The organism is Aeromonas sp. FDAARGOS 1407, assembly GCF_019048725.1.
GTDB classification, from domain to species: domain Bacteria; phylum Pseudomonadota; class Gammaproteobacteria; order Enterobacterales; family Aeromonadaceae; genus Aeromonas; species Aeromonas enteropelogenes.
In genome coordinates this window covers 2571571-2629016 of sequence record NZ_CP077399.1, presented here as the reverse complement: position 1 = coordinate 2629016, position 57446 = coordinate 2571571, and the positions used below count along the sequence as shown (strand labels likewise).

The window sequence follows — 57446 nt, the reverse complement described above, 5'->3', positions numbered from 1 at the left end:
GGCTGGCGGAAGGGATGGATGAGCAAAAGCGGATGAGTCCGGAGGCGATGGCCCGCGGCCTCGCCTGCCTGGCGCTGTTTGCCGAGCGGCTCACCAACATCAGGCCGGAGCATATCCGCATCGCCGGCACCTATACCCTGCGCCGCGCCAGCAACGCCCGCGAGTTTGTGAGCGAGGCGGCCAAGGTGCTGAACCACCCCATCGAGATCATCAGCGGTCAGGAGGAGGCGCGCCTCATCTATCAGGGGGTCGCCCATACCCAGCACATCGAGGGTCAGGTGCTGGTGGTAGACATCGGCGGCGGCAGCACCGAGCTCATCGTCGGCGAGGGGTTCGAACACAAGGCGCTCACCAGCCGCAAGATGGGTTGCGTCAGCTTTACCCAGAGCTTCTTTGCCGGCGGCAAGCTCACCGAGAAGGCCTTCACCAGCGCCGTGCTGGAGGCCCAGCACCAGCTCGCCCCCATCATCAACCAGTACCGCAAGCTCGGCTGGCAGAGCTGCCTCGGCAGCTCGGGATCGATCCGCACCGTGCGGGACGTGCTGCAAGGGGAAGGCTGGACCGACGGCGGCATCACCCTGGCGGGGCTGGAGCGACTCAAGGCCGAGATGATTGAACGCAAGCGGGTGGACAATCTCAAGCTGAGCGGCCTTTCGGAGGAGCGCCAGGAGGTGTTCGCCGCCGCGGTGGCCATCCTGCTCGGGCTCTTTACCTCACTGCCCATCGAGCGGATGGAGTACTCCGACGGCGCCCTGCGCGAAGGCTTGCTCTATGAATTCGAGGAACGGCTGCAGCACCACGACATTCGCGAGCGCACCGCCCAGGCTCTCGGCCTGCACTACAAGATGGACAAGAGGCAGGCCGCCCGGGTCGAGCAGAGTGTCTTGGCCCTGTTCGATGCCCTGCAAGCGCCCTGGCAGATGCCGACCGAACCTTATCGCGCCATCCTCGGCTGGGCGGCGCGGCTGCACGAGATTGGCCTTGCCATCAACTACAGCGGCATCCATCGCCACTCCGCCTATATCCTGCAGCACACCGACTTGCCCGGCTTCAACCAGGACGATCAGGCCCTGCTGGCGGCGCTGGTACGCTTCCAGCGCAAAGGGCTCAAGCTCGCCGAGCTACCCGCCCTGCCCAACCACGACGAGCAGACGGTGCTGCGCTGCATCCGCATCCTGCGCCTCGCCGTGGCGGCCCATCACAAGCGCCAGGATGACATGCTGCCCGAGCTGCACGTGCAGGCGGCCGGCGATCAACTGGTGGTCAACCTGCCCGCCAGCTGGTGCGAGGAGAACCGGCTCTTGATGCAAAACTTGGAAAAAGAGCAGCGCTACTGCAATGAACAGGACTGGCCCCTGCTGTTTCACCTCACTTGACAAACCGGCCGCTCACAGCAAAACAAAAAGGCAGCCACTGGCTGCCTTTTTGCTGATGGGCTTCTTGCTTACGCCCCCTGCAGTTGCGGTAACAAGAGCTTGGCAATTTCGAAGTAGATGATGAGACCGGTGCCATCGACCAGGGTGGCGATGAAGGGCGCCGACACCACGGCCGGATCGATCCTAAAACGACGCAGCACCATGGGGATCACCGAAGCGACAGTGGCACTCCACAGCACGATGGCGATGATGGTCAGGGTCACCACCAGTCCAATCTCGGGCCCAACCCCCAGGCTCCAGGCCCGCACCCAGGCGGCCAGCGCGATGGCCAGGGAAATCAGCACACCGGTGGATAGCTCCTTTCTCAGTACCGAGCCCAGATTGCGCAGGCTCACCTCCCCCACTGCCATGGCACGCACGATCGTGGTGGTGATCTGGGTGCCACTGTTGCCACCGGTGCCGATGAGCAGCGGAATGAAGAAGGCCAGGGCGATGACCGCCTCCAACTGCTCTTCAAACGCCCGCAATACGGTGCCGGTGTAAGCTTCAGCCACGAACAGGACCAGCAGCCAACCCACCCGCTTGCGCCACAGCTGCCAGGGGGTCGCCTGCAGATAGGAGGTATCGAGGGGCGATGAGCCCCCCTGCATCTCGGCATCCTCGGTGGATTCGCGCTCCAGAATGTCGGCGGCATCGTCGAGGTGAAAGATCCCCACCAGGCGCCCTCTATCCTCCACCGGCAATACCTGGAGGTCACGGTCGATCAGCAGGCGCGCCGCCAGCTCCTGATCCGCCCGTGCATTGATCCGCACCGCTTCCCTGTCCATCAGGGTCGCCACGCTCGCCTGCGGATCGGCGATCAACAGCGCCTTGAGGGAAATGCTCCCCAGAAGTTTGCCCTCCCCGTTGACGACGTAGATTTGGCGAAACAGCCTGGCGTTGTCCCAGGCATCGTGGAGCAGTTGCCGGGCCCGGCCTGCAGAGTCGGCTTCCCGCACCGCCAGATACTCCTGGCGCATGTTGGCCCCTACCGATTCGGTGGGCCAATCCAGCAGGGCCTCGTACATCTCCCTGGCCTGCGCCGGAAAACGCTCGAGCAACCGGGGGCGATCCTTGCGGCCCAGTTTGCGCAATATGGTCGCCATCTCCCGGCGGGGGATAGCCTCCTGCAGCACGCTGACTATGCTGCCATGCAACCTCAGCAGCAGGTTGCCGGCACTCTCCGCCGGCAGCGCCCCCAGCAGGGCGCCCCCTTGCGTGACCGGCAGGGTGTCAAAGACACAGTTGAGCTCTTCGGCCTTCAGGGTCAGCAGTTGATCGGCGCGCTGGACCGGATCCAGATTGTGCGCCAGCCAGCCCTGCAGGGCCGCCAGATCGAGCAGTTGATGACGATTGAGAAGGGTGTGTGTTTTCTTCATCACAGATATCCTCATGTGATTTCAGGCAAGCCTGAACACATCCGGCAGAGCGCCGGATGCGACGACAAGAAAACAGCAATTTGATGGACGAGTAATAGGCAGGAAATGACGCCGTTCGGCGTGTCATCATCCCCACGTACCAGCTTTAGCACTGCATAACGTATCCGGCATGCCGGAAGCCACTTGGGTTGACACCTTAATCCGATGAAAACTGTCCTGATCTTGGGCGTCTCTGGACGTCGTGAGATCAGTGGCCTGTGTTTATACAGGAGCCTCGCCTAACGAGATGCTGCAAATAAGACGCACAACCCCTGTTGTGCGGGCGGCATGATCAGCCAATCGGCCAGAGGGGTCAACCCAGGGCGCGGCAAAAATAGCCATACGCAACAGCTTGTTACAATTGTCGGCGGATTGGGTGTAAGGCGGGATAACAAAAGGCCCCGAAGGGCCTTTTGTTATTTCATGCATCAGCGGATGTAGTCGAACAGGGTCAAGCGGCTTATCTTGCTGAACGAGAGCTGGGAGGCGCTCAGGGCGGCGTCCTCCTTGGCCAGAGTCGAGATCACATCGTAGAGATCCGCTTCCGAGACCTTGGCCCGCGCCTCGGTATTGAGGGTGCTGAGCCCCTCGTTGGAGTTCATCACCTGCTCCAGGCTGTTCATCCGGCTGCCGAGATCCCCCAGCCCGCGATCCATGTTGAAGCGGGCGTTGTTCATGTGCACGCTCGCGTCGGCCACCGACAGCTGGAAGTTCTCCGGGGTGATGGAAGGATCGCGCAGGTCGTTGATGAAGTTCGACATGCCGTTCAGGATATTGTCGTTTTGCGGCGGATCCAGCACCAGCTCCTGGGCGGCACCGCCGGCCGGCAGATCCAGGGTCAGCTCCATCCCGTTGAAGGGGATCTTGTTGCCCGCCACATAATCCCCCGACTGCACCGGGTTGCCTCCAGCATCCAGGATCTCGTAGGTATCCGGGGTACCCGCCGTGGTGGTGATGGTGTACTTGTTGCTGGCCAGGGAAGAGTCGTAGTTGTTGCGGTAGAAGCTGTCGAAGTTGCCCTGATCGGCGATCTCCACCTTGAGATTGCCGGTGGTGGCGCTGGCGGTACGGCGGGTGGCCACGATCTGGAACAACCCCTGGCCCGAGTCGTTGGCCGCGATCTCGACGGTGGGCGAGACCTGGATGTTGCGCTGACCCGTGTCTCCCTGAAACACATAGTTGCCGCTCGCATCCTTGATGAAGGGCTGGTTCTTGCTCTGGTTGCCCCCGAAGATGTACTCCCCCTGGGAGTTCTTGCTGTTCATCAGGTCGAAGATCTGCTGTTGCAGCCCTTCCAGCTCGCTGGCGATGGCCTTGCGGTCATCGAAGCTGACCGCCGAGTTGTTGGCCTTCTGGATCAGGGTCTGGGCGCTCATCATGGCGGTGTTGATGGAGCTCAGCACCGTCTCCTCGTGACCCAGGCTGTTCTCCAGCAGACTGCCGTTGACCCCGTACTGCTTGAACAGATCGATCTCCTTGGTGAGGGCCATCTTCTGGCTCATGCCGGAGGGATCCTCCCCCGCCGTCTTGAACTTGTTGCCGGTCTGCAACTGCTCATAGGCGTTGGCGATCCGTTCGTTGGCGTTGTTCAGTGAGCTGAGGCTGCGGTTGTAAATCATGTTGGTGGTGATACGCATGAACTTACCTCACGGAAGAGAGCAGGGTGTCGAAGATGGTCTTGGCCGTGCTGACCACCTGGGCCGAGGCGGCATAGGATTGCTGGAAGCGGATCAGGTTTGCCGCCTCCTCCTCCAGGTTGACCCCTGACACGCTTTCGTAGATGCCGGAACTCTGGATAAGCTTGGCCTCATTGGCCTTGAGCTGGGTACGCGCCTGACTGGTGTTGTTCCCCACCCCCATCACCAGGCCGGAATAGGCTTCGTTGAAAGTCATCTTGTCGTTGCTGGTATTGCCGCTGCTGCTCTTGCGCACCAGATCCTTGTTCTGCAGCTCGGCCAGCGCCAGGCCGTTGCTGTTGTCGGCAAAGCCATCCTCGTTGTAGCTGATGGTGAAGGTATCCTTGGGCTCGACCGTTCCAGTGATGCTGAACTCATAGCCCGGCGTCTGCTTGGGATCGCTGTAGACAGGCGTGCCCGCCGGGAAGGGGTTGACGATGGAGCCCATCAGGTTCTGCCCCTTGCTGGAGGCGGGGGCCACCCCGATCAGGGTGGTGCCGTCCTTTGCGTAGACTTCGTAGTTGCCGGCACTGTCGATCTTGATGACCTGGGGCGCGGCCGGATCCAGGCTGTTGGCGGTAAAACTCGAGCCGGCCCCGGTGTTGAAAATGCCGTTCAGCTTGATCTCGGCACTGCCAAAGTTGTTGCTGTCCTTGTCCCCCTTGAGGGGTGATGCCAGGGCCAGATCTTCGGGCCGGGTGATCAGTTGCTCCACCCCGGCCGCGGCATGTTTGGTTGGTTGCAGTAGCAGCTTGTCACCGGCGGCAGGCGCTCCGGTGAGATCCACCGAAAGACCATGGCCCGGGATCTCGAAGGTCGTCGGCGGTGTTGTGCCCGTGGTGATGGAGGTACGGTTGCCGTCCTTGTCCAGGGAGAAAACCTCGTATCCGGTCGCACTGCTGAACTGGATCTCGTAATCGAAGGTGGTCACCTCCCCCCCCTTGCCGGGCACGAAGTTGACCGTGGCCCCCGCCGACCCGGCGTTGTCGCTGTAGGGCAACCCCTTGCTGCTGGGCAGGGAGAAGATGTCGCCGCCGATCTCGTTGTCCAGATCCATGCCGAGGTGGTTCTGGCGGTTCATGGCATCGGCCATGGCGACCGCCAGCTGGCCCAGCTCACGCTGGGTCGGTTCCAGATCGTCGCGGGCGGCAAACAGACCGCCCAGGGCGCCGCCAAAGATGGTGTGGTCGATATCGGCCTCATTCTTGCCCATGGTCAGCTTGAGCTCCAGGGAGCGGGAGTCCGGATCGCCGGCCACCGTCTGGAACTGGGCCACGCCGCCGTCGAGCACCAGCGAATGACCGGTGCTGAGGTTGACCAGCATGCTGCCATTGGCCTGGGGCACGGTGCGGATGTCCATCTTTTCAGAAAGCTGGCGAATGGCCTCGTCTCGCTGATCGAACAGCATCAGGTTCTCTTCGGGAGAGCCCTGGGTGCGCAGGATGGCCTGGTTGAGATCATTGATGCTGTTGAGCAGGCTGTTGACCTGCTTGGTCTCGTCCTCGATGCGCTTGTTGATGGTATCCATCTGCGTGTCGAACTGACCGGAGAGGGTGTGGAAGCGGTTCACCAGATTGCCGAGTTCGGTCATGGTGGTCTTGCGCCCGCCAATCTCGGCAGGGGACTCGTTGGCGGTGTGAAACGCTTTGAAGTAGGAGGTAATGGCCGTGCCGACGCTGTTGCTGGTATCCCCGAGCAGGCCGTCAACGGTGGAGAGCTGTTCAAAGCGGGTGGCGGAGGCGTGATAGGCTGAGGTGTCCCGGCGCATCTCCCCCTGGGCATAGCTGTTGATGATCCGCTCGGTCACCATGTCCCCCGTGCCCAATCCGATGGAATTGGTATAAACCAGCGTCCGCTCGCGCACATAGCCCTGGCTGTTGATGTTGACTATGTTGTTGCTGGTGGTCTGCAGCAGGCGTTGCTGTGCCAGCACGCCCGAGGTACCAATTCCAAGCAGATCGCTTGCCATACGTTACAGCTCCCTTTCGTTGTATTGGGCAATGGCATCGCTGCGCAATACCTGTTTCAGTTTCCTGGCATAGTGGGGATCCGTGGCATATCCCGCCTGCTGCAAGGCTTCAAAGTAGCGGTCCGGACTGTCCACCTTGGCCAGCGCCCCCTTGTAGCGGGTGCCCGAGGTGAGGAAATCCACGTAGTCGTTGAAGCTCTCTTCAAACGATTCGTAAGAACGGAAGGCCGCCTTCTGGCGCGAGGCCACTCCCTGCTCATACTCCAGCGTGCTGACCACGGTTTTCGGCCCCTGCCAGCGCGGATCGGCCTTGATGCCGAACAGGTTATGGGTTATCTGGCCTTCGCCATCCCGGATCACCCGCTTGCCCCAGCCACTCTCGAGGGCAGCCTGGGCCACCAACACCGCCGGGCTCAGGCCCAGCTTGTCGGCCGCCTTCTTGGCCAGCGGCATCAGGCGGTTGACGAACTCCTGCGGAGTGTCAAAACCCTGGCTGCCATCCTGCGCAGTCGCGCCAGCGCTGTGTCTGGGCCCCATCGGAGGCACGGTGCGGTGAGTCCGGCGCGGCGCGGCAAGGTCACGTTTCTCTTGCGCCATCTCCTTTTCAGCAAAATCTTTGCCAACTTTTGAGGCTTCAATCAAATCATTGGCGGCAGCGGTGGGCGGCTGATAGGGCTTGTAGACCCGCTCGGTACGCTGGGGCATCTTGAGGATGCGGCCATCGCTGTGGGTGAAGGTCTCGGGCGAAAGCTGTTTGGCCACCATGTTGGCCAGCCCCAGGCCGCCCTTGCTGGACATGTCGGCGACCCGCTGTTCGTCGAGCATCCCCTCATAGAACTGGGTATAGCTGCTGCTCATGGGGTTGTCCTGGGTCAGCACCTGGTTGGCCTGGCGCATCCCCTTGAACAGCATCTGGGTAAAGATGGACTCGAACTGACGGGAGGCGGCTTGCAGCGCTTCTGCTTTCCCCTCCTTGCTCTCGCTCTGGCTCATCTGGCGCAGGCGATCCAGGTTCTGGATATCCTGTACGACCCCGAGATTCATGCCGCTGTTGCTGTCAAATTCTGCCATTTCTCATACCTCATTGCCGCCCACGGCAACCCCTTGCCGCTTGTTACAATATGACCAGTTGGCCCTCGATGGCACCCGCCTGCTGCAGCGCCTCGAGGATCGCCATCAAATCGCCGGGGGCCACCCCGACCTGATTCACGGCCCGCACCAGATCGTCCAGGGTCGCACCGGTATCCAGCTTGAACATGCGTCCCTCGGCCTGCTGCACATTGATGGTGGAGTTGTTGGTGACCGCCGTCTGGCCGCCGGAGAGCGGATTGGGCTGGGACACCTGCTGGTTTTCCGCGATGGTGACCGTCAGGCCGCCATGGCTGACGGCGGCCGGCTTGAGGCGTACCTCGCTGCCGATGACGATGGTACCGGTGCGGGAGTTGACGATGATCTTGGCCGCCTCGTTGGCCGGATCCACCTCCAGGTTCTCGATGGTGGCGAGATAGGAGACGCGCTGGCCTGGATCCCGCGGCGCATAGACCTGCACCGAGGTCGCATCGAGGGCCTGGGCCGTATTGGGGCCGACCAGATCGTTGACTACGTCCGCCAGGCGGCGAGCGGTGGTGAAGTCCGGGCGATTGAGGTTGAAGGTGATGGTATCCCCCTGGCTGAAGGAGTTCGGTACCTCCCGCTCCACGGTGGCGCCATTGGCGATACGTCCCACGGTCGGGGTGTTGATTACCACCTTGGAACCATCGGCCCCCTCTGCCCCCAGACCGCCAACCACCAAGCTGCCCTGGGCGACCGCATAAACCCGGCCATCCAACCCCTTGAGGAAGCTCTGCAGCAGGGTACCGCCACGCAGGCTCTTGGCCTCGCCGATGGCGGAAACGGTCACGTCTATGGTCTGCCCCGGCTTGGAGAAGGGGGGCAGATCGGCATGGATGGCCACCGGCGCCACGTCCTTGATCTTGGGCTTGATGTTGTCCGGTACCTTGATGCCGAAATTGTTCAGCATGGTACGGAAGGTCTGCTCGGTGAAGGCGTTGTTCTTCTCGCCGGTACCGGGCAGGCCCACCACCAGGCCATAGCCGATCAGCTGGTTGCTACGCACCCCTTCCACCGAGCTGATGTCCTTGATGCGGGCGGCGTAGGCCGCCCCCAGAGGCAACAGGCAGCAGAGCAGGGCCACAAGACGCAGTGACTTCATAACATCTCCTAGAGCGGCCACCAGGGACCATTGAAAAAGCTGGTGAGCCATCCCTGCTCCTGGCTATTGGCCAGATCACCGGTGCCGCCGTAATAGATGCGGGCATTCGCCACCTTCTGGGAGGAGACGCTGTTCTCCGAGGAGACATCCTCGGGACGGATGAGACCCGTGATGCGGATATATTCGTTGCCGTTGTTGAGCATGATCCACTTCTCGCCCCGCACCAGCAGGTTGCCATTGGGTAGCACCTTGGCCACGCTGACCGAGATGTTGCCTTGCAGGCTGTTGCTCTGATCCGCCTTGGCCTGCCCTTTGAAGGCGCTGTTCTGGCCGATGTTGGCGGAGAGATCGTAGGGGCTGGCCGTCACCGGCACGCCACCCAGGGTGACGGTATCCAGGTTGAACTTGTTGTCCTTGCCACTCTGGGTGTTGGCCTTCTTGGACGCCGAGGTCGATTCGGCGAGTTCGATGGTGATGATGTCACCCACCTTGTGCGCCTTGATGTCCGAATAGATGCCATTGACCTGATCCGGTTGAAAAATGGCTCCGGTGGGTTTGACCGATACCGGCTCCGACTCCCCGTAGACGGGAGAAAACTCGGGGTCATCCGGTCTGGGTGTATAGGGCGTGGACGAGCAGCCCCCCAGCACCAGTAATCCCAGCATCCATACGGCTTTCATTCTGGACCTCCTAATTAGGTTCGCTGGATCAGGAAGGACGTCATAGAATCGACGGCGGAGAGCACCTTGGAGTTCATCTCGTAGACACGCTGTGCCTGGATGAGATTGACCAGCTCCTCGGTCACGTTGACGTTGGAGGTCTCCAGCATGCCCTGTTTGATCACCCCGATCCCGTCAGCCCCGGCGGTACCCTGAATGGCCGCGCCGCTGGACTGGGTCTCGACAAACATGTTCTCCCCCATCGGCTGCAGGCCGGTGGAGTTGACGAAATCCGAGATATTGATCTGGCCCACCACCTGGGAAGCACCATCGCCCTTGAGCTGGACCGAGACCTGGCCATCCTCCCCCACGGTGACGCTCTGGGCATCCTGCGGGATCTGGATTTCGGGCTGCAGGGGATAACCGTTGCCCGGGGTCACAATGGTCCCCTCGTCGTTCAGGGTGAACTGACCATTACGGGTATAGGCGGCGCTACCATCCGGCAGCTGGATTTCGAAATAGCCGCGGCCGCTGATCATCAGGTCCAGCGAGTTATCGGTGGTCTGGACGTTGCCCTGGCTGTGGTTTTTTTGGGTCGCTACCACCTTGGCACCGGCCCCCAGCATCAGGCCGGAGGGGAGTTCGGTATCCGCCGAGGAGCGGCCACCTGGCTGGTTGATGTTTTGATAGAGCAGATCCTCGAAGATGGCCCGCGACTTCTTGAAGCCGACGGTGCTGGCGTTCGCCAGGTTGTTCGAGGTGACCGAGATGTTGGTCTGCTGGGCATCCAACCCGGTCTTGCTGATCCAGAGTGCAGGATTCATGTAAAACTCCTTGATTAGCTGATACGCAGCAGCTGGGTTTGGGCCTCGTCATTTTCCTCGGCCGTCTTCATGATTTTGACCTGGGTTTCGAACTGACGTTGCAGCCGGATCAGGTTGGTCATCTCGTCAACCACATTGACGTTGCTCCCCTCGAGGGAGCCGGCAATCAGGCCGACATTGGCGGAGGCCGCCTCGTTCTGGCCATCCTTGCGGCGAAACAGGCCATCCTGCCCTTTCTCCACCGCATCGGCGGCCGGGTTGACCAGCTTGATCCGCTGGAAATCCTCCGGCAGGTTGGCGGCGGCCCCTTCGGGACGGCCACTGATGGTGCCATCCCGGTTGATTTCGATCTTTTCCATTGGCATCGGCAGCACGATGGGGCGGCCACCGTCATCCACGACGTTGAGCCCGGTCGAGGTCTGCAGATTGCCCGTGGCACTCACCTGGAGGTTACCCATGCGGGTAAAGGCCTCTCCCCCCTTAGGGTCCTGTACCGCAATCCAGCCCGGGCCATCCACGGCCACGTCCAGATCCCGCCCGGTCGTCATCAGCATGCCGTGTTGCAGGTTCTGGCCCGGCCGCTCCGTCATGGCAAATACCCGTGACGGCAAGCCTTCGCCAAACGCCTGCATGCTTCTGGCCTGCTCAAAATCAGACTTGAAGCCGATGGTGTTGGCGTTGGCCAGGTTGTTGCCACGAACAGCCAGGCTGTTCATGTTCTCCTTGGCCCCGGACATGGCGATGTAAAGCAGGTGATCCATGGGATCCTCCGTCAAACAGATGACTCTGAGGGGATAACTGCAATTTGGATGCCAACAGCGTGAATTTGGCTCGGTGACGGGATGATTTGCGGATAGTCGAAGGCGGGACAGAAAAGCGCGAGGCGCCTAAAGGCGCCTCGCTATCAGAGAGATCAGCGGATCTGCAATATGGTCTGCTGCAGTGAGCTGTTGACTTCCAGCGAACGGGAGTTGGCCTGGAAGTTGCGCTGCGCCGTGATGAGGTCCACCAGCTCGTTGGTCAGGTCGACGTTGGACTGCTCCAGTGCCGAAGACTTGATGCTACCGAAGGTACCCGAGTTGGGCGTACCGGGCAACGCATCGCCGGAGAGCAGGGATTGACGCCAGGAGGTGTCCCCCACCTGAGTCAGCCCCTGGGAGTTGGCAAACTTGGCCATGGCCACCATGGCGACCTTGACCGTGGTCGCGTTGCTGTAGGTGGCGGAGACGATGCCATCCGGAGTGATTTCGACCTTGGTCAGGCGACCGACGGTGGAACCATCCTGTGTCAACTTGTTGACTTCGAACGGCGAGGCATATTGGGTGATGGTGCCCAGCTTGATCTCCACCTGCTGGGTCGGATCGGCACCGTTGGTGATGATACCGGCACCACCGGCACCCAGCGCTTCAGTCGTGATGACGGCAGGGCTGGTCGGGGTGATCATCTTGCCATCGGCGCCGAACTGGATACGGGCACCCAACGGGGCCTGGCTCAGGCCTGCCGCCATGGTCGGGGCAGAGCCACCGGCGATGTCGATGGGTTTGTCCCCTTCATACAGGTACATGCGCCAAGAGGTGGGATCCGCTGGTTTGGTCAGATCGGCCGGATCGGCCTCCTTGATGAAGTACTGGGTGATGGTATGGGGTTCACCCAGCGAGTCGTAAACCACCACCGAGGTCGAGGATGAGTAGGTTTTCGAATCTTTCGGATCAAAAGTCGACGCATCCGCCGGAATGGCTGGAGGCACGGCTGCCGTACCACCCGCCGGCAGCGGGGTCGCGGTTGAAGGCAGGTTGAAGCTCGCCTCTATCTTGCTGGTCTGAACCGGCTCACCGGCCCGATCCGGGATCTGGATCGGCTTGGTCGCATTGATGCTCACCGCCTTGGGGGTGCCGTCATCGTTGATCTCGTAGCCTTGCAGATAGTGGCCCTGGTTATTGACCATGTAGCTGTTTTCGTTGAGCTTGAAAGCCCCGGCACGAGTGTAGGTGCGATCCAGGTTGGTCAGCCCGTCCGAGGTCACGAAGAAACCGTTGCCCTGGATGGCCAGGTCCAGCGAGTTGTTGGTGAACTGCAGTGCCCCCTGGTGGAACTGCTGCGCCACCGCACCGGTTGCCACACCGTTGCCGACCTGGGTCTTGGCGTTGACGAAGATGGAGTTGGCATAGACGTCAGCAAACTCGGCACGTGATTCCTTGAAGCCGGTAGTGTTGACGTTAGCGATGTTGTTAGCGGTGACGTTAAGGTCTTTCTGTGCCGCGTTGACACCACTTAAAGCGTTGTTAAATGACATGTTCAGCTCCTTAAATCACTGCTGAGGAATTAGGTGTAGTTGGTTGCGTAGGGGTTGTTTCAGGTTTGCTCTTGGTGCCGGAGATCTCCAGGATATCCGTCAGCAGGATGGACCCAAGCCCTTTGAGTTGTACCCTGGTGGGAGAAGCCGAGCTCCCCAGGGTCACACTCTCTACCTGGCCGTAAGTCAGTGCAGGTATGCTCTCTGACTTGCCACTGGCATCGGTACCACTGACTTTGAACTTGTATTTGCCGGCTGGAGCAGGCTTGCCATCCTTGTCGGTACCATCCCAGGTGAACGGCACGTTGCCCTGCTGCTCACCATTGATGACGAAGTCCTTGATGACCTGACCCTTTTCATCCTCGACCGTGATCTTGAGGTTGGAAAGCTTTTGCCCACCGACGGCCGCCACACCGGAAACCTGGCCATCTGTATCGAGATAACCGGTGTCCGAGGGAATAAGGACGCTCTGCCCCACCAGAGACGACGCCTGCAGCGCCTGGCTGGAGGTCATCAGGTCGTTGAGGCTCCCCATCTGGGTCGACAGCTGGTTGATGGCATCCGACGTCGACATGGAGGTCATCTGCGACAGCGTCTGGGCGTTATCAACCGGTTTGAACGGGTCCTGATATGAAAGCTGCATGGTGAGCAGTTTCAGGAATGACGCCTGATCCAGCTCTTTCTTCGGGGTCGTGCTCGTGCCCGATGTCTGGCTTGTCGTACTGACCCCGCCCAGCGTATTGGTGATATCAACCATGTGACAGCACTCCTATCAAGATTTGCCCAGGTTCAACGTCTGCTGCAGCATCTTCTTGGCCGAATCTGCAACCTGAACGTTGGTCTGGTAACTGCGCGAGGCGTTGATCATGTCAGCCATCTCTTCCACCATGTTGACGTTGGGCTTGAAGATGAAGCCGTCTTTGTCCGCCATGGGATGGTTGGGGTTGTACTCTTTGAGCAGGGGAGCCTTGCTCTCGACTATCCCCTTCACCTCAACGCCGACTGACCCTTGTTTATCCGACATGGCATGGTCAAGCTGGGCGGCAAAAATTGGCCGCCTGGCATGGTAAGTTGCCTCCACACTCGAACTGACGCTGTCTGCGTTGGCCATATTGCTGGCCACAGTGTTGAGTCGTACCGATTGGGCACTCATGGCCGAGCCTGCTATGTCAAAGACCTTGAACAAACTCATCACTGATCTCCTTTCAGGGCCTTGAGCAGGCCGCTGATCTTGCCATTCATGAATTCGAGGGAGGTTTGATACTCAAGGCTATTTCGCAAAAACTCGCTGCGCTCCTGCTGCACATCCACCGTGTTGCCATCACCGGTATCAGGTTGCAGCGGGTTGCGGTACTGCACGGTTCCCGGCGCATCCATATTCAGAGCAAAGTGCTTTTCACTGGTGGTCGCCAATCCAAACCCCTGTTGATGCTGGGCTTCCTGCAACGCTTGAGCGAAATTGAGATCCCTGGCCTTGAAACCCGGGGTATCCGCGTTGGCAATGTTGCTGGACAGCACCTCTGCCCGTTTGGCACGCACGCTCAGGGTGTATTGGTGAACCCCGAATGCCTTGTCGAATGAAATAGCCATAGCACACCTCCTGCTTGGAGTATTTGTTAGCAAGAGTTATGCCAGAAAGGTTTCATATCAATAGAATGCCCAGACAGGCAATCCCCGGCTTGGCGGTGGGTCGCTCAAAGAGGCAGACATACTGTCAGTCACGATCAAGCGCAGACAGGTACAGTCAGATAAAAAAATGAGGGAAGCTGTCGCTTCCCTCATTGATGATTCATATGATGCGAGAGGATCCCGCAAACCCTTGGATGGCGTGGCCCCAAGGCTTATTTGACCTTGTAGACAATCCCCGGATTGCAGCGGATCATCTCGAACCGATCAGTCAGCCCGGCCAGCGACTCAGACGCACCCAGCATCAGGTAACCACCCGGGTTAAGGCTGGTGGCAAACTGGTTAAGGATCTTCGACTTCACTTCCGGCGCAAAGTAGATGAGTACATTGCGGCAGAAAATAATGTCAAATTTGCCGAGCAGGCTGTAGCTCTCCAGTAGGTTGAGCGGTCTGAAGGTGGTCAATTTTCTGACTCGCTCGACCACCCGCATCTTGTTGTCGCCACAGGGCTCGAAAAACATCTTCTTGCGCTCGGGAGAGAGGCCGCGCGCCAGCGCCAGGCTGTCATACACCCCTTCCTTGCACTGGTTTAGCATGGTAGTCGAAATATCGGTTCCCACGATCTGAACGCCGCCCGGCAGGGTGCCCGGCTTTTTCATCTGCTGCTCCAGCGCCGTCATGGCTATCGAGTAGGGTTCCTGTCCGGATGAAGAGGCCGCAGACCAGATTTTAACAGGGCGGCCACTCTTGCCCAGTTCGGGAAAGATCTTGTCGGTCAACAGCTGAAAGGGGTAGGTATCGCGAAACCAGAGGGTTTCGTTGGTGGTCATGGCATCCACTACCGCCATTTTCAGGTCACGCTCTCGCACACTCATTGCACGGGTAACCAGATCAGACAGACTCTCAATGCCAAACTGAGCCATCAAGGGTGAAAGACGGCTCTTCACCAGATACTGTTTGTTATCGCCCAGCACAATCCCGCTCTGTATCGCCAGAAAATTGCTGAACTGTTTGTATAAGTCGTCCGAAAGTGTCTTCATGCAGCTGTTCTTCTTTTATCAGAGTGCATTTTGTACGGCCTTGGCCAATTCATCAGGCTGGAACTTGGCAATAAAATTGTTCGCACCGACTTTCTGCACCATTGCCTGGTTGAATACTCCGCTGAGGGATGTATGCAGAATAACATGCAAATCCTTGAGGTTGGGATTATTCCGGATTTCAGCAGTGAAGGTATAACCATCCATTTCCGGCATTTCTATATCCGAAATGACCAGTGCAATCTGATCCTTGATCGGGCCATTTTTGGCCATCTCCAGCAACATGTTCAGTGCATCCCGACCATCTTTTGCCAGCACACACTCCACCCCGATAGCCTGCAGCGCACGCTGAACCTGCTTGCGAGCAACAGAGGAGTCATCAGCCACCAGCACGGGACGACCCAGTGTCGGGTGTTCAACGCTCGCTTCCACCAACTCTTGGCTCACTTCGGTTGAGACAGGGGAAATCTCGTTCAGAATGCGCTCTACATCCAGTATTTCGACCAGCTCCCCATCCACCTCGGTGACGGCCGTCATGTAGTTGATACGACCCGCACCTTTGGGGGGGGGCAGAATGGACTCCCAGTTCATGTTGATGATGCGCTCGACCGAGTGCACCAAGAATCCCTGAATGGAACGGTTGTATTCAGAAATGATGATGAAACACTTGCTCAGATCTTCGATGGGACGTTTGCCCATCGCCATGCTCAGATCGATGACCGAAATGGTCTGGCCACGAATGTGGGCGACCCCGCGAATGCAGGAATTCAATTTGGGCATCACGGTCAGAGGGGGACACTGCAGCACTTCACGTACTTTGAATACGTTGATGCCAAATCTTTGACGACCATTGAGACGAAACAACAACAACTCCAGCCGGTTTTGCCCCACTAGCTGGGTGCGTTGGTTGACCGAGTCCAGAATACTGGCCATAAACACTCCCTAAAAACGCTTGGCACTGTTCATGCATGCGTAATGGATTGCGTCAGACTATCGATGTAGAAACGAACAAATCCTGAAGCAATCATAGTTAATTTGGTGATATGCGTGGATAACTTATCGACCAACGAGCGAAAATGATTAATCGACTTTTACTCATCAGCCTTTTTTTCGGCAGCATCTCCTCCAGCTACGCGTCGGACGTCACGGACTACCTGCAAGAAAGAGCGCAAGAATTCGTCTACGAGCAACTGGCTGTGCCGCTTGATGCCAGGGCGGAGGTCACTGCAGCGACTCTGGATGAGCGTCTACCGCTGACCCGTTGTGAAGACAGCCTGACCATCACCCTCCCGGCAAAAATGGAAATTCGCCGTAATACAACAGTTTACATGAAGTGCGAGGAAGACAAACCCTGGGATGTCTATTTACCTGTGCGGGTGAGCATCCAGAAACCCTATGTCACCGTCACCAACCCGGTCGCAAAGGGGGATCTGCTGACCGAAAGCCAGCTGGTACTGGCCTATCTGGATCAGACCCTGATCCGGGGCGACTACCTCAGTGACACCACGGCCCTCATAGGGGTGCGCAGCAAGCGGGAACTCAAGCCGGGGCAACCCGTCCGGTTAAGCCAGGTCTGCGTGGTGTGCAAAGGGGATCAGGTCACCCTGACCGCAGAAAATAACCACTTTGAAATCAAAACAATGGCCCGAGCCTTGCAAGATGGCAGCTTCGGAGAGATCATCAGGCTCGTCAACATTCGCTCCGGTAAAACCGTGCAGGGAAAGGTCAGCGCAGTGGGTGCCGTCACGGTCACTTTCTAATATCCGGATCGTCGACAACTTTTTTCTAAAGTTCTGACCTGGCGTACCGATAAACAGGTAAGCGAACCTTAAAGCAGACGAAGGTAATCAAAATGGCCATCAACAATATCAACAACTTGGCGAACAATCGGTTGCAAAATACCGGTAACAGCCAGGGAACAGGCAGCAAATCGGTTGCCTCTTCCCCCGACAGCAAGTCCACGGCGGTCAGACAGGATTCTGTCTCCCTGACCAACGAGGCCCAGCAATTGCAAAAGATGCAACAAAACCTCAATGCCGCCTCGACCGGCAATGAGAGCAAAGTCGAACGCCTGAAAAAGGCCGTTGCCAGTGGCGAGTACCAGGTCAACAACGAAGCAGTTGCCCGCAAGATGTTCAGCTTCGAAACCAACCTGGATAAAATGCTGGGATGATGGACCTGCCTTCGTTACTGCACACTCAGGATGACTACCTCACCCGGATGCAAGGCATTCTGGAAGAGGAGTTCAACCTGCTCAAACAGCACCAGGCACTGGCCCTGCCTGAGCTGAGCGAGCGCAAACAACAGCTGCTGACTGCCATTGAGGCGCTGGACAAGACCTTGGCAGCCTTGCCTGATCTGGCGCAGCAGCTGGCTGCCTACCCAGACCAGATGGTACAGCTGCGGGAAAAACTGGATGCCTGCCAGAACCAGAATGACATCAATGGTCGCCTGCTCGAGCTCAGCATCGTATCGAATCGCCGCCTCGCCGGCTTCTTGAGCCAGCTGCGTGATCGCAACAGCCTCACCTATGACGCCAAGGGCAATACCCGCTCCGGGACCCGCTCCTACGGCATCAAGGCCTGATCTCCCCATCAGGCCTTTTGCATTTCTCCCGCTCGGCTAGAGCACCAGTCTCAGCAATTCCCTTCCGTCCGTACAGGCGTTGACCGTCAGTACGCCAGCGTCATAACGGCCATAACTGGCCGGCAAGTCGCCGCGCGGAAAACAGATAGACCCCGGATTCATCAAGATGCGCTCCCCCTGCCACTCCAGCACGGGCACATGGGTATGGCCGCTCAGAAACAGACTGCCCGCCGGCAAGGCGATATCATCGGGATGATAGAGATGACCGTGGCTGACAAACCAGCGCCGCTCATCGACCAGCAACTGGTTGTAGGGGGCGGTAATGGGAAAACGCAGCAGCATCTGATCCACTTCCGAATCACAGTTACCTCTGACGGCCAGGATCTGCGGTGCCAGGCCGTTGAGTCGATCGGCGACTGCGGCCGGGTTATACCCTTCCGGTACCGGATTGCGCGGCCCATGGTTGAGCAGATCACCCAGCAGCAGATAGTGATCCGGCTGCCAGGGCTCGAGCTGGGTCAGCACCCGCTCCAGGGCGATGATACTGCCGTGGATGTCGGAAATAATGGCAAGTTTCATGAAAGGCTCCTCACTGCGGGCTGAAATAGAGATCCTTGGTGGCAATCGCCCCCTTCAGATTCTGGCTCGGTAATCCGCGCAAGGCGGGATCGACCAGACGCATCTGATTGTAGTGGTAGACGGGAATGACGGGCACCTCGTCGACCAGCAACTGTTCGGCATGCTGATAGAGCGCGCGCCGGCTCGACGCATCCAGGGTATTGGCCGCCTGCTCCAGCAAAAGATCAAAGTCGGGATTGCAGTAACCGCTCTCGTTGCGCACATCCTGGCAGCGGAAGCTGTTGAGCATGGCGGAAGGCTCCACGTAATCACCGAACAGGAAGGAGCGCGCCACCATGAAGTCACCGCTGTCCTTCGCCACCTGATAGGCCGCCCACTCCATGTTGTTGAGTGTCACCTCCACCCCCAGCGGCTTCCACATGGCAGCGACCGCCAGAGCCAGCTTCTTGTGGTTTTCCGAGGTGTTGTAAGTCAGGGTCAGCTTGAGGGGATGGGCGCTGATGTAACCGGCCTCGGCCAGCAGCTCGGCGGCTTTGGCCAGCCGGCTCGGCTGATCCTGTGACGCCTGCGCCGGATGCAGGGCATCATACCCCGGCATCTGGGGTAGCAGGGACCAGGCAGGCAGCTCGCCCTGGCCACTCACCTTGTCGGTCAACAGAGTGCGATCGATGGCCATCGAGAGCGCCTGGCGCACCCGCACATCCTGCAACTCAGGGCGGCGCAGGTTGAAGGTATAGAGATAAGTACCCAGCAGCGGCAGACCCCAGATCCGCTCGGGGGTAGCCTGCTTGATCTTCTGGTAATACTCCAGCGCCACCTTGTTGGTGAGCTGGATCTCCCCCGCCTCGTAGCGCAGCCGCTCCGCATGCTGGGAGGCGAGCGGCAAATAGGTCACTCGCTGGATGCGGGTATGGGCATCATCCCAATAGTGGGGATTGCGCTGCGCCTCGAGCCGTTCGTTGGGCACCCAGCTCTCGAGCTTGTAGGCGCCGTTGCTGACCAGCTTGCCAGGCTGGGTCCACTGCTTGCCAAAGCTGGCGATGGCCTTCTCGTTGACCGGCACGAAGGGGCGCTGGCTGATGAGCTGCAGGAAGTAGGGTACGGGACGTTCCAGCGTCACCTTGAGGATCTGCTCGCTCTCGGCCTCCACCCCCAGCATGTCGGGCTCAAGCGCCCCGGCGTAAATGGACTGGGCATTGTTGATGCCGGTTGCCAGCAGAAGGCCCGCGGAAGGGGAACCTTGCGCCGGATCCAGCAACCGCCGCCAGGCGTAGACAAAATCCCGGGCGACCAGCGGCTCGCCGTTGGACCACTTGAGCTGAGGGCGCAGGAAGAAGCGCCATACCAGACCATCGTCACTGGTCTCCCAGCGCTGGGCCTGGGCGGGCACTATCCTGCCCTGGCCATCTTCATTGACCAGCCCCTCGAACAAATCCACCAGCACCACTTCACCGGGAAAGCCGGAGCGCACCTGGGCAGGGTCGAGTGATTCGGGTTCGGCGCCATTGCCCTTGACCAGGGTCTGCCTGTCGGAAAGCTGAGGCTGCTGCTCAACCGGGGTAGCGTGTGCCAGCGGTCCGCTCAACACACCAATCAGGAAGGGAGAGAGCCAGCGTCGTGCCAGCCCGGGGGAAAGACCATACCGCATTACAACAACCTCGAATAAACCACCTGCAGGGGGGAAGGCCGACGGTGCGCCTGATGAATGCCTGATGCCGCCCTTGTTATCCCCGAAAACGCCCCGTATTGTATCGGGCTTGCCCGAGAGATGGAGTCTTTCGGGTTAATTTTTTCAGGAGTTTTTTATGGGGTATGAATGGCTGGCCCTTGCCTCGGCCAGTTTGTGGGCGGTAGCCGCCCTGATTTCGGTCACACCGGCCCGCCATCTGGGAGCATTTGCCTACAGCCGCTGGCGCATGTTCCTGGTCACCTTGATGCTCGGTACCATGAGCCTCTTCACCGGTGGCTGGCAGACGCTGTCGACCTCCACCCTCCCCTTGCTGGCGCTCTCCGGGCTGGTCGGCATCTTCATCGGGGATACCGCCCTGTTCGCCTGCATGAACCGGCTGGGCCCCAGACGCAGCGGTCTGCTGTTCTCCTGCCATGCGCTCTTCTCCGCCCTGCTTGGCCTGTGGCTGTTCAACGAGCAGCTCACCGGCTGGCGACTGCTGGGGGCCTTGCTGGTATTTAGCGGGGTGATGCTGGCGATCCTGTTCGGGCGACGTTCGAGCAGCGCATGGGAGCAGATCCGCGGCAGCCTGGCCGTGGGCATTGCCCTTGGCCTGACTGCCGCCCTCTGCCAGAGCGTGGGGGCCATCATTGCCAAGCCGGTGATGATGAGTGGCGAGGTGGACGCCGTGAGTGCCTCCGGGATCAGGATGGGCAGCGCTCTGCTGGCCCACTGCGCCCTGCGGCTGGTGCGCCTGCCCCTGGCCATGCCCCTCAAGCCCGTCACGCCGCGGATCCTCGGCATGATCGCCGTCAACGGCTTTCTGGCGATGGCCCTCGGGATGACCCTGATCCTGGTGGCATTGCGTGAAGGAGAGGTCGGCATGGTCGCCATTCTCTCCTCCACCACCCCTGTCATCCTGTTGCCGCTGCTCTGGTGGCACTCGGGGGAACGCCCCTCTGCGGCTGCCTGGGGCGGCGCCCTGCTGGCCACCTTGGGTACGGCGCTGGTGCTGGGCGTCAGTACGCTCTGACGCCCGAGACTTGACGCGGCGGGATCAGAACAGGGCGATCTCGTCGGCGGTCAATTCACGGTATTCACCGGGAGCCAGATCGTCATCCAGTTGCAGGCCGCCGACTCGCTCCCGGTGCAAGCCGACCACCTTGTTGCCGATGGCGGCAAACATCCGCTTCACCTGATGGTACTTGCCTTCGTGGATGGTCAGACGAGCTTCGCACTCACCCAGAATTTCCAGCTGGGCAGGGCGGGTCTTCTCAGTCTCGCTGCGCAGCAACACCCCTTCGGCAAACAGCGCGATGGCATCCGGGCTCACCGGATCGGCCAACCAGACGTGATAGGTCTTGGCACACTCGTGGCGCGGCGAGGTGATGCGATGGGACCATTGACCATCGTCGGTCACCAGCACCAGGCCTGTAGTATCGAGGTCAAGGCGACCCACTACGTGCAGCTTGCCCATGGCGGGTTCATCCATCAGGAAGAACACGGTCGGGTGATCCGGATCGTCGTTGGAGCAGACATAGCCTTCCGGCTTGTGCAGCATGAAGTAGCGGTTGCGCCGATCCAGGCTCAAGGTGACGCCGTCGAACTCAATCTGGCTCTCTTCATTGATGTGGAAGGCGGGCTGCTTGACCACAATACCGTCCACCATCACCTCTCCCTGGCGGATCAGTTTGCCCGCCAGCGAGCGGGTCAAATCGGAACAATCGCAAATAAATTTATCAAGCCGCATTCACAACCTCGGAGTCCAACAACGAAAGGGGCGTCATTATATCGGGCAGGGGCGACAACGCCACTGTTAAGGCGCGCGCAATTGTGACGAAGCCATTATCCGATGGTACACTGCAACGGTGCGGTTCATTGGCACGACCCCATAATAATAAAAGTCAGGAAGCACCATGAAGTCTCAAGCATCCTATCCCGTCATTCCCGTCAACAAACTCAAACCCGGCATGTATGTCATCGCCATCGCCAGTCAGACAGGCGGGATGGAGATTGCCCAGATGGGACTGGTGAGCAACCAGGCGCAAATCGACCATCTGATCCAACTGGGGGTACTGACGGTGCGTATCGATCTGGCCCGCAGCAAACTGGGCAGTGCCGACAGCGACGCCCTTGCTGCGCCGGATCCCGGCACCAGTACCACCCACGGCGAGCGCCATCTTCGCGGCAGCGGTGAAGGACGGGAGCTGAAGATCCGTCGCCTCTATCAGGAGGCCCGCGAACTGCAGGGCAAGTTCATCCGCCATCTCAAGGCAGGTGAGCCCATCGACATCACGCCGCTGGCGGAAGTGGCCGAGGAGATGGTAGACACCATGTTCACTCACGGTGATGCCATGCTCTGCCTGGCCCGCATCCGGGCCAAGGATGCCTACCTGATGGAACACTCCATGAACGTGGCCATTTTGCTAGCCAACTTCGGCCGCTATCTGGGGCTGGAGCGCAGCGTTTTGAAGGAGTTGACCCTGGGGGGGCTGCTGCACGACGTGGGCAAGATCATGACCCCGGACGAGGTGCTGCACAAACCGGGGAAATTGACCGACGAAGAGTTCGCCATCATGCGCCAGCACGTGGTGCACAGTTACGGCATCCTGAAAAATACCAAGGGCATCACGGCCACCATGCTGGAGGTGGCCGCCAATCACCATGAGCGACTCGATGGCAGCGGCTATCCCCGCAAGCTGAAGGGGGATCAACTCTCCCTCCATACCCGCATGAGCTGCATCGTCGATGTGTACGATGCCATTACCGCGGATCGGGTTTATAAAACCGGCATGCAGCCGACCCAGGCGTTTCGCATCCTGCTCAAGGGGATCAACCAGCACTTTGATGCCGAGCTGGTCACCAAGTTCATCAAATGCATGGGAGTCTATCCGGTGGGTACCCTGGTCATGCTCTCGAACCAGCGGCTGGCCATCGTGATGCAGCGCAACGAGCAGCAGCCGCTCAAGCCGGTGGTCAAGGTGATCTATCATGCCACCCAGCGCCACTACCTCGAGGTGCAGTGGCTGGATCTGGCCAAAAGCAACGTGCAGGAGAGCATCGAAAGCACGGTCGATCCGAAAGAGTACGGCATCAACCTCGCCAACTTCTTCTGACGTTCCCCCGGCTTGTCAGGACTGGCGCTGGCTGCCGAGCCAGTGCTGGATCAGAAACTCCTCATCCAGCGGCGAGAGATCAAAGCGCAAGCTGACCTCTTCAATCGCGGCGATATCGTATTCGTGATGCTCGCTGAGCCAGCGCACCGCCCGGCGCAGATCCTCGCCATGGGGGAGAAGCAGATGATCGCTCATGGGATACCTCCGACAAACCCGATGGTGGCCATCCAGATTGGCCACCTTCTTCCAGTCTAGTCGGCCGGCGACACGTCCCCTCCCCTGTCACTCCTTTTCGATTCAGCGGCCGAAGGCGCGCTGCCAATCCTGATCAAATTTGACCAGCGCCGCGTCCACTGCCGGCACATTGAGCAGTTGTTCCGCCACGTCGAGCGGCAGAGTGATGGACTGGCAACCCGCCAGCAGGCAGTCAAGGGCCTGACGCGGGGTGCGGAAGGAAGCCGCCAGCACCTTGCTCTTGGGGGCGTGCAGCGCCAGCAGTTGCTGCAGCTCCTGCACAGTGGCGATGCCATCGCCCCCCTGGGCATCCAGCCGGTTGACATAGGGCGCCACGTACTCGGCCCCGGCCACCGCCGCCAGCCAACCCTGCAACGGGGTATAGACGGCAGTCCCCAGGGTCGGCACCCCGTTGGCTGTCAGGGTCTTGATGGCCGCCACCCCCTCTTCGCAAACCGGGATCTTGACCACCAGATCCCGATCCAGCTCCCGCAGCGCAAACGCCTCGCGCACCATCTCGGTCTCGCTCTTGGCCATCACCTGAGCAAACAGCCGCCCCTTGGGCCCCAGCACCTCGCGCAGAGCGGGCAGCAACTCGGGCAGCGGCATACCACCAGCAGCGGTGATGGAAGGATTGGTGGTGACGCCAGCCAGCGGCAGGATCCGTGACCAACGGCGCACCGCGGCCACATCGGCGGTATCGAGATACAACTCCATCTCTGACTCCTTTAGGTTGGGGTGTTCAATCTGCCGTCATTCTAGCGATAAAACATCCACAAAACTCTTGATCAAAATCAAATCAACTTTTGAATGAAAGCAAATAAAATAAAAACAAAAGGAGGCGGTATGATTTTCGACCTGCAACGTTACTCGACTCACGATGGCCCCGGCATTCGCACCTTGGTGTTTCTCAAGGGGTGTTCCCTGGCCTGTCGCTGGTGTCAAAACCCGGAAAGCCGCTCTCCCAGACCGGACATCCTACTCGACCGGCGCCAATGCATCGAGGGATGCCAGCTCTGCAGCCAGGCCTGTCCGGCAATCTTGCGTGACACCCGGGGCATTCAGCTGGATCGTGCCGCCCTCGCTAAGCAGGACGTAGAGCGACTGCGCGATCTCTGCCCGAGCGAAGCGCTGCAGGTGTGCGGCCGGGAAGAGAGTCTGGAGAGCCTCATGGCTACCATCTTGCGGGATCGCCCCTTCTTCGAGCGCAGCGGCGGCGGGGTCACCCTCTCTGGTGGCGAGCCCTTCATGCAGCCCGACTTCGCAGCCGCCCTGCTGGCCCGCTGCAAACAGGAGGGATTGCATACCGCGGTGGAGACCTGCCTGCACGTGCCCTGGCACCAGATTGAGCCAAGCCTTCCCCACCTGGATTTGATACTGGCCGATCTCAAACACGTCGAGCAGGCGCGTTTCTTCGAGTGGACCCACGGCAAGGTGGCACGGGTGCAGGATAACCTCAAACGCCTCGCCGAAACCGGTATTCCCATGCAGATCCGGGTGCCACTCATTCCCGGTTTCAACGCCGACGAAGCCAGCATCGCGGCCATCGTCGACACCGCCGCGAGCCTTGGCAGCGTGCAGGAGATCCACTTTCTCCCCTACCACACCATGGGAATGGGCAAATATGCCCTGCTGGATCAGCCCTATCAGGCCCCCAGCCAACCCCTGGGTGCACCCGAATTGCTCGCCTTTGCCCATGATTGCGCCCGGCAACGGGGGCTGACCCCCATCACCCGGGGATAGGCACACCACCATGACGCAGACACAGACCCACCAGAGGATAAGATCATGACCCAGCTCGACCTCACCACCCTCACCCCGCGGATCCGCGCCCACAAGGAGAGCCTGATCCACATAGTCCAGCCACCGGTCTGCACCGAGCGGGCCCGTCACTACACGCAAGCCTACCAGGCTCACCTGGCCCGCCCGCTGCCGGTGCGCCGCGCCCTGGCGCTGGCCCACCACCTCAAGGAGCGCACCATCTGGATCAAGCACGACGAGCTCATCGTCGGCAACCAGGCAAGCCAGGTGCGCGCCGCACCGCTCTTTCCCGAGTACACGGTCAGCTGGATTGAGAAGGAGATCGACGAGCTGGCAGACAGGCCAGGTGCAGGCTTTGCGGTAAGCGAAGAGGACAAGGAGGCTATCCACGCCCTCACTCCCTTCTGGCGCGGCCAGACGGTACAGGATCGCTGCTACGGCCTCTTTACCGACGAGCAAAAAGCATTGCTAGAGAGCGGCATCATCAAGGCCGAGGGCAACATGACTTCGGGAGATGCCCACCTCGCGGTCAACTACGAGGAGCTGCTCACCCTGGGGCTTGATGGATTCAAGGCCAAGGTCGCCGAGCGGCGCAGCCGGCTCGATCTGGCTGACTGGGCGGATCTGCAGCGCGAGCAGTTCCTGCAGGCGGTTGCCATCACCCTCGATGCAGTGAGCAACCACATCGAGCGCTACGCGACCCTGGCTCGCGGCATGGCGGAGCAGGAATTGTGCGCCGAGCGCCGTGACGAGCTGCAGAGCATATCGCTCAACTGTGCCCATATCGCCCACCAGCCTCCCGAGACCTTCTGGCAGGCGCTGCAGCTTTGCTACTTTATCCAACTCATCCTGCAGATCGAATCCAACGGCCACTCGGTCTCGTTTGGCCGGATGGACCAGTACCTCTACCCCTGGTATCGCCACGAGGTGGAGCTGTCGGAATCCCTGCCTCGGATGCGCGCCATCGAGCTGCTGCAGGGCTGCTGGCTGAAACTGTTGGAGGTAAACAAGATCCGCTCCGGCACCCACTCCAAGGCCTCCGCCGGCAGCCCGCTCTATCAAAACGTGACGATTGGCGGCCAGATCTGGCGGGATGGTCAGGCCCATGACGCGGTCAACGGCCTCTCCTACGCCATTCTGGAGTCCTGCGGCCAGCTGCGCTCCACCCAGCCCAACCTCTCGGTGCGCTACCATGCCGGCATGAGCGAGGATTTCCTCAATGCCTGCATCCAGGTGATCCGCTGCGGCTTTGGCATGCCAGCCTTCAACAACGACGAGGTGGTGATCCCCGAGTTCATCAAGCTCGGCGTGAGCGTGGAGGATGCCTACAACTATGCCGCCATCGGCTGCATCGAGACCGCAGTGCCCGGCAAGTGGGGCTATCGCTGCACCGGCATGAGCTTCATCAACTTCGCCCGCATCCTGCTGGCGGCACTGGATGGCGGCCGCGATGCCACCACGGGCAAGATCTTCCTGCCCCAGTCGCAGTCGCTGCGGGAAGGATCATTCAGCAACTTTGACGAGGTGATGGCCTGCTGGGACGAGCAGGTACGCTACTTCACCCGCAAGTCCATCGAAATCGACTGCGTGGTCGACAGCGTGCTGGAGGCCCAGGCCCACGACATCCTCTGCAGTACCCTGGTGGACGACTGCATCGAGCGCGGCAAGACCATCAAGGAGGGAGGGGCCGTCTATGACTGGGTCTCCGGCCTGCAGGTGGGGATAGCGAATCTGGGCAACAGCCTGGCGGCGCTGAAAAAACTGGTGTTCGAACAGGGCATGGTGGATCAACGCGAGCTGGCCGAGGCGCTGGAACAGGACTTTGCGGGGCTCGCCGGCGAGCAGCTGCGCCAGCGCCTCACCAACGCAGCCCCCAAATACGGCAACGATCTGGACGAGGTAGATCTGCTGCTGGTTGCGGCCTACCAGAGCTACATCGACGAGCTCAAGGGGTTGCACAACACCCGCTTCGGCCGTGGTCCCATCGGCGGCACCTACTATGCCGGCACCTCTTCCATCTCGGCCAACGTCCCCTTTGGCGCGGCCACCATGGCCACCCCGGATGGCCGTCATGCCCGCACCCCGCTGGCGGAGGGGGCAAGCCCCGCGTCGGGTTCGGATCGCCTCGGCCCCACGGCGGTGTTCAACTCCATCGGCAAGCTGCCCACCCAGGCCATCCTCGGCGGCGTGCTGCTCAACCAGAAGCTGAGCCCGGCGAGCCTTGAGAACGCACGGGACAAGGCCAAGCTGATGAGCCTGCTGCGCACCTTCTTTGAGGTGCACAAGGGGTGGCACGTGCAGTACAACATCGTCTCGCGGGAGACCCTGCTGGCGGCCAAGGCCAACCCGGATCAGTACCGGGATCTGGTGGTGCGGGTGGCCGGTTACTCGGCCTTCTTTACGGCCCTCTCTCCGGATGCCCAGGACGACATCATCGCCCGCACCGAGCACAGCCTCTGACAACGGACGGGAGGGCCCATGCCCTCCCGCTTTTTTCGCAGAGGAGCACGCCACCTGTACCATGCCCCTTGTCCAGGCCATCCCGGCTCCACGGACAGAGGGCAAGATGTTATGATTGCCCGCCTGGCTCATATGTCGCTGCTTCAAGGCTCATCGATGAGGCCGGACCCATGTTAGCGGCAGGCATCAAACGCCCTGCCATCACCGTTTTTTGTATGCGAGCCCCCATGAACCCACGCCACCAACAGATCCTCACCCTGGTCCACCAGTCCCGCAAGATGAGCGTGGCCGAGCTGGCGCAACATACCGGCGTGTCGGAAGTCACGGTGCGCAACGATCTCACCGCCCTGGAAAAACAGGGTCTGCTCAAGCGGGTGCATGGCTCAGCCATGGCGCTGGAAAGCGATGACCCGGACGCCCGGATGAACATCAACTATCTGCTCAAAGAGCGCCTCGCCGAGCGGGCGGCCCAGCTGGTGGAAGATGGCGAGACGGTCTTTATCGAGGGGGGCAGCGCCAACGCCCTGCTGGCCCGCCACCTGGCCCTGCACAAGCGGGTCACCATCATCACCATCAGCAGCTATATCGCCCACCTGCTCAAAGACACCCAGGCCCAGGTAGTGCTGCTCGGCGGCCTGTTCCAGCACCAGAGCGAGAGCGTGGTGGGGCCTTTGACCCGCCTTTGCATCGAGCAGGTGCACTTCTCCAAAGCCTTTATCGGGGTCGATGGCTTTCACCCCGAGGTGGGATTCACCAGCCGGGACATGATGCGGGCCGACGTGGTCAACAGCGTGCTGGCCAAGGGAGTGACCAATGTGGTCATCACCGACAGCAGCAAGTTTGGCGCCATTCACCCGAGCCCCCTCGGCAAACCCGGCGAGATCGGCGTGCTGGTCACCGACGATGCCCTGCCGGCCCCTATGCGGGCGGCGCTCGCGGCGCGCGGTCTCACCCTGCACTGCGTCACGGCCTGAGCCCGCTCATCAGGCCAACCCCGGCGTCCCGCACAGCCGGATGACTTGACGCCCGCCACCCAGCCCGAAGTATGCTTAACCCCTTGCGCCGCCCGCAGACAGACCACCTGTGGGCAGCGTCTCTCGCACAAGGACCCAAGATGCACATCAAGGATAAATGTCTGGCCGCCCTGGTCATCCTCTGCTGGGGACTCAACTTCGTGGTGATCAAGTGGGGGCTGGAGGGGATCCCGCCATTGCTGCTGGGGGCACTGCGCTTTATCGGCGTCGTCTTCCCGGCAATCTTGTTGGTACCAAGACCCGCTCTGCCCTGGCGCTGGTTGCTCGCCTATGGCGGCACCATCAGCCTGGGCCAGTTTGCCTTCCTGTTTTGCGCCATGAAGTTCGGCATGCCGGCGGGCATGGCCTCCCTGGTGCTGCAATCCCAGGTGCTCTTCACCCTGTTGTTTGCCATGTTCTGGCTGGGGGAGCGCTGGCAACCCCACCACTGGGTTGCCCTGCCGCTGGCAGGTGCCGGGCTCTACCTTATCGCGACCCAGGGGGCGGGTAACCTGACCCTGCTCGGCTTTGCCCTGACCCTCTGTGCCGCGGCCTGCTGGGGCCTTGGCAACGTGATCAATCGCCAGATTGGTCTGCGCTATCAAGCCGCCCTGCCGAGCCTCATCGCCTGGGGTGGCCTGGTGCCCATAGTGCCGTTTCTCGCCCTCTCCTGGATGTTCGAGGGGCCCGAACGCATCACGAGCAGCCTGCACCACATCAGCTGGCAGGGCGTACTCTGCGTGCTTTACCTCTCGCTGATCGCCACCTGGCTGGGCTACGGCCTGTGGGGGCGGCTGCTGATGCGCTATCCGGTTGCCCAGGTGGCCCCCCTCTCCCTGCTGGTGCCCTGCGTCGGCATGGTGGCCGCCGCCCTGTTGCTGGACGAACATCCCACCCCCTTGCAGTGGCTGGGCTCGGCCCTGGTGCTGCTCGGCTTCGTGGTGCACCTGCTGGGGGGACGGCTGCGCTGGTTGAAGCCACAGCCAACCCCTTGATTGCTTCGCGTTATTTGCCTCTGACCATTGACCCGCTCGGGGAAAATTTCCATGATGGCCCAATCCCCATCGGGAGTGGTGTCACCCATGAGTGACCTGCAGGATGCAGCCAACAGGAGAGCAAGGATATGCCATCGACCATCGCCGCCGGGGGGCGTGCCCTTCCCCATCTGATCCGCGCCACCGCCATCACCCTGACCCTGTGCTGGAGCCAGGTTGGCTGGAGCGCCGCCCTGCCGGCCGATCTCACGTGGGAGAGCAACAACACGGATCCCGTCTATGGGGATCCGGCGGCCAAACGGGGCGGCACCTTCAACACTTTCATGACCAGTTTCCCGCTCACCCTGCGCGTCTACGGGCCCGACTCCAATGGCGGCTTTGCCGGCTATGTCAGGGAGACCAACCTGCCTCTGCTCGGTACCCATCCGCTGACCGGCAATCCCATGCCGCTGCTGGCCAATGAGTGGGCCTTCGGACCCGACAACAAGACCCTCTATTTTCGCATCAACCCCAAGGCGCGCTGGTCGGACGGCAAGCCGGTCACCGCCGATGACTGGCTGTTCGCCCTCAAGATGCTGCGCAGCAAGGAGATCAACGACCCCTGGTACAACAACTACTACAGCACCCAGATAACCGACGTCACCAAATTTGATGATCATACCCTGGCCATCACCAGCGGCAGCGAGAAGAGCCGCCAAGATTTGCTGGACTCCCTGCCCTTCACCCCGGTACCGAGCCACGCCATCAAGCTCACCGCCAACTGGGTCAAGGAGTACAACTGGAAGGTCTTGCCGGTTACCGGCGCCTACCGGATCGGCGAGGTGAAAAAAGGCAAGTCCATCACCCTGGAGCGGGTCAAGGATTGGTGGGGAGATGAGGAGCGCTACTTTCAGCACCGCTTCAACCCGGACAGGATTGAGATCAAGGTACTGCGGGATCAGAACATCGCCTGGCAGCACTTTCTGCGCGGCGATCTCGACACCTTTGGCCTGACCATGCCCAACTGGTGGCACGACAAGACCAAAACGGCCGAGTTCGAGAAGGGCTATATCGAGCGGACCTGGTTCTATAACCAGACCCCGCAATCTCCCATGGGGCTCTACCTCAACACGGCGGATCCCTTGCTGCGAGATCTCAACGTGCGTCTCGGCATCCAGTACGCCCTCAACCTCGACAAGATGCTCACCACCCTGCTGCGAGGAGATTATCAGCGTCTCAACAGTTACGGATCGGGCCAGGGGGATTTTACCAATACCGAGATCAAGGCGCGCCCCTTCGACCCCAAACTCGCCCGAGAGTACTTTGCCAAGGCAGGCTTCAGCAAGGCGGGGCCAAACGGGATCTTGCAGGATAACAAGGGACAACCGCTGACCCTGACCATCACCTACACCACGGCGGAACATGCCCAGCGCCTGACCCTGCTGCGGGAAGAGGCGAAAAAGGCGGGGCTCAATCTCGAGCTCAACCTGATGGATGCCTCGGCCGGCTTCAAATCCATGCTGGAGAAGAAGCACCAGAGTGCCTGGATGGCCTGGAGCGGTGGCCGTTATCCTGCCTATTGGGAGTTTTTCCACAAGGTCAACGCCAACAAGCCCCAGACCAACAACATCATGAACATCGATGATGACGCCATCTCGGCCCTGGTGGAGCAGTACGACAAGGAGTTCGACTTCGCCAAAAAGGCGGCGCTGTCACGGCAGATCCAGCAGCGGCTCTATGAGCTGGCCAGCTTCGTACCCGCCTATCAGGTGCCCTATACCCGGGAAGGGGCCTGGCGCTGGATAAAACTGCCCAAGGTGCCCGCCACGCCCAAGAGCGAACTGCTCTACTGGCCCCTGGACGGGGGCAACAGTGGCTACAGTTACGGCGGTTTGCTGTGGATTGACGAGGCCCTGAAAACCGAGACGAAGGCGGCCATCAAGCGTGGCCAGACATTCCCCCCGGTCATGCGAATAGACAAAACCTACCTGCAGCCTTGACCGCCCCTCTCCCCCCCAACAAAAGACCCCGCTCATTGGCGGGGTCTTGTTATTGCAACTGACCGGTTGCGGGGACAGGTCGCAGTCGCTTAGCCGCGCTTGGCCTGCTTCTGGGCGATGGCGTCGGCCACGTCGGCCGGCTCCAGCACGATACCTTCCTGATCCGGAGTCGGGAACACGGCGACACACAGATCGTCCTGCTCCATGCCGTCGATCCAGCGCTCCAGCCACACCTTCAGGGTGATGGACTGCGGTTTGCAATCGGCCCACTCGCCTTCGGCCCACGCCTTGGCGTACTCGGGATGCGGCCAGACCGGGATGCAGTCTTCATCGTCGGTGGTCAGCATCATGACGCCGTGCTCATCGGTTAGCACGTAGAGCTCTTCATGCTCGACCAGCTTGCTGATGAAGTGATCGTATCGGTAGTCGGCATTCAGTTGCAGCGCGGCATTGCGCTCGGTGTCGCTCAGTTCATAGCTCATCGGCCAGGTCTCTCTCTCGATAAAAGGGCGCCATGTTCACATCTTGTGGTCAGCTTGTCCAGCTCGCCGCCCCCGGCACCGAATGAGGGGTTGGGACGCCCACAAGAATAGGGCAGAAGCACGCCACATAGCGGCAACTGCCTGGGGATTTCGTCAAAGTTCGGGGGTAACCAGTTCGATCTCAGCCACTTCACTCAGCTTCTGGCGCAGCCAGTAGGCGGATTCGACTTCCACAAAGCAAAGCTGATCACGGCCACTGGCCGCAGCGGCCATCAGCTGCTCGAAACGCTGTTGCTGCTGCTGTTGCCAGGCCTGCGCCAGCTTGGTGCCATGGGCTTCATCCACCACCTCGCGGCGCAGTTCGAACAGGTTGTCGGTGATGGGACTGTTGATCTTGGCGGCGCTGTGCCAATACATCAGGAGGTTGTCCATCATCTCGGCATCATAGTTGGCCAGGGCATCGAGCTCTGCCGTGGCCCCACTAGCGCCAGTGGCAAAGTCGCACCAGCCCGCATCGAGGGAGACCAGCTCACCAGCTGACGCTCCTTTGGCGTGTTTGCGCAGCTGGGCGACATCACTCCCCTTGCGAGCGGGCAGCCATACCTCCCCCTGGCAGGAGTCCAGCAGGGATGTCAGCAATGACGTCTGATAGACGGGAAAACGGGCAGATAGTGAATGCAGCAGGGATACCAGAGTGATCTTGACCATGGACGATACCTTGAACCGAGCGAACAGTCGCCGACGGACCGTCCGATATAAAAGGAGTGACCTATCCTATCATGTTTGTACGGCCCAAACCTTTCGATAAACCGAACGCCAAGTACTTGATAACGACCAAAAAAACAGCACTCACCCTATACGCCCCCTGCAAAGCGCAATAATTTGAGCCAGCGCCCACTAAAGTGGCGACAGGGATGCTAGTTTGCTTACATCTTTAGCGTAAGGAGTGGATCCATGATTGGTATCGATCAGATTTCGGATGACGTGATAAACCAGTTGAAGATACTGGCTTGCTTTGATCCAGCCAACATGAGCCTGGGGATCAAGTTGCGCAGCGATATGTCCGAGGAGCTGTGCCAGGCGGCGGCTCGCCTGCATCAGCAGGGGCTCATCAGCGCGGAAGATGGCGGTTATCTCACCCCGTTTGGCATGACCATGGTAGAGCATCTGCAGCACCTGCTGGTCGCGCTCAAGCCTGTTTGACGGGTTGCGGTGCCCAGAGCGAAAAATTCAGCAATTTCCAACGCCGTCCCTGATGCAGGTGACAGGCAAACAGCAAAGGACCTTCGGGTCCTTTTACTTTGCCGTCCACCAGCCACTCCCCTTCCTTGCCAGGCAGAGGCCGGGCCTGTATCTCGTCAGGCTGGCGATCACTGCCCAGACGCACCGCCACGAATTGCCGGCAGACGCTTTGTGCCTGCATGGCAGCTTGCACCGGCACTTCCGGTGTCGACATGGAGGTAGCAAGGATCAGCAGTGGCAACAGCATGATTCAACCCGCGTCCTGAGCCCTGATGGACTCCAGATAAACAAAAAGCCGTGGTACCTGAGGCACCACGGCTTTCTTAAATTCTGTAAGATTACAGAGCAGTTACGTTCTCAGCCTGCGGGCCTTTTTGACCTTGGGTCACAGAGAACTGTACGCGCTGACCTTCAGCCAGGGTACGGAAACCGTTACCTTGAATGGCGCTGAAGTGAACGAAAACGTCCGGGCCGTTTTCTTGCTGGATGAAGCCAAAACCTTTGGTTTCGTTGAAAAACTTAACGGTACCGGTGATCATGTTAGACATATCTTTAAACCTGTATTCAAAATAATTACTTATGCTTTTCAGCGGGTAAAGCTCAAAAAACGGGATTAACTTATGAACAACAGGAAAAGATGTAAAACATCAAATTCATTGACATAACTATCGCCCTTTCAAGCTGGATAGGATTATACGTGGCTTTGTAGATTACGCAAACAAATTTGTGCCCTGCGGGAGCAGGGCACAATCGTTTACAGACTCGGCGCTTCCAGTGCTTGTACCAGGGTTTTTAGGAAGCGTGCCGCCTCACCACCGGTGCAGGCTCTGTGGTCAAACGTCATCGACAAAGGCAGTGCCCGAACCGGCCTGGCCTCCCCGTGAATGAAGACCACTTTTTCGAACAATTTCCCGGCCCCTATGATGGCCACCTGGGGCGGCGTCACTATGGGGCTGGCGTAGCGACCCGCGATGGCGCCAAAGTTGGTCAGCGTGATGGTCGCCCCCTGCAGCATCTCGCGCGGCACAGCACGGGCCTTCACGTCGGCTATCATCCGATCCAGCCCTTGGCGGATGTCGACCCCTTCCCGCTCGGCTACGTTCTCCATCACGGGCACATAGAGCCCATGTCTGGAATCCACCGCAATGGCCACATTGACCTCGTTGAACAGCCGCCTTGACAGGGTCTCACCATCGAACCAGGCGTTCATGGAGGGCTCGGCACGACAGGCCACGCCGATGGCCTTGATGAGACGTACCGTCACGTCTTCATCGGCTCGCCAGTGACGCAAATCCACCTCGTCGGTGATGCTGACCGGCACCACCGTCTGATGGGAAATCTCCATCGCCTTGGCCATGGCCCGGCGCGATCCCTTGAGAAATTCGTTGCCACTGCCCTGCATCGCTTCGAAGGCCGCTTGCACATCCTGCTCGGTCACCATGCCGGCATTGCCGCTCCCCTTGAGTCGCTCGATATCCAGCCCCAATTTCTGGGCCAGCAGGCGCACCGCAGGCATGGCCCGCACCAGAGTGCCGCCGGGCGCAATGGCCCCCACCACGAAGTGATCCTCGATATGATGCTGATGGGCGCTCACCTTGCCCACTACTGTGCCGTCATCCTCGCCCCCTTCAAATTCCACCAGCGGGGCGCCGATATGGAGGATATCCCCCTCCTCGCCGCACAGGCGGGCGATCCCCCCCGCCACCGGTGAAGGCACGTCCACCAGCGCCTTGGCCGTTTCGACCGAGAGCAACACCTGATCGACCGCCACGGTATCGCCGACCTTCACCTTCCACTCAACAATCTCGGCCTCGGCCAGTCCTTCGCCCAGATCCGGTAATTTGAAAAATTTCATGACCAGTTCTCCATCAGCTGGTGAGCCGCATCCGCGATATCCTGCTCGGTGATGAGGTAATACTCTTCGTTGCGATAATAGGGCACGGCCGCATCCACCCCGGTCAGGCGCTTTGGCGGTGCCTTGAGGGAGGTCAATGCCTGCTCGGTCGCTCGCGCCACAATCTCGGCGCCCACGCCAAAACTGCCACACGCCTCGTGCACCACCAGCAGGCGGCCGGTCTTGCGCACCGAAACCAGGATAGTCTCCATGTCCAGCGGCTTGATGGTAGCCAGATCCAGTACCTCGCACTGGATATCCTGCTCGGCCAGCAGGTTCGCCGCCCGCATCACCTCCTGCACGCAGGCCCCCCAGGCAACAACCGTGATGTCCCGCCCGGGCCTTAGAGTAAAACAGACATCCAGGGGCAGGCCGATACCGTCATCCACCACGTCGGACTTCATGGAGCGATAGATGCGATCTGGCTCGAAGAACATCACGGGATCCGGATCGCGGATGGCCGAGAGCAGCAGGCCGTAGGCGCGCCGCGGGCTGGAGGGGATAACCACCCGAAGCCCTGGAATATGGGCAAACAGCGCCTCGACGCTCTCGCTGTGGTGCTCGGGCGAGTGGATGCCGGCACCATAGGGGGAGCGGTAAACGATGGGACAGGAGAGGCGGCCGCGCGTACGGTTGCGCATCCGGGCCGCCTGGCAGATGATCTGCTCCATGCCGGGGAAGATAAACCCCTGAAACTGGAACTCGGCCACCGGCTTGAGCCCCTGGGTCGCCATGCCGACCGCCACCCCGGCGATCAGCCCCTCGGCCAGTGGCGTATCTATCACCCGCTTGAAACCGAACTTGTCGCGAAGGCCCACAGTAGCGCGAAATACCCCGCCATTGACCCCCACATCCTCCCCCAGCACCACCACGTCGGGGTCATGTTCCATCTCGTAGTGAAGAGCCATATTGACCGCTTCCAGCAGACTCATCTCACTCATGGCCAGCCTCCCGCTTCATCCCCTTGGCAATGATCCGCTCGCGCTGGGGCAGCAGCTCGGCGGGCAGTTCGGCGTAGTGATAATCAAGCAGCGCCTCCGGTGGTTGGGGTTGCATCGCCTCGTAGCGTGCCACCGCCTGCTCCACCTCCTGGCTCGCCTCGGCCAGCAACGCCTGCTCCTGCTGTTCATCCCACCACCCTTGGCTGTGCATGAACTGGCGCAGCCGTTTGACCGGCTCGCGGGCCCAGGCGGCCTCAACTTCAGCCCCGTCACGATAGCGGGTGGCATCATCGGCGGTGGTGTGATCCCCGAGGCGATAACTCACCGCCTCGATCAGGGTCGGTCCCTTGCCGGTGCGAGCCCGCTCGATGGCGCTGCGGGCGGCATCGTAGACAGCGACCACATCGTTGCCATCGACCTGCAGGCTGCGCACTCCGGCCCCAATTCCTTTCTGGGCCAGGGTCGGGGCGCTCGACTGCAACTTGCGGGGCACCGAGATGGCCCACTGATTGTTGTTGATGATGATGACCATGGGCAGATGCCAGACGCCGGCGCAGTTCAGCCCCTCCAGAAAGTCCCCCTTGGAGGTGCCGCCATCGCCGATGGTGACCACGGCAACCCTGGGCTGGTTGCGCAGCTTGAACGCGGCGGCAATGCCGCAGGCATGGGTGATCTGGGTGGCGATAGGAACGCAGATGGGCAGATCCTCCGAGGGAGTGCCGTCAGCCTTGAGAAAATAGCTTCCCCTCTCATCCCCTCCCCAATACTGCAGGTTCTTCTCCATGGGCACGCCCCGCACGTAGAGGGTGGGCATATCCCGGTAGTAGGGCACATAGACATCCTGCGGCTGCATGGCAAGACCAATGCCGACGCCGACCGCCTCCGCCCCGAGATGGGAGGGGAATGTACCGAGCTTGCCGGTTCGCTGCAGCGCGATCGCTTTCTTGTCATAGCTACGCACCATCACCATGTTGCGGTAGAAGGTGTGCAGTATCGCCTTGTCCAGCCAGGTCGGCAGGTTAGCAACCTGGCCCCCTTCCGCATCGAGGTAACGAAGGAAAGGGATGTCGACATGGGTCATAACTGGCTCCTTGCCGTTGAGAACGCCACCGGAGTGGTGACACCTCAAATGTAAATATCATGTTAATTAAAAAGCAAAGGGAATCAGCCAGGTAAGACCAGTAGAAACTTCTTTGAAATAGTAAATAAATTGAATTTTCGTCGAGAGAGGTGGCGTGATGCCGTAAATGGTGCAGGTTTTCAGGAGCTGATACAGAACGCCAATACACCCAAAAGGGAGTCGAACTCCCTGGTATCAATCCAGCCAGCGTATCAGCTGGCTGGCCATTCTCGGAGGCAACAAGGGAACCCGGGCACGCAACCTGCTTCGCCAGGGTTCTGTCTGCAGGATCGGACAAATCTGTATCTGCCGTTCGGCGCCTGCGACCCAGACTCGTTGATCGATAAGTGAGTCGAGGGGGAACTGGACCTGCCAGTGAGGAAAGAGCTCGGCCGTAGTAAGCCCGTCCACCCCACTGACGCCCTCCCCCATCGGAGCTGGAGTGAGCCAAGGGTAAAGCACATGCAATCGCCCCGGATTGACCATCTCAAGCAACTGACCAAGGCTTGGCAGCGAGAAATGGGGATCGCCCGCCGCCTTGAGCAGATGGCGCGCTCCCGCCAGCACCACCACACCGCGCTCGGGCAACCCGGCGATACAGTCGGCCATCGCCTGATCCCGCCCCCTGTTGTGATATTGCCACGCCTCGGGAGTCAGCTCCTGCCACTCGAATGGCGGCTCGCACAGATGAACCCGCAACCGCAGTTGCGCAGGACGCGCCAGATTACTCTGGCGCAAGGCAGCGAAGAGGGCTGGAAACTCGGGGGGCATCCAGGCGGTGAAAGCGCTGGAGTCCAGCCAGACCGGATAGAGGCTATCCAGCGTGAGCGGCTCTCCCTGCCAGCAATCTGCTCCCGCCAGCCAGGCGTCTAGCAGACCCTGATGGCGGCGGTTGCCGCACTCAAGCACCAGATCCGTCATCACCCCCCAGAGCATCGGATCGCAAAGCCAGGCGTGCTGGCGCCTGATAAATGCGGGGTGCCAGTGCGGCTCCCCAAGCCCCACCAGCTTGCCTGCCAGCAGCGCTTCCCTGATGGCCGCGACCGGGGTCACGACTGCACCTCCCGCTCTGCTGCCTGAAGGCGCTTGCAGACAAGCTCACCTATCTTCGCCAGCCAGTCAGGATGCACCATCTCCTGATGCAGACACGGGAAGTGCTGATAGTGGATCGTCCCTCGCGTCAGGGTCTCCCAGCCACGGCCATCCAGCCAGGGCTGACGGGAGCCCACCGCCTCGATAAAGATCACCTCTCCGTGATAGCAATAGTCGACAGGCTGGCGGATCAGCCGGTTATTGTGGTCAATCAGCCCGATCATGGCGCTCACCACTTGCTCATCGAGCATGGCCAGCGCACTTCCTTCTTCCCCCAACCGGGCAACCACCTCTTCACGAGTGAGGGAACCCAGCGCCGCGTCCGACACGGCAATGCCTCCCATCCGCAGCAGAGCATCGAGCATGTGCTGCTCGTCGGGCAGCGGCCGGGTGTGCCACTGGTGACAGGGATAGGCATCGAGCAGCAACACCATGGCCACCTCCTGCCCCTGCTCTTGCAGCATGGCCGCCATCCTGTGAACCAACATGCCACCTATCGACCAGCCAAGCAGCCAGTAAGGCCCCTCGCTCTGATGGCGACGCAGCTCGGTCACATAGTCAAGCGCCAGCTCATCGAATGTGGCAGGCAAAGGGGCATCCGGCTGGCAGAGGGCCCGGGCCTGCAGGGCATAGACCGCCATGCTGGTAGGTAGATGGGCCACCAGCGAGGCATAACACCAGCCAAGGCCACCGGCGGGATGGACACAGAAAAGGGTTGGACCGGATAGCACCGCCTCCTCCCTGCGCCCCCTGAGTGGCAACAGCATTGGCATCCCTTCTCGCTCGCCGCCAAGATGCCGTGCCAACTGAGCAGGGCTAGGTGTTTCGAACAGGCTGGCCAGGGAAAGCGTCTGGCCGAGCGCCTCTTCAATGCGTACCACCAGTTGCGCTGCCAGCAGAGAGTGGCCGCCGAGTGCAAAGAAGTTATCCCCGGCGCCGACCCGCACCAGCCCCAGCACCTCGGCAAAGAGACGGCAGAGCCGCTCCTCCAGCAGGGTTCGCGGCAACTGCTGGCCAACTGCGGTAGCAAGATCTGGCAGCGGCAATGCCTTGCGATCCAGCTTGCCGTTGGGAGTGAGCGGCAGCTCGGCCAGAGTCACCAGCAGCCCCGGCACCATGTAGTCGGGTAGCGCGGCACTGAGCGCAGGCGTCAGCTCTGTCAGCGTCAACTCCCCCTCATCGGCGGCCACCACATAGGCCGCCAGGCGGCGATCGCCTTGGGCAAACTCGGAGGCCAGTACCACTGTCTGCGCCACGCGGGGATGTTGCAGCAACACCAGCTCAATCTCCTCCAGCTCGATGCGCTGGCCGCGGATCTTCACCTGAAAATCGAGGCGCCCCAGATACTCGATGGCGCCATCCTCGCGCCAGGCGGCCAGATCGCCGCTTCGATAGAGATGCCCCGCCCCGAAGGGGTTGGCAATAAAGCGCTCGGCGGTAAGCTCGGGCTGTCCGAAATAGCCTTCTGCCACCTGTACGCCCCCGATCCAGAGCTCTCCCGCCACACCGGGTGGCACTGGCTGCAGCCAGGGATCGAGAATATGGATACAGGTATTCCAGACCGGATAGCCGATGGGCACGCTGGTCACCTCCTCATCCGCACGGCAAGGGTACCAGGTGACATCCACCGCCGCCTCGGTCGGGCCATAGAGGTTGTGCAGGGGCGCGGCAAAAGCGCCATACCAACGCTGTACCAGATCGGCCGGCAGCGCCTCGCCGGAGCAGAAGACCTGGCGCATGGTGCGACAACGCTTGGGCTCGGCCTGACCGACGAAGATCTGCAACATGGAGGGGACGAAGTGCAAGGTGGTGATCCCCGTCTGCTCGATAAGCGCGGCAAGATACGCGGGATCCTTGTGACCACCCGGTTTGGCGAGCACCAATCGCGCCCCCGTCATAACAGGCCAGAAGAACTCCCAGATGGAGACATCAAAACCGGCTGGCGTCTTTTGCAGCACTCGATCCGCTGGACCGATGGGATACATATGTTGCATCCAGAGCAGTCGGTTGACGATGGCGGCGTGGCTCACCACCACCCCCTTGGGGCGGCCTGTCGAACCCGAGGTATAGATGATGTAGGCAGCATCTTCCGGTTTGGGGGCCGGCAAGGTGCAAGGAGCCACCGCCGCCAGCGTCTTCGCCACCTCCGGTGCATCAAGGCAGACGGCAGGTATGTCGGGCGCCACCGACATGGCCAGGGCTCGGCAAGTCAATAACAGCGCAGGTTCGCTACTGGCCAGAATGTAGCCGATCCGCTCTGCCGGATAGTCTGGGTCGACCGGCACATAGACGGCCCCCACCGCCATGATGGCCTGCTGGGCCAAGATGAGCTCGGGCGAGCGGGGGATCACCACCGCCACCCGGCAACCGGGACCTATCCCCCTCCCCACCAGATAGCTGGCCAGCTGGCGAGTGCGCTGGCGCAGCTCGGCCACTGACCAGCGCTCCTCACAACATTCAAGGGCGATGGTGGCGGGGTTGGCCGCGGCCAACCCCTCGCCTAGCAGGGCGCTCAGCGTGGTGGATGGTAACGGATGGCTGGTCTCGTTCCAGCGTGCCAATTCGGCCTGCTCACAAGCCAGCAGCAGCGGCAGACGCACGGCCTCAATGTCATCACCGGCATCACTCCAGGCCTCCAGATAGGCCACCAGACGGGCCAGATGGCGCTCACTCTCCTGACGGCTGAAGCGCCCCTGATGGGTCTCAAGGATCAGGGTGACGTCGCCTGCTTCCTCGGCAAAGTAAAAGGCGCTCTCTTCCACCGGTCCCGCCGCCAGTACCCGCACCTCCCCGCGTACCTCGCCAAAAGTCAGGGTGCGGGTAAAGGGCATCAGGTTGACCTGAGGGCCAAAGAGAGGCCGCCCGGGCTGACGCTGCTGCAAATGCTCCTGACGACAACCCTGATGGCGACGCAGGGCGGCAAATTGCCGCTCTACCTGCGCCAGCAGCTCGCCAACCCGGCTTGCCCCTGTCACCTCGATGTGAAGGGGCAGCACATTGACCTTCATACAGGGGGTATCGGCTGCCTGTGAGCCCAGCCGCCCCATCAGGGGGATCCCCAACACTACCTCGCCAGCACCGCTCATCCGGTGTACATAGCTGGCTACCGCCGCCAGCAAGAGGCTGTATGGATGGCAGGAAGAGCAGCCAGCCCGTGCCACCAGAGCCTGCCACAGTCGGCCAGCCAAACGCTGCTCGAGGCGATGGATGTCTCCCGGTCCCTGCGCCGGACGACGGGAGAGCGACGCCGGGCTCTCCACGCCAGCCAACTGCTGCACGAAGAAGTCGAGATCCCGCGCGGCACGGGGGGATGCCTGATAATCAGCCTCTTCAGCCAGTAGCTCGGTCTGGGTGGCATAACGGCATGGGGCTGGCAGATCCCCGCGGCAGAGCTCTTCGTACCAGAGCGCTACGCGTTGGCAGATCAGGCGCAGGCCAAAACCGTCGATGGCGATATGGTGCACCGCGATAAACCAGGCCCACTGCCGGTCGGCAAGGCGGTAGAGGGAGGTGGCAAAGAGCGGGCCCTCGGCCAGATTGAAGGGGGTCGCCAACAGGGTTTCCATCTCTACCAGCGCCGCTGCGAGCGGATCGGCCTCACGGCGCAGATCCCGCTCTGCCATCTGCCAGCAGGCGGGGTTGGCCTCCATGAAGGGGCCCTCCCCCGTTGCCACAAAGGCGCAGTGCAGACCGGGGATCTCATCGAGCGTCTGACGCACCGCCCGGATGAAGTGGTGAGGGGCAAGCGCCCCCTCCAGCAGCCAGTACTCTCCCGTGTTGCAAGCCGGACTCTCCGGGTACTTTTGCTGGGCAAACCAGATGCCCGCCTGCGCCGTGGTGAGTGGCCAGCGCGGCTTGTTCCCGCCCTGGTGCGGGGCACGCATCGCCATTGTCTGTTCCATGGGAATATCCTTGCGCAACATCGACCGGGTAGCGTTTTCGCCTCCCCGAACGCTTGAAAAGCGAGGAAGCAGAGCCTCCTCAATGTAAGAAAAGGGCGATGCCCGCGACATCTGAAGATGCGGGGCTAGACGCCCAGAGTGGCGCCGCCATCGATCACCAGATCCTGCAGAGTGACATGGCTGGCAGCATCGGAGGCGAGAAAGAGAACGCAGGCCGCCACGTCGGCCGGTGTGGCCAGCTTGCCAAGGGGGATCCCCAGCTTGAACTGTTCGGGGAGCCCGGCGATGGTTCTCCGCTCCCCCTCCCCGTCCTGCCACATGCCCCACAACATCGGCGTCAGGGTCGACCCCGGTGACACCAGATTGCAACGCACTCCGTAAGGAGCGAGCTCAAGCCCCGCCGTCAGAGTGAGGCTGGTCAGTGCAGCCTTGGAAGCACCATAGACCCCCATCCCCGCTCGCGGCACCTTGGCTGCATTGGAGGAGACATTGACGATGGCACCGCCTCGCAGCGCGCGAAACCAGGGGGCCAGAGTCCGCATCAGGTAGAAGGGTGCAAAGGTGTTGACGGCAAAGGTGCGCGCCAACAGGACGTCATCCACTTCGTCGAGCCTGCCGGTGGCCAGCACGCCGGCGACATTGACCAGCACATCGGGCCCCAGCCCCTCTTCGAGCAACTGCTCGCAGCAGCGGGCGATGGCCTCGCTGTCGCTCACATCGATCACCACCCCCTTCACATTGCCAGGCAGCGCCTCGGCCAGCTGAAGATCGAGCACCACCACGCTCGCCCCCGCCTCGGCAAAGGTGCGCGCCACGGCATGGCCTATTCCCTGCGCCGCGCCGGTTACCCAGACGATTTTGCCTTGCCATTCGCTCATGGGGTGCACTCCGGCTGTTCGGCGTGACGGGAGAGCAGCGACCACCAGTGGGCCAGCGTCGGTTGACGGGCAAGTTCGACGAGTTCAACCTCCAGGCCACGCTGGCGCCACTCCTCCACCAACCCCATCACCGCCAAAGAATCGAGGCCGTAGTCGAGCAGGTTCCCATCCTCTGCCGGCAGCGTCTGCTGCATCTCTGCTGGCAAACGGGCCAACACCTGCGCCTGCAACAACGCACGGCTAAGCGGAACAGCGTTTGCTGCCTCCAGCACCTCTGCCACCGTGAGCACCCGGCCGGCATTGCGGCTGACATAAGAGAGAGCCAGCAGATGATCCTCACGGGAGAAGTCGGCGATGGCGTCGGCCACAAGGAAGGGGCGTATGTCGCGCATGAAAGCATCGACCGCCGTCTGCATCACCCCTATGTGACCGTAGATACCGCAGATCACCAGCTGATCCCGTCCCCATCCAGCCATCAGATCAGCAAGGGGGGAGCGGCAAAAAGCACTGTAGCGCCACTTGATCAGCACAGTATCCTGCGGCTGTGGCGTCAGCGCCGCGACAATGGGCTGGCGTTCCGGCGAGCGGGTCAAACCCGGCCCCCACATGTCGCTGAGCAGGGCGCGATCAGCCGGACTCTGCTCGGCGGGCTGGGCGGTATAGACCACCGGCATGCCGAGGGCCCGGGCCTGGCGGCTCAGGAGCACGATATTATCGACGACCTGGTTGATAAGCGGGTTATCCGACCCGTAGAAGTCGACAAAGTAACGCTGCATGTCGTGGATCAGCAGCACGGCACGGCCCGGTTCGAAGGGCCAGTTGACCCGAGCGGCGGGCAGCTCTTCTGCGGTGGGTAGCGGGTAGGCATCAAGGGCTTGAATGGTCATGCACACTCCTTGGCAAGCTGCTCGCGCAGCCTCTGTTTGTCTATCTTGCCGACCGGGGTCTGGGGCAGTTCATCCACCAGCACCAGGCGATCTGGCAACTTGTAGTCCGCCACCCCCTGCTCTCGCAGGAAACGACGCAAACGGGGCAAATCGAGGGACTCACGGCTCATCAGAAAGGCACAACTGCGCTCCCCCAACAGCGGATCGGGTATGGCCACCAGCGCCGATTGCCGCACGTCGGGATGAGTGAGCAGTAGCTCCTCTATCTCAAGGGCGTCGATCTTCTCCCCACCCCGGTTGATCTGATCCTTGTTGCGACCGACCACCATCAAATGGCCGCCGGGCAAGCGGCAGACCAGATCGCCGGTGCAGTAGAAGCCATCCCGATCGAAGGCCCGCAGATTGTGGGCCTCGGCCTTGTAGTAACCACGGAAGGTGTAGGGGCCGCGCGTCCACAGCTCACCGCACTCGCCATCGGGCAAGGTGCGCCCGTTGCTGTCACGCACCTCAACCTCGTCTCCCGGGCTCATCGGACGTCCCTGGGTGTTGACGAGATGCCAGTGGTCATCCTCGGCGCGGGTATAGTTGACCAGCCCCTCCGCCATGCCGAACACCTGCTGCAAGCGGCAACCCAGACGGTTTTCCACCGCCTCGGCATGCGCAGGACTCAGGCGCGCGCCACCCACCTGCACCCACTCAAGGGACGTTTGCGGATAATGGCCTGCCGCCTCCAGCCAGAGCGCAAGGGCGGGGGGTACCAGTGCGGCCCAGTTGACCCGGTAACGCTGTACCAGTGGCAGACAGGTTGCCGGTGAAGGCTCCGGCGCCATCACCACACAGCCGCCGGCATGAAAAACGCCGAGCGCTCCGGGAGAGCTCAGGGAAAAGTTATGAGGGGCAGGCAGGGCACAGAGATAAATGACCCGCTCGTCCCAGCCGCAGACCGCCACGCTCTGGCGTACGCTGTAGCCGTAGTCGTCGTGAGTACGGGGGATCAGCTTGGGAGTGCCTGTGCTGCCACCGGAGAGCTGGAAAAAGGCAACCTGATCGGCCGGGGTCGGCACAGGGTGCGCCACTGCAACAGGTGTCGGATGATCTGCAACAGAAACAGGTTCCGGCTCACGCCATGCAAACCCTTGCGCTGACGCCTCCCCGTCTACAGGCTCGAAGAGCAGCATCTGGCAGGATGGCTGCACCATCGCCTCGAGGGCTGCCATGCTGCCCGCCTCCCCTGCAAAACCCGGATGAGCAGGGCTCAATACCAGCAGCGAGGGATCAATCTGGCGAGCAAAGGCGACCAGCTCGCGCCGCTGATGGCTGAAGAGGGCATGTACCGCCACCACGCCACAGCGGATCAAGGCAAACCAGCAGATATAGAATTCGGCGCAGTTGGGCAACTGCACCAGCGCGGTATCGCCGTGACCGAGCCCGCGGGCGGCCAGCCGCGCCGCCAATGCATCGACCTCACGACGCAGCTGGCCATAACTCAGGATACGCTCGCCGCAGATGAGGGCGGTGCGATCGGGATAACGTTCTGCAGACTCATCCAGTAGGGCGGTAAGCGGCTGACCGCGCCACCACCCCTGCGCCCGATAGTGGGCTGCGCGTTCTGCGGGCCAGGGGGTAAAGGGGACCAGCGGCTTCATGCAGCCACCTCCGGCTCACGGCTCTCGAGGCCAAAGGCACGCAGCATGGTGCCGAGTTTGGCGGCCGTCTCCTGCCACTCCGCCTCGGGCGAGGAACCCACCACCACCCCGGCGCCGGCATAGAGACGCAACGTCTTCCCGGCCAGCATGCCGCAGCGAATAGTGACCGCCCACTCGCCATTGCCATCGGCATCCATCCACCCCACTGCGCCACTGTAGAAGTGACGATCATATCCTTCCAGCCGGGCGATGGCCTGGCGGGCTTCCTCCTGGGGAGTACCACATACTGCCGGAGTGGGATGGAGCGCCAGTGCCAACTCCAGCGCGGTAGATGGCTCGCGCAACCATCCCTCGATCCGGGTCGAGAGGTGCCACATGCTGGACGTGGCGATCACCTGCGGCTCAACCGGCACCTCGAGCTCGCGACAGAAGGGAGAGAGCGCGGCCGCGACCGCATCGGCCACCAGCGCATGCTCATAGCGATCCTTGCGTGCCTGCAGCAGATCGGCGCAGGCTGCCTGTTGTTCGCAAAAGGCGTGGCGGGGACGGGAGCCTGCCAACGGGTTGCTCACCACAGTCATGTCATTGCGCGAGATCAGCAACTCTGGACTCGCGCCCAGCAGTGTCTCCCCCTCGGGAAGCGGAACCTGAAACACATAGGCCCCGGGATTCTGGGCCAGCAGGCTGCCATAGGCTTGCGAAGGGGCAGTACACTGCGCGCTCTGCACATCAATGGCTCGCGAAAGCACTATCTTCTCAAGCTGGCCTTCGCTGAACTGCTGCAGGGCCTCTCGCACTGCCCCCTGATAGTGAGCCGCATCGGTCACCTCACACACCTTGCCGTGCAACTGGCAGTGGCAGCTGGGCAACAGGCGCTCCCGTGCAATCCATTGCCACTGTTCCGGGATCACCAGATGCCAGGGGGCTCGGGTGTCGAAGGGGATGGCGCCAATCGCGACGGGATTGGTCATGCCCTGTCGGCGCAGCTGACGCAAATGGCTCAGCAACTGACCCGGTGCGATGCCAGTGAAGCTGTCGTGAATGCCCGAGGTGAGCAGTACCCGCTCACCACTGGCAAAACAGCAGGCTCTGTCCAGATCAGCCGCAGTGGCGGGCCACTCTTCTTCCTGTACATAGTCACACATGAGGGTGCTACTCCTTGGAATGAATCTCTGCCTGATGCTGACAAGCCCGTCATTCGACTCGCTTGGCAACAAGGTGAGCGGCATCCTAGCAAGGAGCAAAACTTGGATCAATACAAATGATAATCAATATCATTAACTTCTTTTCTGTCAAAAAGGGGAGCGTATGAATCTTTGAAAGTAAGCTAAAAAAAGAGTTGCGAACGAGGCAAAAGCAATTTGATAATGATAATGCTTATCATTTGGATATTATGGAAAATATAAATAATGAAATCCTCAGCCTCCCGTTTTGTCACTCCCACGCTACTGGCCACCACCATAGTGGCCTTGCTGACCCAGCAAGCCACAGCCGCCAATAGCACGCCCCAAGCCGACGAGGTGATCACCGTCACCACCACGGCACACAACACCCGCTCGGCACCGGCTTCCATCTCTGTCATCACCGCCGAACAGATTAAGGCGGCACCGGTCAACGATCTCTCGGATCTGCTGCGTCACGAGGTGGGTATCCAGGCCGAAACCGATACCAATGGCCGCAGCGATATCGGCATTCGCGGCATGTCGGGCAAATACACGCTCGTACTGGTGGATGGCAAACGCCTCTCCTCCTCCAATGCCCTGTGGCGCGGCGGCAACTTCGACAACACTCCGGTTCCCCTTGGCATGATCGAGCGGGTCGAGGTGATCCGCGGCCCCATGTCAGCGCTCTACGGTTCCGACGCCATCGGCGGTGTCATCAACATCATCACCAAGCAGCCGGGCACGCAGTGGCGGGGGGCGGCGGATGCCGACTTCAAGGCCATAGAAGGCAAGGATGGCGGCGAGCAGCACAGAACCAACCTGGGCTTTACCGGCCCGCTGACCGACAACCTGCTGATCCGGATGAACGGCGAAGTCTATGATCGCCAGGCCTGGACACCCACAGAGGCAACCGACGGCATTCCCCTCATCGAAGCCAAACAGACGCGCAACTTCGCGTCCACCCTGAGCTGGCTGGTGGATGAGCAACAACGCTTCGAACTCGACTATCTCTACAACCAGGACGAACGGCCTCTCGACATCTTCCGCAAAACAGGCAACAAGGTGCACAGTCGCCAGCAGCAGAACGACCGCAATCTGTTTGGCCTGACTCACAAGGGGAACTGGAGCTGGGGTGACACCACCGTCATGGCCAATTACGAAAGCTCCCGGATCGACGACTTCAACACCAGCTACTCAGCCCCCCAGCAGCGCGAGTTGGAGGAGAACACCCTGACTCTCAAGGGTTACACCAATCTGATGCTGGCCAATCACTATCTGACCTTCGGTGGTGAATATCTCGACCGGGAGCTGGTGGATACGGTGAGCTACAAGGATATCGGCGGCAGGGAGAGTCACGCCCAGGAGGCGCTGTTTGCCCAGGACGAGATCGGCCTGACCGATAGCCTGACCTTGACCCTGGGGGGGCGTTACGATCACCACGAGATCTATGGCGGCCACTTCACGCCACGCGGTTATCTGGTCTATGAGCTGAGCGACCTGGTGACCGTCAAGGGCGGCGTCAGCCAGGCCTTCAAGGCGCCGGCTCCGCATCAATACTCCAAGGGTTACAGCATCGAGAGCTGCGGCGGCAACTGCCTCATCTACGGCAGCGGCAAGGTCAAACCCGAGACCAGCACCAACTACGAGCTGGGGATCATCGCAGGGGAAGGTATCTGGGAAACCAGCGCCACCCTCTTCTACTCCGACATAGAAGACATGCTGACCTTCAAGCAGATACCCAACTCCAAAGATCGTACCTGGTACAACCTGGATAAGGCCACGACCAAGGGACTGGAGCTGACCGGTCGCCTCGATCTGTTCGAGGATCTCAGCCTCAATGCCAACTACACCTACCTCAAGGCGGAAGGGGAACAAGGCCAGCCCCTGCCCGAGCGCCCGGAGCACAAGGCCAACGCCAGGCTCACCTGGCAAGCCACCGAGCGGGTGAATGCCTTCGTCGTCACGACCTACACAGGCACCCAGTTTGCGGAGCAGACCGTCAACAAGGCCACTGTGTTGCATAAGTTACCCAGCTACCAGACGTTCGATCTTGGCACCGGCTTCAAGGTAACCAGCAACTTTGATCTGCGAGTCGGCATCACCAACCTGACCGATGTCCGTCTGCAAGAGAAAGATGCCCTCTTCCAAAACGTGGAACCGGGCCGCAGCTATTACATCAGCGGCTCGGCCCGTTTCTGATCCGGCCCTCCACGCGGCACGGGAACCTTCCCGTGCCGCAATTTACGACAACAAGGGACAAGTCCCACTGGATAGCAATGAGCATGCAGATTTTCACTCTGTTCGAGGATCTTCCATGTTCCCCTCACTACTGAACGCATCGCCACTTGCCACTCTCCCCACTCCGGGCGAGTTGCTGGCGACGCTCCCCTGCCCCACCCGGCTTGCCCACCAGATCAGCGACCACCGCCACCATGCCAGCCAGATCCTGCAAGGCATGGATGATCGCCTGCTGTTGGTGATTGGCCCCTGCTCCATTCACGATCCGGTCGCCGCTCGCGACTATGGCGCTCGGCTGGTCGAGCTGCAGACACGCTACGGCGATCAACTGCTGCTGGTGATGCGCACCTATTTCGAAAAACCACGCACCACCCTCGGCTGGAAGGGATTTATCTTCGATCCCTGCCTCGATGGTAGCGACCGACTGGCGGAGGGATTGCACCAGGCACGCGCTCTGCTACTGGAGCTGGGAGAAGCTGGCCTCGCTTGCGCTACCGAGTTTCTCGATCTCACCAGCATGCTCTATCTGGGGGATCTTATCAGCTGGGGAGCCATCGGAGCGCGCACCACCGAATCCCAGTTCCATCGCCAGCTGGCATCTGCGCTCCCCTGCCCCATCGGTTTCAAGAATGGTACCGATGGCAATGTCCAGGTCGCCGTGGAGGCGATCCTCGCCAGTCGGGCTGCTCACCTCTACACCCAACCGGATGGTGAGGGGCGCATGACACTGGTTCGTAGCCACGGCAACAAGGATTGCCACCTGATCCTGCGTGGCGGCCGCCAACCCAACTATCAACATGATGCCGTGAAACAAGCCTGTTTACTGTTGCAACGACACCACCTTGCTCCCCGGCTGATGGTCGATTGCAGCCACGGCAACAGCCAGAAGCAGCATCTTCGCCAACTGCGGGTGGCACAGGATCTGGCCAATCAGCTGACAGCTGGTAACCAGGGGATCGCTGCCGTGATGGTGGAGAGTTTCCTGTGTGAAGGGCGTCAGGAGATCAAGGGTGGCCAGCCATTGTGCTACGGCCAGTCGATCACCGACGCCTGCATCGGCTGGGAACAGACCCTGGTACTGCTCGATATGCTGGCCGAAGGGGTGGAGGCAAGACGCCGGCGGCGGATTGCGCTGGCAAGTTGAGATAAAACGGCAGCATTTCAGGTACAGTGCCAGAGCGCAATATGGCCCCGACGGGGCCACATTTTTACTCTCTTTGGCGGGTGTCAGGCGACGGACTCGCGCTCCACCAGCCTGGCTTCAAACTTGAGTGACAGGCCGTCGGCCGGCTTGTGATCGAGCAGGCGAAGAGCCAGCTCGGCGGCACGGCTCCCCATCTCCTCGATGGGATAACGCACCGTGGTGAGCTTGGGATAGATGTAGCGGGCATAAGGGATATCGTCGAACCCCACCACCGAGACCTGCTGCGGGATCTTGTAACCCCGCTCCAGCAGACAGGAGATGGCTCCCGCCACCATGGCATCGTTGAAACCAAGCACAGCGGTAAATTCAACCCCGCGGGAGAGCAGCTCGTTCATCGCCACATAACCGCCGTTCTCATCGGCAAAGCCACGGCCGATCAAGGCCGGTTCCAGTGCGATACCGGCCTGGGCCAGGGTCTGGGTGTAGCCCGCCATGCGCTGCTGGCCGTCGACGAACTCTTCATCGTCCGAGGTGATAAAGGCGATCTTGCGGTGGCCGGCCTCCAGCAGATGCTGGCACGCCGTGGTGATACCGGCCTGGTTATCGAGCCAGACGCAGCGATCTTCGGCTCCCGGCACCTGGCGGTTGATAAAGACCACAGGGGTGGATCCGGCGGCCAGCTCGCTCAGCTCCTCATCGGGCAACGCCTTGCTGTGCAGGATCAGGGCGTCACACTGGCGCTGCAGCAGTGCCTGGATGGCATGACGCTCGCGAGTGATGTCATGGTTGCCTGACATCACTATGGTGAACTTGTTGGCCCGATCGACCATGGCTTCAATGCCTCGCATCATCTGGGCGAAGAAGGGGCCGCCACAGAGATCGCCGACCAGCACGCCGATGCAGTTGGAGCGCTTGCTGACCAGGGCCTGGGCAAAGCTGTTGGGACGAAAATTGAGTTCCTTCATCGCCGCCAGCACGGCCTCGCGCTTTTCCGGCGCGACCTGTGCCGTGTTGTTGATCACCCGGGAGACGGTTGAGATGGACACATTTGCCAGCTGAGAAACGTCTTTAATCGTTGCCACTATCCATTCCTTTATTGTGGGGAACCTGTCGGTACCGACGGCCCAGTATATCCTGCTCGCGGATCCGATTCCCGGAGCCAGGTCACCTGACAGGTTTCCTTTGGTAACAAATTCTTGCGCCGTGATACCCGGCGCCGGGTAACAGGCAGGGGCCAGCGGCCCCCGCATTCAATAGCCGTGCTTGAGTTCACGATCGGACATGAACCGCAGCGGCTGCTGAAACTTGTGCTGATAGATGAGATCGAACGACAGCACGTTCTGCACATAGTTGCGCGTCTCCCGGTAAGGGATGCTCTCAACCCACACGTCCATCGGCTTGTCGGCACTCTGCTCACGCCAGCGCTTCACCCGGCCGGGGCCTGCGTTGTAGGCCGCAGCCGCCAGGATCCGGTTGCCGTCATAGACATCCAGCAGGCGTTTGAGATAGGCGCTGCCCAAACGGATATTCATTGCAGGATCAAACAGTTGCTGCTCACTGCGATAGGGCACCCCAATCTTGCCGGCAGTCTCTTTCGCGGTCGCGGGCATCAGCTGCATCAGGCCCCTCGCCCCCACCGGCGATTGTGCCCGCGGGTAGAGAGCGCTCTCCTGGCGGGAAATGGCGTAGAGCAGGCTCATATTGACCGCCCGCTCGCGGGCCACCTGACTGAAGGTCTGCTTGTAGGGTTTGGGGAAACGCAACTCGAGGGCATCCCAAGCCTCGGCACGGATGCTGGCGAGGATCGCCAGATCATGCCAGCCCCGATTGAGGGCGATGTGGCCAAATTCGATACGCTGGGCCACCGGGTTGCGATCCAGGTTGTGGATCCACTCCGAGCGGGCAGCCGCCACCTCGTTCATGGCCAGGAGCTCCTGCACCCGAAGCAGGAAGGGCCAGCGCCGGCTCGCGCTGCGCCAGTCCGGTACATGCGGCACCGTCTGGTTCTTCATCCGGTAGGGGGCGCCGGTACGCTGGGCGGCCATAAACCCGTAGAAACCGCGCAGATTGGCGGTCTCCAGGTAAAGGTCGCGGGCCTGCTTCTGCTGCCCTTGTACCTCCAGCGAGCGGGCCATCCAGTAGCGCCAGCGATCCTCCTTCTGGCGTGCCATCGGCATCATCTTCACCCAGCCGGAGAGACCGCGCCAATCCTCTTCCCAGATGGCGAGCCTGGCTCGCAATTCGGTGATATCCGGATCGGCCAGCAACCTGACCGTGTTGTCCAGCCACTGGCGCTCGCTCCTCGAACGATCCAGCAGCAGGCGGCGGGCGATAGCCCGCTCCACCGGCTTGATATCGGCCTGGCTCAGGCCAAAGCGGCTGCGAAACAGGTCAAGCTGGCGCAGCACAGCCTCCGGCTGCTGGTTGGCATAGCGGGTCAGCCCCAGCGACAACAACTTCCTGGAGTAAGGGTTGTTGCTGAAGTAGGTGGGGTTCATCGCCTTGGCCGGCTGTTCGAACAGGGTCACCATCTGGTTGCCATACCCCTGCAGGCCGGTACCGAGGGAGGCCCCCAGATGGCGGATCAGGTTGGGATTTTCCGCCTCGAAGGCCATCGTCATCCGCTGCCAGATCTTGTCCTGGGTGCGCAAACCTGCCCCCTGCCAGAGGGTGAACAGCGGATCACAGGCATCGGGACGGGATTGCCCGCTCATCCACATCTTGCCCGCCCCCTGCAACGCCTCCCTGGTCTTGCCGGTGTAATAGAGCGCCTGATAGTGCATGCAGAGCAGGTCGGTCGATTTGGGCTTGGCCGGGTAGAAGCGCAGGAACTGCGACCACTGCTGGCTCTGGGCCAGATAGGTCAGATAGGTACGCTCCAGCCGGTTTGACTGGGGGGTATCCCCATGCTGGCGGATGAAACGGGTCACATCCTGATAATCGGCCGCCCCGGGCCGAAAGGCGAGCTGGAAGTAATCGAGATAGGGCAGCAGAGGGTAATGGGTCAAGCGAGCGCGAAGCTGCTGAAAACGGGCCTGATCGTTGGCCCGCACGGCATCATAGGCCTGACGGTACAGACTCTGATCCTGGGTCTGGGCCATGATCCCTGGCGCAAACAGTGTCGTTAAGAGAATTCCCCACACAGCTTTCACTGAACATCTCCATTGGGAAGCACGCCACCGCCCGCAGGCGGTGGATCCGGAAATGCCCATTCTACCCGCAGCCGGGCGGCGCGAAAGCGGGGATGACGACTATTTTTCCGCGCAGGCCAGATGGACGTCGCGCTGGTACTCGGGTTTGGCCAGCCGCTGCACATATTTCTCCAGATAAGGCACTGGCAACGGCTTGGAGGCGAGGTAGCCCTGGTAGAAGCTGCACCCCTGCGCCTTGAGAAACTCGAGCTGCTGGCGCGACTCCACCCCTTCCGCCGTCACGTTGAACCCCATGTGGCGCGCCATGGCTATCACTGCCTCGACAATGGCCATGTTGTCCCCATCCCGCGGAATGTCCTGGATGAAGGAGCGGTCGATCTTGAGCTCGTCGGCGGGCAGCCGCTTGAGATAGCTGAGGGACGAGTAGCCGGCACCAAAATCGTCGATGGCAAAGCTGATGCCAAGGGCCTTGAGCTCCGCCATCTTGCTGATGGTGTCCTCGGCATGGCCCAGCACCACCGACTCGGTGATCTCCAGGTTGAGGCAGGCCGGATCCATGCCGGTTTGTGACAGCACATCGTGGATCCGCTCGACGAAATCGGTGGCATGAAACTGCTTGGCGCTCACATTGACCGAGATCTGGGGAATGTGGATGCCACTCTCCTCCCACAACACGTACTGGACACACGCCTCATGCAACACCCAGTTGCCGATGTCGACGATGAGATCCGTCTCCTCGGCAATGGGGATGAACTCGGCGGGCGAGACCAGGGCACGGCCCGGCGGCTGCCAGCGGATCAGGGCTTCAATACCGATGAGATCGCCGCCATCCACCAGGTGCTGCGGCTGGTAATAGAGGGTCAGTTCGTTCTTGTTCAGGGCGTTGCGCAGCTCGTTGTGGATGAGCAGGCGCCGATCCGCCTGATGCTGCATGGAGGCATCGAAGAAACGCCGCGTCTTGCGCCCGGCAGACTTGGCCTGATACATGGCGGTATCCGCCTGTTTGAGCAGATCGTCGACCCCCTGTTCCCGATCCGGAAACAGGGTGATGCCGACGCTGGCGCCGATATGCAATACCTGCCCGCCATGGCTGTAAGGGGAGGCAATCTCGGTGATGAGGCGCTCGGCGATGATGTCGGCCTGCATCTCGGCCTGGGGCGGGCTGGCAGAGAGAGAGGGCAACAGCAGCACGAATTCGTCGCCACCGAGGCGAGCGAGACAGTCCCCCTGACGCACCAGCCGCTTGAGACGGGTCGCCACCTCCTTGAGCAGCCAGTCACCGGTAGCGTGGCCGAGGGAGTCGTTGATGGTCTTGAAGTGATCGAGATCGATAAACAGCAGGGCCCCGATCAATCCGTTGCGACTGGCCTCGTTGAAGGTCTGCACCAGGGTTTCGTGCAACTGGCGCCGATTCGGCAGACCGGTCAGCTCGTCGTAATAGGCCAGATCCTGGATCCGCAGCTCGGCCGCCTTGCGCTCCGAGATATCCTCGAAGCAGATGACGAAGTGGCTGATCTCCCCCTTCTCATCCTGCACCGGCGTCACGATTTCCCACTGGGGATAGACGTGGCCATCGGCATGGCGCCGCTGGGTCTCCCCCTGCCAGCGGCTCAGGGTATTGAGCTCGTAGCCCGGTTTTCCCATGGTGGGCCAGAGATCCTCTTCCAGATGCAGGCCCAGCACGGCCTGGCTGTCAAAGCCGGTGATCTGGCTGAAGGCGTGATTGACCCGCAGCACCTTGAAACCGGGATCCGTGATGATGATCCCCTCGTGGGTTTCAAAGGCCACGGCGGAGAGCCGCATCTGGGCATCGGATTGCAACCGCTCCAACTCGGCCACCATGCGTACCGAGAAGGTGTTGAGCACGGAGTCGAGATTGGCAATGTCAGCGGGAGCCGAGTAGAGCAGGGCCAGATGACCCAGCAGCTGACCTCGGCTATCGCACAGCGGCTGACCATAATAGCGCTGTCCGGGTCGGGAAGGGGTCAGGCATTCGCTCAGCTCATCCAGGTTCACCTGACAGCTGGTTCCCTGCCGATAGAGTTGCTGGCACGGGGTGCCCGCCAGGGGGTAATCCCGGATATCCAGCCCGTCGGCAGCCAGCACCTTGATCCTGTCCACCCCGCTCAGCTCACCCACCCAGACGGCATCCACCTTGAGGATGTGAGTCAGCTGGTTGACCAGGGTGTTGAAAAACTCGGTACCGGTACAGGCAGAAAGCGCCTGGGCCAGGCGGGTCAGCAATGAGGTCTGCAATGGCTGGGCGAGATTGAGTGATTCGGCCGCAGCGCTCATCCCGTCAAGGGGCGCCAGCCAACCGCAGCACAACTGCTGGCTGGGAACGTATTGCCCACTCCAGATCACGTGACTGAACAGGCCCCGTTCATCCTTGAGATGGCCGATGAACTGTTCCGGCAAGGTGGATTGATGCAGACGCGCCAAAAAATCGGCAAAGCCCGCTTCATCTTCCGGCTGCAGGCAACCTGCCCAGGGGTGTTTCCCCTCCCCCTGCCACTGCTGGTAGGCGCCCTGATCGGAGAGGCTCCACTGATCATGCTGCCGATCATAAAACCACATGATTTGAGTGGCTTGCTGCTTCATCTACAACTCCAACACAACAATCGCTCACGTTTGATGTCCAGGCAAAACGGGCACAACCACTCCCCACATCGACTCATGAGTTCAAAGACAATACAGAGAGGGGGCTAACATGCAGTATCGAGCGGGGAAAACCGGGTTAACCGGACAAGAAGTCGACACAAGGTGCTGCCAAGAAGGGACAGAAACGATCCTATTCCCGTCATACTGCCTGCCAGTTTCAAGGAGCTCAAGCTATTTTTGGCACGAAACCGGAAAAGCTCACAATTTACAAATCGCTAAATACATGGCGGGAGATTTTGTGATCAATATCACATTTTCAATACTGCCGATGAGTAATCTGAAGGTGAAGACACAAGCAAGACGACCCGAAGGGGGCCAATATGAAAATCGAAATTACCAGCAAAATCATCGACATCACCCCGGCTATCCGCGAGCGCATCGAATCCCGTTTTGACAAGCTCGAGCGTCTTCAGGTGCCTCTCATCACACCCCATGTGATTGTGTCCAAAGAGCGTCTGATGTTTATCGTCGAAGCCACTGCTGGCATCCCCAACGGCAAGCTGTTTGCCCAGGCAGAGCATGAGGATCTCTACGCCGCCATCAATGAACTGGGACAAAAACTGGAGCGTCAAATCAACCGCCACACCGAAAAACCGATCGCCCGTCGCGCCAATGGCACACGCAAGGAGATGCCACAACCGGATGAAGCCGACGCATAACTCCCGGCAAGGTTAACTCAGTCATTCAACACAAAGGCGGGATATCCCGCCTTTTGTATGCCTGCTGCATACCCGCATTCGCTTACCGACATGGGCGACTCGAACCGCCCTTCATGCAACCCGTCTCGCTCAACCGAGCCAGTGGAGCCGGGTATCGATGCCCTGCTGCAGGCGATCCAGCACAGGCAACAGCACCAGCGGATCTTCCTGCCTGGGCTCATCCGCAAGTGCTCCCCGCAGCCGCTCACGCCCGAGTGGCGTCAGGTTGTCGTAGACCGCCTCATCCAGCAGCGGTTGCTTTGCCACCAGTGGCTGTGGCTGCAATGCCAGCCACAGCCGCACATCCACCATGCTGCCCCCCTGCTGCAACCGCTCGTTGAGGGCACTGCTGTCGCGGGTCGCCTCTTCTGCCATCAAGGCTTCTGCTGGGCGCAACCCGAAATGGGCCCGCCAGTCCCGCTCATCCGGCGCGGCGGCCGGCTTGGCATCAAACCAGGGCTGCTCCTCCACCGAATCGGTGAGCAACGCCAGGTGCAGCCGAAAATCCGCCCGATCGCCATGCTGCAGATCCAGGTTGAGGCGTTGCCCCAACTGGCCCTCATCGACGAGCAGGTGATCACGGATTGAGCGGGGTAGCATGGCATAACTCTTGAAAATGGCGATTTCACTTCTTATCGGCCATCAATCCGATTCTTTTAATGGAAAAATCCCGCTTGGGGGTTCACAAAAGCGGAAGATCTGTTAGTATGCGCCTCGCACTTGTGGAGGGGTTCCCGAGTGGCCAAAGGGATCAGACTGTAAATCTGACGGCTCTGCCTTCGAAG

Annotated in this window: 51 protein-coding genes, 1 tRNA gene and 1 riboswitch (2 of these 53 only partly in view); of the genes, 16 read left to right on the top strand and 36 right to left on the bottom strand. The window is 60.7% G+C overall.

The genetic code is table 11. From position 1 onward, the window contains the following. Positions 1 to 1376 carry the 3' portion of an exopolyphosphatase gene (gene ppx / locus I6L37_RS12625; protein ID WP_216992004.1) on the top strand. It extends 115 nt beyond the left edge of the window, so 1376 of the gene's 1491 nt are visible here — the last part of the coding sequence; its start codon lies beyond the left edge, outside the window; it ends in the stop codon at positions 1374 to 1376. Positions 1377 to 1444: 68 nt separating this feature from the next. On the opposite strand, the gene mgtE is transcribed toward ppx, so the two are convergent. The 14 genes from mgtE to I6L37_RS12555 all read right to left on the bottom strand — a co-directional run bounded on the left by mgtE (position 1445) and on the right by I6L37_RS12555 (position 16062). Then, a complete protein-coding gene (mgtE, locus tag I6L37_RS12620) occupies positions 1445 to 2794 on the bottom strand; it encodes a magnesium transporter (protein ID WP_216992003.1) in 1350 nt (449 codons plus the stop codon). A 123-nt stretch (positions 2795 to 2917) separates the two neighbouring features. Then, positions 2918 to 3087: riboswitch (M-box (ykoK) riboswitch) on the bottom strand. A gap of 174 nt (positions 3088 to 3261) precedes the next feature. After that, positions 3262 to 4470: a flagellar hook-associated protein FlgL gene (gene flgL / locus I6L37_RS12615; RefSeq protein ID WP_124238183.1), complete on the bottom strand. Its 1209-nt coding sequence runs from the start codon at positions 4468 to 4470 to the stop codon at positions 3262 to 3264. A 4-nt stretch (positions 4471 to 4474) separates the two neighbouring features. Next, a complete protein-coding gene (gene flgK / locus I6L37_RS12610) occupies positions 4475 to 6478 on the bottom strand; it encodes a flagellar hook-associated protein FlgK (protein WP_216992002.1) in 2004 nt (667 codons plus the stop codon). Between the two features lie 3 nt (positions 6479 to 6481). Further along, entirely contained in the window at positions 6482 to 7549 is a 1068-nt protein-coding gene (flgJ, locus tag I6L37_RS12605; RefSeq protein ID WP_042025444.1) for a flagellar assembly peptidoglycan hydrolase FlgJ, read from the bottom strand. Positions 7550 to 7592: 43 nt separating this feature from the next. Further along, positions 7593 to 8690, bottom strand: a complete 1098-nt coding sequence (locus tag I6L37_RS12600) for a flagellar basal body P-ring protein FlgI (protein ID WP_061475498.1) — start codon at positions 8688 to 8690, stop codon at positions 7593 to 7595. 8 nt (positions 8691 to 8698) lie between these two features. Beyond that, positions 8699 to 9370 (bottom strand): flagellar basal body L-ring protein FlgH, encoded by a 672-nt coding sequence (flgH, locus tag I6L37_RS12595; RefSeq protein WP_026456464.1) that lies wholly within the window; start codon positions 9368 to 9370, stop codon positions 8699 to 8701. Positions 9371 to 9384: 14 nt separating this feature from the next. Next, the gene (flgG, locus tag I6L37_RS12590) at positions 9385 to 10173 is read right to left on the bottom strand and encodes a flagellar basal-body rod protein FlgG (RefSeq protein ID WP_216992001.1); all 789 of its coding nucleotides are present in this window, start codon (positions 10171 to 10173) and stop codon (positions 9385 to 9387) included. A gap of 14 nt (positions 10174 to 10187) precedes the next feature. Then, positions 10188 to 10934, bottom strand: coding sequence for a flagellar basal-body rod protein FlgF (gene flgF / locus I6L37_RS12585; protein ID WP_026456462.1), 747 nt, complete (start codon positions 10932 to 10934; stop codon positions 10188 to 10190). A 152-nt stretch (positions 10935 to 11086) separates the two neighbouring features. Then, a complete protein-coding gene (gene flgE / locus I6L37_RS12580) occupies positions 11087 to 12466 on the bottom strand; it encodes a flagellar hook protein FlgE (protein ID WP_042071978.1) in 1380 nt (459 codons plus the stop codon). Between the two features lie 10 nt (positions 12467 to 12476). Beyond that, positions 12477 to 13223 carry a flagellar hook assembly protein FlgD gene (locus I6L37_RS12575; protein WP_216992000.1) on the bottom strand — a complete coding sequence of 249 codons (747 nt, stop codon included), beginning with the start codon at positions 13221 to 13223 and terminating at the stop codon, positions 12477 to 12479. Positions 13224 to 13238: 15 nt separating this feature from the next. After that, on the bottom strand, positions 13239 to 13658 hold the full coding sequence (flgC, locus tag I6L37_RS12570) for a flagellar basal body rod protein FlgC (RefSeq protein WP_216991999.1): 420 nt from the start codon (positions 13656 to 13658) through the stop codon (positions 13239 to 13241). Next, positions 13658 to 14056 (bottom strand): flagellar basal body rod protein FlgB, encoded by a 399-nt coding sequence (flgB, locus tag I6L37_RS12565; protein WP_026456458.1) that lies wholly within the window; start codon positions 14054 to 14056, stop codon positions 13658 to 13660. Before flgB ends, flgC begins: the two co-directional genes overlap by 1 nt. Positions 14057 to 14307: 251 nt before the next feature. After that, complete coding sequence (locus I6L37_RS12560) at positions 14308 to 15132, bottom strand: protein-glutamate O-methyltransferase CheR (protein ID WP_042025440.1); 825 nt, start codon at positions 15130 to 15132, stop codon at positions 14308 to 14310. Positions 15133 to 15150: 18 nt separating this feature from the next. After that, on the bottom strand, positions 15151 to 16062 hold the full coding sequence (locus I6L37_RS12555) for a chemotaxis protein CheV (RefSeq protein ID WP_042025439.1): 912 nt from the start codon (positions 16060 to 16062) through the stop codon (positions 15151 to 15153). Positions 16063 to 16205: 143 nt separating this feature from the next. Between I6L37_RS12555 and flgA the strand changes: the two genes are divergently transcribed. From flgA to I6L37_RS12540, 3 genes are all read left to right on the top strand, one after another. Continuing rightward, complete coding sequence (gene flgA, locus I6L37_RS12550; protein WP_082037454.1) at positions 16206 to 16889, top strand: flagellar basal body P-ring formation chaperone FlgA; 684 nt, start codon at positions 16206 to 16208, stop codon at positions 16887 to 16889. Positions 16890 to 16981: 92 nt separating this feature from the next. Further along, positions 16982 to 17302: a flagellar biosynthesis anti-sigma factor FlgM gene (gene flgM, locus I6L37_RS12545; protein ID WP_026457620.1), complete on the top strand. Its 321-nt coding sequence runs from the start codon at positions 16982 to 16984 to the stop codon at positions 17300 to 17302. After that, positions 17299 to 17715, top strand: coding sequence for a flagella synthesis protein FlgN (locus I6L37_RS12540; protein ID WP_026457621.1), 417 nt, complete (start codon positions 17299 to 17301; stop codon positions 17713 to 17715). The genes flgM and I6L37_RS12540 overlap by 4 nt, the downstream gene beginning before the upstream one ends. Before the next feature lie 36 nt (positions 17716 to 17751). Here the strand turns inward: I6L37_RS12540 and yfcE are convergent, their stop codons facing one another. Together yfcE and I6L37_RS12530 are read right to left on the bottom strand one after the other, a co-directional pair. Then, on the bottom strand, positions 17752 to 18294 hold the full coding sequence (gene yfcE, locus I6L37_RS12535) for a phosphodiesterase (protein ID WP_026457622.1): 543 nt from the start codon (positions 18292 to 18294) through the stop codon (positions 17752 to 17754). 10 nt (positions 18295 to 18304) lie between these two features. Continuing rightward, the gene (locus I6L37_RS12530; protein WP_216991998.1) at positions 18305 to 19942 is read right to left on the bottom strand and encodes a peptide ABC transporter substrate-binding protein; all 1638 of its coding nucleotides are present in this window, start codon (positions 19940 to 19942) and stop codon (positions 18305 to 18307) included. A gap of 157 nt (positions 19943 to 20099) precedes the next feature. On the opposite strand from I6L37_RS12530, the gene I6L37_RS12525 reads away from it, so the two are divergent. Beyond that, positions 20100 to 20996, top strand: coding sequence for a DMT family transporter (locus I6L37_RS12525; protein ID WP_216991997.1), 897 nt, complete (start codon positions 20100 to 20102; stop codon positions 20994 to 20996). Between the two features lie 24 nt (positions 20997 to 21020). On the opposite strand, the gene rsuA is transcribed toward I6L37_RS12525, so the two are convergent. Then, positions 21021 to 21713, bottom strand: coding sequence for a 16S rRNA pseudouridine(516) synthase RsuA (gene rsuA / locus I6L37_RS12520; RefSeq protein WP_216991996.1), 693 nt, complete (start codon positions 21711 to 21713; stop codon positions 21021 to 21023). Between the two features lie 166 nt (positions 21714 to 21879). Between rsuA and I6L37_RS12515 the strand changes: the two genes are divergently transcribed. Then, positions 21880 to 23079 carry an HD-GYP domain-containing protein gene (locus I6L37_RS12515; protein WP_061475500.1) on the top strand — a complete coding sequence of 400 codons (1200 nt, stop codon included), beginning with the start codon at positions 21880 to 21882 and terminating at the stop codon, positions 23077 to 23079. Between the two features lie 15 nt (positions 23080 to 23094). Here the strand turns inward: I6L37_RS12515 and I6L37_RS12510 are convergent, their stop codons facing one another. Together I6L37_RS12510 and fsa are read right to left on the bottom strand one after the other, a co-directional pair. Further along, the gene (locus tag I6L37_RS12510; protein WP_026457583.1) at positions 23095 to 23274 is read right to left on the bottom strand and encodes a hypothetical protein; all 180 of its coding nucleotides are present in this window, start codon (positions 23272 to 23274) and stop codon (positions 23095 to 23097) included. 102 nt (positions 23275 to 23376) lie between these two features. Further along, positions 23377 to 24030 carry a fructose-6-phosphate aldolase gene (gene fsa, locus I6L37_RS12505; protein WP_026457584.1) on the bottom strand — a complete coding sequence of 218 codons (654 nt, stop codon included), beginning with the start codon at positions 24028 to 24030 and terminating at the stop codon, positions 23377 to 23379. A gap of 129 nt (positions 24031 to 24159) precedes the next feature. Between fsa and I6L37_RS12500 the strand changes: the two genes are divergently transcribed. From I6L37_RS12500 to I6L37_RS12480, 5 genes are all read left to right on the top strand, one after another. Continuing rightward, a complete protein-coding gene (locus I6L37_RS12500; protein ID WP_216991995.1) occupies positions 24160 to 25056 on the top strand; it encodes a glycyl-radical enzyme activating protein in 897 nt (298 codons plus the stop codon). 45 nt (positions 25057 to 25101) lie between these two features. Beyond that, on the top strand, positions 25102 to 27534 hold the full coding sequence (locus I6L37_RS12495) for a formate C-acetyltransferase/glycerol dehydratase family glycyl radical enzyme (RefSeq protein WP_216991994.1): 2433 nt from the start codon (positions 25102 to 25104) through the stop codon (positions 27532 to 27534). Positions 27535 to 27761: 227 nt separating this feature from the next. Further along, positions 27762 to 28508: a DNA-binding transcriptional regulator YciT gene (locus I6L37_RS12490; protein ID WP_201940148.1), complete on the top strand. Its 747-nt coding sequence runs from the start codon at positions 27762 to 27764 to the stop codon at positions 28506 to 28508. A gap of 140 nt (positions 28509 to 28648) precedes the next feature. Beyond that, complete coding sequence (locus tag I6L37_RS12485) at positions 28649 to 29542, top strand: EamA family transporter (protein ID WP_216991993.1); 894 nt, start codon at positions 28649 to 28651, stop codon at positions 29540 to 29542. 128 nt (positions 29543 to 29670) lie between these two features. Next, entirely contained in the window at positions 29671 to 31521 is a 1851-nt protein-coding gene (locus I6L37_RS12480; RefSeq protein WP_216991992.1) for an extracellular solute-binding protein, read from the top strand. An 89-nt stretch (positions 31522 to 31610) separates the two neighbouring features. Here I6L37_RS12480 and I6L37_RS12475 read toward each other — a convergent pair whose 3' ends face one another. Together I6L37_RS12475 and I6L37_RS12470 are read right to left on the bottom strand one after the other, a co-directional pair. Then, on the bottom strand, positions 31611 to 32003 hold the full coding sequence (locus tag I6L37_RS12475) for a DUF2750 domain-containing protein (protein WP_201940154.1): 393 nt from the start codon (positions 32001 to 32003) through the stop codon (positions 31611 to 31613). 153 nt (positions 32004 to 32156) lie between these two features. Continuing rightward, positions 32157 to 32711 (bottom strand): hypothetical protein, encoded by a 555-nt coding sequence (locus I6L37_RS12470; RefSeq protein ID WP_216991991.1) that lies wholly within the window; start codon positions 32709 to 32711, stop codon positions 32157 to 32159. A gap of 246 nt (positions 32712 to 32957) precedes the next feature. Between I6L37_RS12470 and I6L37_RS12465 the strand changes: the two genes are divergently transcribed. Continuing rightward, positions 32958 to 33206 (top strand): TIGR02647 family protein, encoded by a 249-nt coding sequence (locus I6L37_RS12465; protein WP_026457400.1) that lies wholly within the window; start codon positions 32958 to 32960, stop codon positions 33204 to 33206. Here I6L37_RS12465 and I6L37_RS12460 read toward each other — a convergent pair. The 11 genes from I6L37_RS12460 to I6L37_RS12410 form a co-directional block, all read right to left on the bottom strand. Next, entirely contained in the window at positions 33193 to 33492 is a 300-nt protein-coding gene (locus tag I6L37_RS12460; protein ID WP_216991990.1) for a hypothetical protein, read from the bottom strand. The genes I6L37_RS12465 and I6L37_RS12460 overlap by 14 nt on opposite strands. Positions 33493 to 33583: 91 nt before the next feature. Continuing rightward, positions 33584 to 33793, bottom strand: coding sequence for a cold-shock protein (locus I6L37_RS12455; protein ID WP_005302803.1), 210 nt, complete (start codon positions 33791 to 33793; stop codon positions 33584 to 33586). A 206-nt stretch (positions 33794 to 33999) separates the two neighbouring features. After that, entirely contained in the window at positions 34000 to 35100 is a 1101-nt protein-coding gene (locus tag I6L37_RS12450) for a dihydrolipoamide acetyltransferase family protein (protein ID WP_216991989.1), read from the bottom strand. Beyond that, a complete protein-coding gene (locus tag I6L37_RS12445; protein ID WP_216991988.1) occupies positions 35097 to 36080 on the bottom strand; it encodes an alpha-ketoacid dehydrogenase subunit beta in 984 nt (327 codons plus the stop codon). Before I6L37_RS12445 ends, I6L37_RS12450 begins: the two co-directional genes overlap by 4 nt. After that, positions 36073 to 37161, bottom strand: a complete 1089-nt coding sequence (gene pdhA / locus I6L37_RS12440) for a pyruvate dehydrogenase (acetyl-transferring) E1 component subunit alpha (RefSeq protein WP_216991987.1) — start codon at positions 37159 to 37161, stop codon at positions 36073 to 36075. The genes I6L37_RS12445 and pdhA overlap by 8 nt, the downstream gene beginning before the upstream one ends. 234 nt (positions 37162 to 37395) lie before the next feature. Further along, entirely contained in the window at positions 37396 to 38253 is an 858-nt protein-coding gene (locus I6L37_RS12435; protein ID WP_216991986.1) for a hypothetical protein, read from the bottom strand. Then, the gene (locus I6L37_RS12430; protein WP_216991985.1) at positions 38250 to 42194 is read right to left on the bottom strand and encodes a non-ribosomal peptide synthetase; all 3945 of its coding nucleotides are present in this window, start codon (positions 42192 to 42194) and stop codon (positions 38250 to 38252) included. The genes I6L37_RS12435 and I6L37_RS12430 overlap by 4 nt, the downstream gene beginning before the upstream one ends. A gap of 125 nt (positions 42195 to 42319) precedes the next feature. Beyond that, positions 42320 to 43072: a 2,3-dihydro-2,3-dihydroxybenzoate dehydrogenase gene (gene dhbA / locus I6L37_RS12425; RefSeq protein ID WP_216991984.1), complete on the bottom strand. Its 753-nt coding sequence runs from the start codon at positions 43070 to 43072 to the stop codon at positions 42320 to 42322. Continuing rightward, a complete protein-coding gene (locus tag I6L37_RS12420) occupies positions 43069 to 43959 on the bottom strand; it encodes an isochorismatase family protein (RefSeq protein ID WP_216991983.1) in 891 nt (296 codons plus the stop codon). Before I6L37_RS12420 ends, dhbA begins: the two co-directional genes overlap by 4 nt. Then, entirely contained in the window at positions 43956 to 45605 is a 1650-nt protein-coding gene (locus tag I6L37_RS12415; protein WP_061475508.1) for a (2,3-dihydroxybenzoyl)adenylate synthase, read from the bottom strand. Before I6L37_RS12415 ends, I6L37_RS12420 begins: the two co-directional genes overlap by 4 nt. Then, positions 45602 to 46750, bottom strand: a complete 1149-nt coding sequence (locus I6L37_RS12410) for an isochorismate synthase MenF (RefSeq protein ID WP_216991982.1) — start codon at positions 46748 to 46750, stop codon at positions 45602 to 45604. Before I6L37_RS12410 ends, I6L37_RS12415 begins: the two co-directional genes overlap by 4 nt. A 264-nt stretch (positions 46751 to 47014) precedes the next feature. Here I6L37_RS12410 and I6L37_RS12405 point away from each other — a divergent pair, with 264 nt between their 5' ends. Both I6L37_RS12405 and I6L37_RS12400 read left to right on the top strand, forming a co-directional pair. Then, a complete protein-coding gene (locus I6L37_RS12405) occupies positions 47015 to 48967 on the top strand; it encodes a TonB-dependent receptor (RefSeq protein ID WP_216991981.1) in 1953 nt (650 codons plus the stop codon). 115 nt (positions 48968 to 49082) lie between these two features. Then, positions 49083 to 50150 (top strand): 3-deoxy-7-phosphoheptulonate synthase, encoded by a 1068-nt coding sequence (locus tag I6L37_RS12400; RefSeq protein ID WP_061475510.1) that lies wholly within the window; start codon positions 49083 to 49085, stop codon positions 50148 to 50150. Between the two features lie 83 nt (positions 50151 to 50233). On the opposite strand, the gene I6L37_RS12395 is transcribed toward I6L37_RS12400, so the two are convergent. From I6L37_RS12395 to I6L37_RS12385, 3 genes are all read right to left on the bottom strand, one after another. Beyond that, positions 50234 to 51232, bottom strand: a complete 999-nt coding sequence (locus I6L37_RS12395; protein ID WP_026458141.1) for a LacI family DNA-binding transcriptional regulator — start codon at positions 51230 to 51232, stop codon at positions 50234 to 50236. A 168-nt stretch (positions 51233 to 51400) separates the two neighbouring features. Next, a complete protein-coding gene (locus I6L37_RS12390; protein WP_061475511.1) occupies positions 51401 to 53302 on the bottom strand; it encodes a transglycosylase SLT domain-containing protein in 1902 nt (633 codons plus the stop codon). A 99-nt stretch (positions 53303 to 53401) separates the two neighbouring features. After that, a complete protein-coding gene (locus I6L37_RS12385) occupies positions 53402 to 55903 on the bottom strand; it encodes a bifunctional diguanylate cyclase/phosphodiesterase (protein ID WP_026456770.1) in 2502 nt (833 codons plus the stop codon). A gap of 380 nt (positions 55904 to 56283) precedes the next feature. Here I6L37_RS12385 and raiA point away from each other — a divergent pair, with 380 nt between their 5' ends. Beyond that, complete coding sequence (gene raiA / locus I6L37_RS12380) at positions 56284 to 56622, top strand: ribosome-associated translation inhibitor RaiA (protein ID WP_026456769.1); 339 nt, start codon at positions 56284 to 56286, stop codon at positions 56620 to 56622. 129 nt (positions 56623 to 56751) lie between these two features. Here the strand turns inward: raiA and I6L37_RS12375 are convergent, their stop codons facing one another. Further along, positions 56752 to 57261: a VC2046/SO_2500 family protein gene (locus tag I6L37_RS12375; RefSeq protein WP_216991980.1), complete on the bottom strand. Its 510-nt coding sequence runs from the start codon at positions 57259 to 57261 to the stop codon at positions 56752 to 56754. A 124-nt stretch (positions 57262 to 57385) separates the two neighbouring features. Between I6L37_RS12375 and I6L37_RS12370 the strand changes: the two genes are divergently transcribed. Further along, positions 57386 to 57446: transfer RNA gene (locus tag I6L37_RS12370), tRNA-Tyr, on the top strand; it runs 24 nt beyond the window's last position.

Coding starts and splice junctions, on each gene's coding strand:
- mgtE (WP_216992003.1), bottom strand. CDS start 2,794: ATGAAGAAAACACACACCCTTCTCAATCGTCATCAACTGCTCGATCTG.
- flgL (WP_124238183.1), bottom strand. CDS start 4,470: ATGCGTATCACCACCAACATGATTTACAACCGCAGCCTCAGCTCACTG.
- flgK (WP_216992002.1), bottom strand. CDS start 6,478: ATGGCAAGCGATCTGCTTGGAATTGGTACCTCGGGCGTGCTGGCACAG.
- flgJ (WP_042025444.1), bottom strand. CDS start 7,549: ATGGCAGAATTTGACAGCAACAGCGGCATGAATCTCGGGGTCGTACAG.
- I6L37_RS12600 (WP_061475498.1), bottom strand. CDS start 8,690: ATGAAGTCACTGCGTCTTGTGGCCCTGCTCTGCTGCCTGTTGCCTCTG.
- flgH (WP_026456464.1), bottom strand. CDS start 9,370: ATGAAAGCCGTATGGATGCTGGGATTACTGGTGCTGGGGGGCTGCTCG.
- flgG (WP_216992001.1), bottom strand. CDS start 10,173: ATGAATCCTGCACTCTGGATCAGCAAGACCGGGTTGGATGCCCAGCAG.
- flgF (WP_026456462.1), bottom strand. CDS start 10,934: ATGGATCACCTGCTTTACATCGCCATGTCCGGGGCCAAGGAGAACATG.
- flgE (WP_042071978.1), bottom strand. CDS start 12,466: ATGTCATTTAACAACGCTTTAAGTGGTGTCAACGCGGCACAGAAAGAC.
- I6L37_RS12575 (WP_216992000.1), bottom strand. CDS start 13,223: ATGGTTGATATCACCAATACGCTGGGCGGGGTCAGTACGACAAGCCAG.
- flgC (WP_216991999.1), bottom strand. CDS start 13,658: ATGAGTTTGTTCAAGGTCTTTGACATAGCAGGCTCGGCCATGAGTGCC.
- flgB (WP_026456458.1), bottom strand. CDS start 14,056: ATGGCTATTTCATTCGACAAGGCATTCGGGGTTCACCAATACACCCTG.
- I6L37_RS12560 (WP_042025440.1), bottom strand. CDS start 15,132: ATGAAGACACTTTCGGACGACTTATACAAACAGTTCAGCAATTTTCTG.
- I6L37_RS12555 (WP_042025439.1), bottom strand. CDS start 16,062: ATGGCCAGTATTCTGGACTCGGTCAACCAACGCACCCAGCTAGTGGGG.
- flgA (WP_082037454.1), top strand. CDS start 16,206: ATGATTAATCGACTTTTACTCATCAGCCTTTTTTTCGGCAGCATCTCC.
- flgM (WP_026457620.1), top strand. CDS start 16,982: ATGGCCATCAACAATATCAACAACTTGGCGAACAATCGGTTGCAAAAT.
- I6L37_RS12540 (WP_026457621.1), top strand. CDS start 17,299: ATGATGGACCTGCCTTCGTTACTGCACACTCAGGATGACTACCTCACC.
- yfcE (WP_026457622.1), bottom strand. CDS start 18,294: ATGAAACTTGCCATTATTTCCGACATCCACGGCAGTATCATCGCCCTG.
- I6L37_RS12530 (WP_216991998.1), bottom strand. CDS start 19,942: ATGCGGTATGGTCTTTCCCCCGGGCTGGCACGACGCTGGCTCTCTCCC.
- I6L37_RS12525 (WP_216991997.1), top strand. CDS start 20,100: ATGGGGTATGAATGGCTGGCCCTTGCCTCGGCCAGTTTGTGGGCGGTA.
- rsuA (WP_216991996.1), bottom strand. CDS start 21,713: ATGCGGCTTGATAAATTTATTTGCGATTGTTCCGATTTGACCCGCTCG.
- I6L37_RS12515 (WP_061475500.1), top strand. CDS start 21,880: ATGAAGTCTCAAGCATCCTATCCCGTCATTCCCGTCAACAAACTCAAA.
- I6L37_RS12510 (WP_026457583.1), bottom strand. CDS start 23,274: ATGAGCGATCATCTGCTTCTCCCCCATGGCGAGGATCTGCGCCGGGCG.
- fsa (WP_026457584.1), bottom strand. CDS start 24,030: ATGGAGTTGTATCTCGATACCGCCGATGTGGCCGCGGTGCGCCGTTGG.
- I6L37_RS12500 (WP_216991995.1), top strand. CDS start 24,160: ATGATTTTCGACCTGCAACGTTACTCGACTCACGATGGCCCCGGCATT.
- I6L37_RS12495 (WP_216991994.1), top strand. CDS start 25,102: ATGACCCAGCTCGACCTCACCACCCTCACCCCGCGGATCCGCGCCCAC.
- I6L37_RS12490 (WP_201940148.1), top strand. CDS start 27,762: ATGAACCCACGCCACCAACAGATCCTCACCCTGGTCCACCAGTCCCGC.
- I6L37_RS12485 (WP_216991993.1), top strand. CDS start 28,649: ATGCACATCAAGGATAAATGTCTGGCCGCCCTGGTCATCCTCTGCTGG.
- I6L37_RS12480 (WP_216991992.1), top strand. CDS start 29,671: ATGCCATCGACCATCGCCGCCGGGGGGCGTGCCCTTCCCCATCTGATC.
- I6L37_RS12475 (WP_201940154.1), bottom strand. CDS start 32,003: ATGAGCTATGAACTGAGCGACACCGAGCGCAATGCCGCGCTGCAACTG.
- I6L37_RS12470 (WP_216991991.1), bottom strand. CDS start 32,711: ATGGTCAAGATCACTCTGGTATCCCTGCTGCATTCACTATCTGCCCGT.
- I6L37_RS12465 (WP_026457400.1), top strand. CDS start 32,958: ATGATTGGTATCGATCAGATTTCGGATGACGTGATAAACCAGTTGAAG.
- I6L37_RS12460 (WP_216991990.1), bottom strand. CDS start 33,492: ATGCTGTTGCCACTGCTGATCCTTGCTACCTCCATGTCGACACCGGAA.
- I6L37_RS12455 (WP_005302803.1), bottom strand. CDS start 33,793: ATGTCTAACATGATCACCGGTACCGTTAAGTTTTTCAACGAAACCAAA.
- I6L37_RS12450 (WP_216991989.1), bottom strand. CDS start 35,100: ATGAAATTTTTCAAATTACCGGATCTGGGCGAAGGACTGGCCGAGGCC.
- I6L37_RS12445 (WP_216991988.1), bottom strand. CDS start 36,080: ATGAGTGAGATGAGTCTGCTGGAAGCGGTCAATATGGCTCTTCACTAC.
- pdhA (WP_216991987.1), bottom strand. CDS start 37,161: ATGACCCATGTCGACATCCCTTTCCTTCGTTACCTCGATGCGGAAGGG.
- I6L37_RS12430 (WP_216991985.1), bottom strand. CDS start 42,194: ATGGAACAGACAATGGCGATGCGTGCCCCGCACCAGGGCGGGAACAAG.
- dhbA (WP_216991984.1), bottom strand. CDS start 43,072: ATGAGCGAATGGCAAGGCAAAATCGTCTGGGTAACCGGCGCGGCGCAG.
- I6L37_RS12420 (WP_216991983.1), bottom strand. CDS start 43,959: ATGACCATTCAAGCCCTTGATGCCTACCCGCTACCCACCGCAGAAGAG.
- I6L37_RS12415 (WP_061475508.1), bottom strand. CDS start 45,605: ATGAAGCCGCTGGTCCCCTTTACCCCCTGGCCCGCAGAACGCGCAGCC.
- I6L37_RS12410 (WP_216991982.1), bottom strand. CDS start 46,750: ATGTGTGACTATGTACAGGAAGAAGAGTGGCCCGCCACTGCGGCTGAT.
- I6L37_RS12405 (WP_216991981.1), top strand. CDS start 47,015: ATGAAATCCTCAGCCTCCCGTTTTGTCACTCCCACGCTACTGGCCACC.
- I6L37_RS12400 (WP_061475510.1), top strand. CDS start 49,083: ATGTTCCCCTCACTACTGAACGCATCGCCACTTGCCACTCTCCCCACT.
- I6L37_RS12385 (WP_026456770.1), bottom strand. CDS start 55,903: ATGAAGCAGCAAGCCACTCAAATCATGTGGTTTTATGATCGGCAGCAT.
- raiA (WP_026456769.1), top strand. CDS start 56,284: ATGAAAATCGAAATTACCAGCAAAATCATCGACATCACCCCGGCTATC.
- I6L37_RS12375 (WP_216991980.1), bottom strand. CDS start 57,261: ATGCTACCCCGCTCAATCCGTGATCACCTGCTCGTCGATGAGGGCCAG.